This is a genomic window from Streptococcus sp. ELY_137 (assembly GCF_058314515.1).
The window spans coordinates 115,343-173,013 of record NZ_JBZFUL010000002.1; the positions used below are offsets into that span (position 1 = coordinate 115,343).

A 57,671-nucleotide genomic window follows, 5' to 3' on the forward strand; every position below is an offset into this window, starting at 1 on the left:
GAACTTAGCCTAAATCTTTGAAAAAGTTAACAGACTTCGCAATCCAAGGTTTTCGTCCAAGTTCATATTTTCTCAGTCGAATTTTTAAAGCCTTTGGTATCTTAAATCTTAATGGAGGAGCATGTTTATGAAGCAAAAGGTCATTTTTTTAGATGTGGATGGAACCTTAGTAGACTATGAGAATCGCATTCCTAAGTCTGCCATAGTGGCTATTCGCCAAGCAAGAGCTCAGGGACACTTGGTTTATATGTGTACGGGACGTAGCAGAGCTGAGGTGCAGCCTGAACTGTGGGATATCGGCTTAGACGGTATGATTGGTGGTAATGGTTCCTACCTAGAACATCAGGGACATGTTTTAATGCACCAACTAATTTCTGAACAAGACACGCATGCTATTGTCGATTGGCTACACGAGCGTGGTTTAGAGTTTTACCTTGAAAGTAATAACGGTTTATTTGCTAGTGAAAATTTTAAAGAGGTAGCAAGACCGGTGATAAGAGCCTATGCTAAACGCAAGGGGGCAAGGGAGCAAGATGTTGCTAACTTGGAGGCTGAAGATGCCCTCCACGGCCTAATTTATGGTGATCGACTTTATCGCAATGATGTTAATAAAATTAGTTTTATTTTGTCTTCCTATCAAGATCATTTAGATTCCAAGGCAGCCTTTCCGAAATTAAAAGCAGGTACCTGGGGAGGCAGGGGCGAGACAGCCCTTTTTGGCGATTTAGGAGTAGCTAATATTGATAAGGCCCATACGATCGATGTCCTTTTGAATCACCTGCAGCTGACTAAGGAAGATACCATTGCTTTTGGAGATGCCAAGGTAGATATTCCTATGTTAAACTATTGTGAAATTGGGGTTGCTATGGCCAATGGTGGACCTGAGATTTTAGCGATGGCTGATATGGTGACTGAGGATGTTGAAGAAGATGGTCTTTATAAGGGATTTGAGCGTCTGGGCCTCTTGTCTTAGCAGAATTTTGGTAGCTCCCGCTTGGTTTGCAGAAAATACTTGACAAGATTGTGCAATAATGTACAATATTCTTGTAATCGATTTCAAAAAAATTAATCGCACATAGGAGGAAGCGAGATGAAAGCAGTTGTTGTTAACCAAGCATCAAATGGTGTTGAGGTTGTAGATCATGCTTTACCAACAATTGGACATGGTGAAGCACTGGTAAAAGTTGAGTATTGTGGAGTTTGCCATACAGACTTGCATGTCGCTCACGGAGATTTTGGACAAGTGCCCGGACGTATTCTGGGTCATGAAGGTATCGGTATCGTCCAAGAGATTGGAGAAGGTGTCGAATCGTTAAAGGTTGGCGATCGTGTCTCTATCGCTTGGTTTTTCGAAGGATGCGGTCACTGTGAGTATTGTACAACAGGACGCGAGACGCTCTGTCGCTCTGTTAAAAATGCTGGATACAGCGTTGATGGAGGCATGAGTGAATATGCAGTTGTTACAGCTGATTACGCTGTCAAAGTTCCAGAAGGTTTAGATCCTGCTCAAGCTTCATCGATTACCTGCGCAGGTGTGACTACTTACAAAGCTATTAAAGAAGCGGGCGCAGCCCCTGGCCAATGGATTTGTATCTTTGGTGCTGGTGGCCTTGGTAATCTAGCTGTTCAATATGCTAAAAAGGTTTTCAATGCACAGGTTGTTGCTGTGGATATTAACCAAGATAAGCTCGATCTCGCTAAAGAATCTGGAGCAGACATTATTGTCAATGGTAAAGAAGTTGGCGATGTTGCTGCTTATATTCAAGAAAAAACTGGCGGCTGTCATGGTGTTGTTGTAACAGCTGTTTCAAAGGTTGCCTTTAATCAAGCTATCGACAGCGTTCGTGCGGGCGGTACAGTAGTTGCTGTAGGTCTCCCATCAGAATATATGGAACTTTCTATTGTTAAGACAGTTCTTGATGGGATCCGTGTTGTTGGTTCACTCGTGGGAACACGCAAAGATTTGGAAGAGGCTTTTGATTTTGGTGCACGCGGTCTAGTGGTACCAGTCGTTGAAACAGTTGAGGTAGATACAGCACCTGACGTTTTCGATGAAATGGAAGCTGGTAAAATTCAAGGCCGCAAAGTTCTCGATTTCACCAAATTGGCTTAAGCGTCTGAACCTGAGGGTAAAGGAGTACTTGTATATCAAGCATACGGTGTCATTCGACTCTACTTCTCTGCCGGGAATTTTCGCCAAGCAAATTGGCTCTTTATATCTTAAATAATTTATCGAGCTGCCTACTGTTTTATGACTAGATAAAGCCCTGAGGCAGCACCTGCCCATTTTTATATAGATGAAAAACGCTCTATTGTCCCCTTTCAAAGTAGACTAGCAATCCACTTTGGAGAGTGGTTCGCACTGGAGTGTTTTTTATGATCTTAAACAAGCGCGATTTATCAGAAATAGTTGGGACAACAAGCTGAAAAAAACTAGGATAAACAAGATAGCGGTACTGTCCATCTGTTTATCCTAGTTTTGTTAAGTAAATCAGTAATGATTTCTCCGTTTATAATAAAGGAAAGAGTACCTGTACCCTAAGTCTTTACCATGAAATTGTGGATAACAGCTCCTCGGCCGTTGTTGTCGGCAGGATACGAACGCGATTAAGAGTATAAAAACCGTTATCGGCACTGGCTAACCCTTCATTGGTTGTTACCGCCATTTTATATCCATCTTGTTCAGCTAATGACTGAGTAGTGTCATTGTAACGTCCAGAAGGATAGGCGAGTGCGACCGTTTCTTGATCTAGAGTTTGGTCCAGCCATCTTTTGGATTCACTGAGTTCTGTGTCTTGAGTATCCTCGGCCGTTGCTGATAAATCGGGATGGTTCACAGTGTGACTTTGAAAGGACATGCCGTCTGATTTCATTTCCTTAATCTGGTCAGTAGTTAAAAAACCTTCCTTATCAATATAACTGGTAATGATATTATCGGTGCCGTGGGCCCCATACTGTTTCATAATATTGTAGGCATTTACAAAATCCGCATCTCCATCGTCAAAAGTTAGCCAGACAATTTTTTTGTTGCCATTAGGTAAAACGTTTTCTGATAGCGCTTTGTAGGCTTCTTCAGGAGTCAAAAAGTAATAACCAGCCTCCGATAGTGCTTTAATATGACTTTCGAAGGTTGAAGGATCAACAATGAGATTGGCACTGCCTGCTTCAGAAGAGTCCATAACATGGATGGCATGGTACATCAAAATAGGAACTTTGATAGCTTCATCTTGCTTTTCCCAATTGACCTTGGTCCTGTTAGACTTTCTTGCTTCACTAATCTGTTTAGGAGTCTTAGCTGTTTGCTGACTCTGTGTTTTTTCCGTTTTTAACAACTGACTGGGTTTGGAGCTGTGATTCTTTACCATAAAGGCCACAGCCCCAAGAATAAAAACAAGGCAGATAATAGCTAGCAAGTTGCGGCTAGTGTGATTATGACGATTTTTAGCAGTCATTTTTTGCTTATCTCCTCTTATAGCGACGTTGATGTTCGACAATACTATCAAGAACAAAGGTATGGGTATCATAATCTATAAATGAAGCATTGCCATCCTGATCAAGCTCAGCCTCCTCAAAGAACATCATTTCGTACTCAGGGACGCTGATAAGTTTACGTTGATCAAGCTCTTTTTGCTGGCTGTCCCCCAGCATGTTTTTAAAACCATCAACAAGATTTCCGCTAAAAATCTCTGAAACCGCACCGGAACCGTAGCTGAAGAAGCCGATGCGATCACCAGCTTGTAAAGACTGAGCATTTTCCAATAGTGATAGGAAGCTAAGATAGAGCGAGCCAGTATAGATATTTCCCACCTGTCTGCTATAATGAATGGAACTGTCAAAATGCTCTTGCAATTGCGCCCGTACCCTATCATCAAGGGTTTTGTCCATCAATTTATTAAGTCCCTTGTTAGCCAGTTTAGGATATGGAATGTGAAAGCAAAAGGCTGCAAAGTCCTCTAGACTGAGATTCTGCCGTTTTTGGTATTCGGTCCAGACTGTCTTTAAACTGTCTAGGTATTGTTTAGTCGAAAACATGCCTTGAACAAAGGGGGTTACAGAATAATTGGGACGCCAAAAGTCCATAACATCGCGAGTTTGAGCAATATTATCGTCATTGAAAGCGATAATTCTAGGTTGTGCCGTTACCAGCATAGCAAGGGCACCGGCGCCTTGGGTCGGTTCTCCTGATGTTTTGATGCCATACTTGGCAATATCACTAGCAATAACGAGCACCTTAGACTGTGGATTAGCTGAGACATGCAGCTTAGCATAGTTAAGCCCTGCTGTCGCACTATAACAAGCTTCCTTCATCTCAATGCTTCGGGCAAAGGGCTGAATACCTAATAAGCCGTGTACAAAGACTGCAGCAGCCTTACTCTGATCAATACTGGATTCACTGGCGACAATGACCATATCAATGGTTGCCTTGTCTTCATCCGTCAGGATTTTTTCAGCAGCAGCGGCGCCTAGAGTGACAATATCCTCTGTAATAGGAGCAATACTTAAACAATCCAGCATTAATCCAATCGAATATTTATTAGGATCGGTGTTGCGAGCTGAGGCTAAATCAGCCATAGAAAGCTGATATCTGGCTGTCGCAAAACCAATCTTATCAATTCCAATGGTCATACATCTACCTTCTATTTGCAAGTTTAATATGATTCTATTGTAACATAAATGACATGAAAGCTCTGAAGGAAAAACTTAAAGCCTCTTCAAATCACTCCTAAACATAGGTTTTTAACTAGCTAGGTAGCAGCTATTGGCTTTTTTGCTTAAAATTCGCTAGAATATGAAGTAATAATTATTTTAAGGATATACCATGACAAAAGCAGATGATATTTTTAAGGACAATATTCAAAAAATTATGACACAAGGGGTGCTTTCGGAGCAAGCCCGTCCCAAATACAAGGATGGACGAACCGCTAATTCAAAATATATTACGGGCTCCTTTGCTGAATATGATTTAGCTAGGGGAGAATTTCCAATTACAACCTTGAGGCCAATTCCAATAAAATCAGCTATCAAAGAAATTTTTTGGATTTACCAAGAGCAGAGCAATGACCTTACCATATTAAACGATAAGTATCACGTTAAATACTGGAATGATTGGGAAATCGGAGATACGGGTACTATCGGTGAGCGCTACGGTGCTATTGTCAAAAAGCACGATATTATAACTAAAATTCTCAAGCAGCTCGAAGAAAACCCTTGGAACCGCCGCAATGTCATCAGTCTTTGGGATTATGAAGCTTTCGAGGAATCAGAAGGCCTTCTTCCTTGTGCTTTTCAAACCATGTTTGATGTTCGGCGGGTAGATGGTGAAATCTACTTGGATGCCACCCTGACTCAGCGTTCCAATGATATGTTGGTTGCTCATCATATTAATGCTATGCAGTATGTGGCCCTGCAGATGATGATTGCGAAACATTTTGGCTGGAAAATAGGTAAGTTTTTCTATTTTGTCAACAACCTCCATATCTATGATAATCAGTTTGAACAGGCAAAAGAACTGCTGCGTCGTCAGCCAACTGCCTGTCAGCCCTGCCTAGTTTTGAATGTTCCAGATGGAACGAATTTTTTCGACATCAAGCCAGAGGATTTCGAGCTGATCGATTATGAGCCGGTAAAACCCCAACTGAAATTTGATTTAGCCATTTAATCATCTGCTTGTTAAAGACTGATAAAAAAGGGTATAGCAGAAATTTGTTTGAATTTTTTCAAATGCATTTTCCCTCGAATTCTGATAGAATAAACGTAATATGAGCGAGCATTTAAAAAAGAAAATTATTGCGATCTGGGCTGAGGATCAAAATCATCTCATCGGTGCTAATCAGACGATGCCCTGGCATTTACCTGCTGAGTTAGCGCATTTTAAGCGAACGACCATGGAAGCAGCAGTTCTCATGGGGCGCAAAACTTTTGATGGCATGGGAAGAAGGGCTTTGCCTGGACGTGAACTGTTGATTTTAACCCATGATAAGGGGTATCAAGTTGATGGGGTTCAAACTGTATCTAGTATAGAGGAAGTACTTTCATGGTTTGAACAGCAGGAAAAAGACCTCTATATTGCAGGTGGAGCTGGGGTTTATAAGGCCTTTGAGAGATATTTCGACGTTTTAATAAAAACCAGTATCCAAGCTAAGTTTAAAGGGGATACTTATTTTCCTGATATCCAGCAAGACAATTACCAGCTGATTTCGGAGGAAGTTTATCAAAAGGATGATAAGAATCCTTTTGATTTTACTGTCTCGGTATTAAGAAAATTAAAATAGAATAAGGAATTAATAATTCATGCAAAGAAGTATCTTTGGAGTATTTACAGCGCTACTAGCCATTATTTGTGTGCTTTGTGCGCTTCCGGCATTTCGTAAAAATCGTTATGGCCTAGGAGCACTGTTTCTCCTGAACGCTTTGACAAATCTTATCAATACCATCCATGCCTTTTATGGCACACTTTTTTAAAGTAGGAAGATTGGACTATTATGGCAGACAACACAACAACGAATGATACAATGGTTTATTGCTCATTTTGTGGCAAAAATCAAACAGAAGTGAGGAAGATCATCGCTGGCAACGGTGTCTTTATTTGCAATGAATGCGTAGCGCTTTCGCAGGAAATCATCAAGGAAGAATTGGCTGAAGAAGTTCTGGCTGATTTAGCGGAAGTACCAAAACCAAAAGAGCTCCTGCAAATTTTAGACGACTATGTTATTGGCCAAGATCGGGCCAAACGAGCTCTGGCTGTAGCTGTTTATAATCATTACAAGCGTATTAGTTTTTCAGAAAGCAGTCAGGACAATGATGTCGATTTGCAAAAATCAAATATTCTCATGATTGGACCTACAGGATCTGGGAAGACCTTTTTAGCTCAAACTTTAGCAAGAAGCCTCAATGTTCCTTTTGCTATTGCCGATGCAACAGCACTTACTGAAGCTGGTTATGTCGGTGAGGACGTTGAGAATATCCTTCTTAAGTTGATTCAAGCTGCGGATTTTAATATTGAACGAGCTGAGCGCGGCATTATTTACGTGGATGAAATTGATAAGATTGCCAAAAAGGGAGAAAATGTTTCGATTACCCGCGATGTATCTGGAGAAGGGGTTCAACAGGCTCTCCTCAAAATCATTGAAGGAACTGTTGCAAGTGTTCCACCTCAGGGAGGACGCAAGCACCCTAATCAAGAGATGATCCAAATTGATACTAAAAATATTCTCTTCATTGTGGGCGGAGCTTTCGATGGTATTGAAGAAATTGTTAAACAGCGTCTCGGTGAGAAAGTCATTGGTTTTGGTCAAAATAATATAAACTTAGATGACGATGCTTCTTACATGCAGCAGATTATCTCAGAGGATATTCAAAAATTTGGTTTGATCCCTGAGTTTATTGGTCGCTTACCTGTTTTAGCAGCCTTGGAACAGCTAACTGTGGAAGACCTTGTTCGTATTCTGACTGAGCCTAAAAATGCTCTGGTTAAACAATATAAAACCTTGCTTTCTTATGATGGTGTTGACTTAGAGTTTGACAAGGAAGCTTTGGAAGCTATTGCCACCAAGGCCATTGATCGTAAGACCGGTGCCCGTGGACTGCGCTCTATTATTGAAGAGACAATGATGGATATCATGTTTGAGATTCCGAGTCAGGAAGAGGTAGCTAGCGTGCGTGTCACAAAAGCTGCTGTCGACGGCACTGATAAACCGATTTTAAAAACAGCCTAGAAAAAGAAGATAGACGATGACGGACGAGCAATTTTTAAATACCCATAACGCTTCAATTTTACTCAGCGCTGCTAATAAATCTCATTATCCTAAGGATGACCTGCCGGAAGTTGCCTTGGCAGGCCGTTCTAATGTCGGGAAGTCCAGTTTCATCAATACACTGTTGGGGCGTAAAAATCTGGCGCGTACCTCCAGTAAGCCTGGAAAGACACAGTTGCTCAATTTTTATAATATTGATGATAAGCTGCGTTTCGTAGATGTTCCGGGATACGGTTATGCCAAAGTATCTAAGTCTGAGCGAGCTAAATGGGGCAAAATGATTGAAGAGTATCTAGTGACACGCGATAATTTGCGTGTAGTTGTTAGTTTAGTAGATATGCGTCACGCACCGACAGCGGATGATATTCAGATGTATGAATTTCTTAAATACTATGAAATTCCTGTTATTATGGTGGCAACTAAAGCTGATAAAATTCCTCGGGGTAAATGGAATAAGCAGGAATCTCTTATTAAGAAAGCTTTCAATTTTGAGCAGGATGACTATTTTATTGTCTTTTCTTCCCAGACTCGTCAAGGGTATGATCAGGCTTGGGATACTATTTTAGAGTGTCTGTAAAGAGAAGGGCAAAAACTTGTCCAGTATTCTTGTTTTGGTATAAGTCTTTGGCCCAGTGGTTGGCTAGCTTTCTTTTTGTCACAAAGCCAAGGCAGAAAACCTAAACAAATGTGATGAACAGCGTTCATCTTATTTCCCGATTAAAAGGTCTGGGGAGAGACAGAGACCGTTTCAGGTCACCGCCTAGAAATTAGGGAGTGGTGAGAACCAAAATTTTCAATTTTTGGGTTCTTTCCCCACTCCCTTTTTCATACTTTTTGCGCTTTTTCCTTTTTATAGTAAGGATAATACAAGCATATGATACGTAATATTAATTATGTAAAATAATAGCAGCTATAATATTTCTGCGCCCTCAATTTCTGAAAGTTTAATATGACGATAAAAGCTTTTTTTGTGTTTATGGTCGCTTTTTTTACTTTTTTAAGCTAAAATATTATGAGGAATATAACGAGAGAAAATAGAAAATGACGCAAAAAATTGGACTTGGACGTGCCCACAGCAAAATTATCCTAATTGGTGAGCACTCAGTGGTTTATGGGTATTCAGCCATAGCCCTGCCTTTGAAAAATATTGAAGTCGTTTGCCGTGTGCAGGAAGCCCAGAAGCCCATGGAGATTGATATTGCTGATCCTTTGTCAACTGCGGTTTTTGCTGCTTTGGAATACCTAGAGAAGGCAGATGAAAAGCTATCAATTGTGATTGAATCTAATGTTCCTGAAAAACGAGGGATGGGGTCATCAGCGGCAGTAGCTATCGCAGCTATTCGAGCAGTGTTTGATTATTTCGACAGGTCCTTATCAGGTCCCGTTCTGGAAATGCTAGCCAATCAGGCAGAAATTATTGCTCATGAAAATCCTAGTGGCTTGGATGCAAAGACATGCTTGAGCGACACTGCTATCAAATTTATCCGAAATTTAGGATTTTCAGAGATGCCTATTGATTTGGAGGCTTACCTAGTGATTGCTGATACAGGTATCCATGGGCATACACGCGAGGCGGTTCAAAAGGTACGTAATTTGGAAGAAAAAGCCCTACCCTATTTACACCGTCTGGGTGACTTGGCAAATCTTATTGAAGTAGGAATATTGGCCAAGGATTTGTCTGTGATTGGGCAGGCCATGAGTCAAGCCCATCAGGAATTGGATCTCTTAGGTGTTTCGAGTCCAGAAGCCAATCACTTAGTCCAAGTTGCCCAAGCTAAAGGGGCAATTGGTGCAAAAATGAGTGGGGGAGGCTTAGGTGGCTGTATTATTGTACTTTGCCGAAATGAAAAAGAAGCACAGGATATGTCTCACATGCTAAAAAAAGAAGGAGCGGCCAATACGTGGATAGAAAGTCTGTAAATGTAAAATCCTATGCCAATATTGCTATTGTCAAATACTGGGGGAAGGCTAACACACGAAAGATGATTCCAGCTACTAGCAGCATTTCGCTAACTTTGGAAAATATGTATACAGAGACTAGTCTGTCTTTCTTACCAGAAACTGCTGAAGCAGACCAATTTTACATTGATGGAGTTTTGCAAAGTCAAGCTGAGCATGACAAGATGACGAAAATCGTTGATTTTTTCCGCAAGGATCGAAAAGATCGTGTCTGTATTGATACCGTTAATAATATGCCAACTGCAGCAGGACTTTCCTCCAGTTCCAGCGGTTTATCAGCCTTGGTAAAGGCTTGCAACCAACTGTTTGATTTTGGTCTTAATCAGACCCAGCTGGCTCAATATGCCAAGTTTGCCTCAGGATCATCTGCCCGTTCATTCTTTGGACCACTTTCAGCTTGGGATAAGGATACAGGTGAGATTTATCAGGTGAAAACCGATTTAGAATTGGCAATGATTATGCTAGTTTTAAATGATCAGCCCAAAACCATTTCTAGTCGTGAAGGAATGAAACGCTGTACAGAAACGTCTAGCAATTTTGAACAATGGGTCCGGCAGTCTGAAATTGATTATCAGGATATGTTGGCCTACCTAGCTAGAAATGATTTTCATAAGGTCGGCCAGTTAGCAGAATCCAATGCCTTGCTGATGCATGCAACAACGAGTGCAGCTCAGCCTCCATTTTCATACTTAACGCAGGAATCTTACAAAGCTATGGAGTTTGTTAAATCATTACGCCAGCAGGGGTATAGTTGCTATTTTACTATGGATGCAGGGCCAAACGTTAAAGTTCTCTGCCGTCAGGAGGACCTAGATCAACTCGTCCCGATTTTTCAGGAACACTATCGTACGATAGTATCAAAAACAAAGGATCCTGCTCATGACTAAATATAGCGTACAGACTGGCGGTAAGCTCTATATCGCAGGTGAATATGCTATTTTGACGCCAGGACAAGTGGCTCTTATCAAGCATATCCCAATTTATATGAGTGCAGAGATTGAGTCAGCATCTTGCTACCAGCTGAGCTCAGATATGTTCGGCTACACTGCCGATATGACGCCAGACAGTAGCTATGCCTTGATCCAGGAAACGATAACTGTTGCTAATTCCTTCCTAGTCAGTCAGGGGCTGAGGTCTCACCCCTTTGCTCTTACTATCAGTGGCAAAATGGAGAAGGAGGGTAAAAAAATTGGGATAGGCTCTAGTGGTAGTGTAACGCTGCTGGTTTTGAAGGCAATGGCAGCTTTATACCATCAAGATTGGTCGGAGGAACTCCTTTTTAAATTGGCAGCCTATACCTTGCTCAAGCGAGGAGATAATGGTTCTATGGGTGACTTGGCCTGCATTGCCTACGAGAATTTAATTCTTTTTACCTCTTTTGACCGCTCCCAAATACGCAGCTGGATTGAGACTGCTGATTTAGGAGATGTTTTAAAGAGAGACTGGGGCTATCGTATTGAACCAATTAAAACTGCTATCAATTGTGATTTTTTGGTGGGATGGACCAAGAAGCCTGCCATTTCTGCGAACATGATTAATCAAGTAAAGGCAGCCATTACCCCTCGTTTTTTAGAGCAGACGCAGGCAGCTGTTATGGCTGCAGCAGAGGGTCTAAAAGTTGGGAACAAGGCAGCCATTAAGGAGCAGTTACAAAGGGTTAGCCAATTGTTGAAAGATCTCCACCCAGCCATTTATACTCAGGATCTATTGAATTTAGAGGCAGCTGCAGAAAATTTAGATGCTGTTGCTAAATCCTCAGGTGCAGGTGGTGGCGACTGTGGTATCGCTCTGTCTTTTGACGAGGTTCATAGTTGCATTCTGAAAAAACAGTGGCGGGAAAAAGGTATTGAAATACTACATAAAGAGAAATGGTGAGTTGGTGACCTAGCTTCTTGAATCCTTGGCGATCTACTTTTTATAGTTTGTTGCCAATAGAACCGCCGATAATTTGTCTGGTAGAAAATTGCTGTAGCTGGCACAATTCCAGCTGATCCAACGCTTTAAAATTATAGATAGAGCGTTTGTGCCAGTTCGCACAGTGAATTTACTAAATGCAGCCGATTTATCGGATTGTTTGGCTGGTGAGATAGGTACAGAAAGGCAGACTATTTTTTGAATTGAGGAAATATATGAGCAACCGTAAAGATGACCACATTAAGTATGCCCTTAACTACAAAGCACCTTATAATAGCTTTGATGATATGGAGCTGATTCATTCATCTCTCCCTCAATATGACTTGTCGGACATTGATCTCAGCACACACTTCGCTGGACGTGATTGGGAGTTTCCCTTTTATATCAATGCCATGACTGGAGGGTCAAGCAGGGCCAGGAGCATTAATCAAAAATTAGCCCAAGTTGCCGAAAGCTGTGATTTGCTGTTTGTTACGGGCTCTTATAGCGCAGCCCTGAAAAATTCTAACGATGATTCTTATGATGTTAGAAAGATTGCACCTGAAGTGCTTTTGGGAACAAATATTGGCTTGGATAAACCAGCTGAGTTAGGATTGCAGACTGTAGCAGCAATGCGGCCCTTACTGTTACAGGTTCATCTCAACCTCATGCAGGAACTTCTTATGCCTGAAGGGGAGCGAACCTTTAAGACTTGGCGGTCACATTTAACTGATTATGTCAGCCAAATTTCTGTGCCTCTTATCCTAAAAGAAGTCGGTTTTGGTATGGATATAAAAACAGTAGAATATGGGTTGGAGTCAGGTATCCAAACATTTGATATTTCTGGACGTGGAGGAACGAGTTTTGCCTATATCGAAAATGAGCGCGGGGGGAATCGTTCTTACCTTAATAACTGGGGGCAGTCAACCGTTCAAACCCTGCTTAATCTGCAGGCTCTAACGAGCCAAGCTGAAATTTTAGCCAGCGGTGGAGTTAGAAATCCACTTGATATGGTCAAGGCATTTGTTCTCGGTGCAAAAGCAGTAGGGCTTTCGCGTACGATATTGGAGTTGGTTGAGTGCTATCCTGTTGGGAAAGTTGTTGAGATAATCAACGGTTGGAAAGAGGATCTTCGTCTGATTATGTGTGCTCTCAACTGTCAAAATTTACGTGAACTAAGGCAGGTTGACTACTTACTTTATGGAAAACTAAGTGAGGCCAATCGCTAATTTTCGGTCAAAATAATTGACCTTTCTTAACTAAGAGCATAAACTAAAGAAGAAAGAGAGGGAATATTATGATTGAAATGACTTATACAGATGCTTATCAAATTGAACGCCATCAAAAATTTGAGAACCCTAATGACTTTATCAGAGCTCTTATGGGCTGTTCAACTGTTCCGGAGTATTACCCTGTAACCAGCCTGACCTATCATGGAAAAGACCTTGGCTTTCATGGAACTTTTGGGGAGCTATTTAAGACATTTGTAAATTTTGATTGGGCTCCTTTTGAAGCGTAAATAAAGTAGTGAAATGCAAATGCCAGTGCTCGAGAGCAACTGTTGTTGCTTTTTAGCTACTGGATTGTTTAAGGGGTCGCCTAAAGATAAGGAAGCGCCCCATGATAAGGACCGCCAATCAACCACTGCGTCGATCTGGTAAATCTAGATAATGCTAAAGAGTCTGAAATTTTGTTTCAGACTCTTATTTTTTTATGGTTTCATACCCTAGTTTTTAGCTTTTCTCTTTGAGAAAAATAAAGAAAACCACCAGCTAAGCTGATGACTCTAACAAGGCTTTAAACTTCCATTTATTCGCGAACGCGAAAGCACTTTATAGCATGCAGTACGCAATGGCAATATATTGTAAAGTTGATGCTAAGAGAATAAAGAGGTGCCAGATCATATGGTCGTAAGGCTGTTTTCTGGAGTAGAAAAAGGCTCCGACAGTGTATGATAACCCTCCTGCCAGCATCAATACCCAAAAGGTGGGATCTGTCTTGGCAATAACGGCAGGAATAATAAAGATAATCAGCCATCCCATCAAAAGATAAAGAAGCAGGCTAAATTTTTCATTGATTCGTTTGGCAAAAATTTTGTAAAGAATCCCGTAGATAGTTGTCCCCCACTGTAGAACGATGATGAGATAACCAAGCCAGCCACCAACCAAGGATAGAGCTACTGGTGTGTAAGAACCAGCAATAGCGATATAGATCATGCTGTGATCAATAATGCGCAGAACATACTTTTGAGGAGAGTCATACTGCATGGCGTGATAAATTGTAGAGGAGAGGAACATTAAAAATAAACTGATAACAAAAATAGACATACCGACAGCTGCTTTGATTCCGTAGACTTGGTGGCTGTAAGACGCTGTAATGGGAAGCAAGACAAGCATCGCTACCGAACCGACAGCATGGGTAACACTATTTGCAACCTCTTCACCAAAAGAAAGGCGCTTGCTAAGTTTTAGAGTTTGTGCTGCATTCATTTTTGACCTCCTTGAAGGTTGAGGGCGAGTTTGTGCGTATGATGATAAAGTTTTAATGTTTGGCAGGCTGATACGATAATCTCGGGGATATCTCGATCCTGTTCGCCATTCATGCAGGACACAAAGGCATCATAATACCTTTGTGACTGGTTATCAGCCGTCAAAGCTTCTAAAACTTGGCCTAATTCCTGAATGGAAAATACCGGTTTGAAAGTAGTGATAGCGATCAAGCGGGCAAGTTGTTTGCGACTGTATTTCTTTTTGACTGGTTTTTCAACCAGACCATGCTTAACATAATTATTAATCATCGAAGAGGTCAAGCCTTTATCATTAGGAACGGTAGCAGGTGCTGCTAGCTGGTTGACATAAAGCAAAACTTGGTCTAAATATAAATCAATATTGGGAAGTTCTTCCCATTTGGGATAAGCGGTTGTCATAAGATTACTATCCTCCTTTCATCTAGTTTCAATAACTAGATTATACATTTATAAAAAACGGAAGTCAAGAAAAAACGGTTAAGATAAAACTAACCTGCACCCCAAAAGTTAGACAGAAAATCTAACAATTGGGGTCAGTACAAACCAGCACTGTTTTATCCTTGGCTAAACTTTAGAGCATTTTCCTTTTTTCACTTTGTAAGGTGCTTAAATTACGCGCCCCACCTTGCTAAGCCTGGTATTTTATGGTATATTTTGAACATTAAACGCCTCTGGCGCAAAAAGGAATTAAACATGAAAAAACGCTATATTACAGGATTCGACGGCTTAAGAACAATTGGTCTTCTAGCTGTTATTCTCTATCATATCTATCCGTCAATATTTAGGGGTGGCTACCTCGGGGTTGCCCTCTTCTTTGTGCTATCTGGCTATTTAATCACAGACCTCCTATTGAAAGAGTATGAGGCGACTGGTGGAATTGATATTAAATCCTTCCTGCTCAGACGCTTCAAGCGGCTCTATCCCAATATGGTAGCAGTAATACTCCTAAGTACCGTTTATATGTATTTTTTCCAAAGGAATCTCCTGAATGGTATACGCATGGTCTTTGTCTCCAGTATTTTTTCGGTCAATAATTGGTGGCAGATTGCTAAAGGAGGGTCCTATTTTGCCAAGCTGATAGCAGAGGCGCCCTTTCAGCATTACTACAGCCTATCAATCGAAGGGCAGTTTTATCTGTTCTGGCCATTGATTATTATCCTGCTGATGAAGGTCTTTAAAAATAGGCGTACCCTGATTTTTAACGTATTGGATGTTATCCTACTTTTATCCTTCTTGGAAATGTCTTTTCTCTATCGCATGCATGTCGATCCGACAAGGATATACTACGGAACAGATACTAGGCTTTTCAGCATTTTAATGGGAGCTGCACTGGCTTTTGTCTATCCTAGTGATAAGGCGGCAAATATTCGTCTATCTCAACTGGATCGGCGGGTGTTCAACGGTATTGCTCTGACCAGCATGCTTGTCCTGGGCATTTGTTTTTTCTTTTTGCCTGACCAAGAGTGGTTCACCTACAGAGGGGGAATGTGGCTCTTTAGCTTCTTGTCATGTATCCTCATCGCTACCATAGTCCATCCCCAATTGCGTGTTAATAGATGGCTGTCCAACCCTATAACGGCTTATTTAGGGACTCGTTCTTACGGCATGTACCTCTGGCAGATTCCTATTCTAACTTTCGCAGAGTTAAAGCTGCCTAATCCCAAATCCCCCTTATCGGTTCTGATTGCTTTAGCTCTCGTAGTTGTTTTAACAGAGATAACCTATCGATTGGTAGAAGTCCCTTTGCGGCGGATTACTTGGCGGCAAATTCGTGAATTTTATGCTCGAAAAGGTCATCCCTTCCCGTTCAAGTGGCCTTTAACGCTGATGACAGGGCTAGCTGTAATTGCTGCACTTACCCTTGTTTTTACTGCACCCGACAAAACAGCTGCCCAGAACAAGATAACCGATCAGCTAAAACAAAACGAAGCGAAAATGACTCACCAGCAACAAAATCCGCAACCAGCTGGAACGCCGGCTGACCCTGCTATCCTCAATAAGTATGGTATAAGCCAAGAGGAATACGATGCTGTTAATCAGAAGAAAGTCGGTATTTTGGGTGATTCTATGATTGCCATGACTTACGATGATCTATTAGAAGTTTTCCCCAATGCTTTCTTTGACGGGGCGACTGGCCGTAAACCTGAGCATGCCTTAGAAACTGTACAGGAGGCGGTAGCTAACCATCCGGATCTCGATACCCTAGTCATCGGTATTGGTATAAATCGTGATGAAAATGGTGCGACACTTCAAACCAGCCAGATTGATCAGGTCATGGCAGCAGCAGGGGATCGTCAGGTTTATTGGATCAATATCAATCTTGAAAAGTCACAGTATTATTGGACCAACGATGTCAACCAAGCCCTTAATGAAGCTGATCAAAAATACGACAATCTGCATATCATTGATTGGTATGGCCTGTCCCATGATAAAGAAGGTCAACTTCTAACTGAAGATATGACCCATCCTAATGACCAAGGAGCTATTGCCTACACTAAAATAATCGCTGACACTCTGTCTAAGGAGTAGCTCTTACCTTGAAGGATGTTGCAAAAAAAGAACTGGATCTTGTCAATCCAGTTCTTTTACTATGGCTTGGGCAGTTTCCAGATTCATGTGCTCAGCTTGCAATAGCTGATCAACAACTTGAGTAACCTGTTTGTCTGTCGCTCCTGCCTGCAGGGCCAAGGATTTTGCCTGAAGCTTCATGTGTCCCGCTTGAATACCGGTGCTGACAAGAGCCTTAAGCGCTGCGAAGTTTTGCGCCAGCCCGAGTGAGACGATCAAGCCTGCCAAGGTTTTAGCATCAGGATTTCCCAATAAATCAAAAGCGGTCTGAACACTAGGGTTTAGACCGATAGACCCCCCCTTAGTTGCGATTGGCATAGGTAAGGTCATCCGTCCAATAATTTGCTTAGCATCCAGATCAACTGACCATTGAGAGAGACCACGGTAGCTGCCCGAAGCACTAGCATAGGCGTGACAGCCGGCCTCGATGGCTCGCCAGTCATTCCCAGTGGCTAATACTAGGGCATCAATGCCGTTGAAAATTCCCTTATTATGCGTTGCTGCTCGGTAGGAGTCGACTTGGGCTAAGCGAGAAGCCAAGTCTATCTTATATGCGAGTTCTCTGGCCTCTGCTTTTTTGCGGCTGAGGAAGCGCCAATCAAGCCGACACTCAGCTGTGACCAAACTTTCAGTCGCATAGTTGGACAAAATTGCCATTAAACAGCGCCCCTCAGAAAGCTTCTCTAGGGTAGGAGATAGGGCTTCCATCATGGTATTGACGATATTAGCTCCCATTGCTTCTTTGGTGTCGACACTTATATACACAATAAGAAAACTATCCTTGTGCTCTATCCAAAGTTCACGGGCACCGCCGCCGCGCTTAAGAATTGAAGGATGGGCTGTATTGGCCCGAGAAATCAAGGTTTTTGTGTGGGCTAAGATAGTTTGACCGGCGACCTCTTGATCTGGAACATCAGTCAAGGTGATTTGGCCAATCATCCGTCTTTGGTGGACCTTGGTGGTAAAACCTCCCGAGCGCCTAATCAACCTAGCTGCGTAACTGGCTGCAGCAACAACAGAAGGTTCCTCGGTCACCATAGGGAGATGGTAAGTCTTGCCATCAATCAGAAAATCAGGAGCCAAGCTCATAGGCAGCGCTAAACGTCCGATGACATTCTCTGCTATCTGATCGGCTCTAGCTAGTGGCAGTAGCTCTCCCTGAGTCAAGCTATCCAATGCGCAATGAGATAGCAGTTGGCTTTCTTTCAGATATTCCCAACGCTCAGCAGGACTTTTTTTTGAAAAACCTCTCCAAGAAACCATATTATCCCTTTCAAATATTCGTATTTTGCAAGTAGAATTATAGCATAAATGAATATTTTCTGTAACTTCCAAGAGGTTTCTGGTATAATGAGCTGGAATAGATTTCTTATAAATGAGGAGAACAAAATGACAATAAAAATTGGTTTGCTTGGTTTTGGAACGGTTGCCAGCGGGATTCCTTTTTTACTTCAAGAAAATGGCGATAAAATCTCAGCAGCGGCTCGCGCAGAATTTGAAATTGCTAAAGTATTGGTCAAGGATGACGAAGAAAAAAATCGTTTGCTGGCAGCAGGTCACCAGTATAATTTCGTGACGACTATAGATGATATTGTCAACGACTCTGATATTCAGATTGTTGTGGAATTGATGGGACGTATTGAACCTGCCAAGACCTTTATCACCAAGGCCTTAGAATCTGGTAAACATGTCGTTTCAGCTAACAAAGACCTGATTGCAACCCATGGCAAAGACTTGATTGCACTGGCACAAGACAAGGGTCTAGCTTTCTACTACGAAGCAGCAGTAGCGGGCGGTATTCCAATCTTACGTACTCTGGCCAATTCTTTGACCTCTGATAAGGTGACGCGCATTCTTGGAGTACTTAATGGTACGTCCAACTTCATGATGACTAAAATGGTCGATGAAGGCTGGACCTATGAGCAGGCTCTCAAGACAGCCCAAGAACTGGGCTATGCCGAAAGTGACCCTACCAACGATGTTGAAGGGATTGATGCAGCCTATAAAGCGGTTATTCTCAGTCAATTTGGATTTGGGATGACGATTGATTTTGATCAGGTTAGCCACCAAGGAATTTCCACCATTACACCTGACGATGTTGCAGTCGCGCAAGAGCTGGGTTATGTTATTAAGTTGGTCGGTGACGTTCGCGAGACGTCATCAGGGATTTCAGCGGAAGTATCTCCAACCTTCTTGCCCAAGGAACATCCGCTGGCCAGTGTCAATGGTGTCATGAACGCCGTCTTTGTTGAATCGATCGGTATTGGCGAGTCCATGTACTACGGACCAGGCGCAGGACAAAAGCCTACAGCAACTTCAGTTGTTGCTGATATCATCCGTATCGGCCGCCGTGTAACGGATGGCAATGTCGGGAAATCCTTTAATGAATTCAAACATCCGACTCAGCTGGCTCATTCTGATGATGTCAAGAGTGGTTATTATTTCTCGTTGACTGTTCCGGATAAAAAGGGACAGATTCTGCGTCTGGCGCAAATCTTTAACGGCGAAGATATTTCCTTCTCTCAAGTCTTACAGCAACGAGGGGATGGTGAGAGGGCTCATATCGTGATTATCACCCACGCTCTTAGCCTAACCCAGTTAGAAAATGTTAAGGCTAAACTGCAGGCTGAGAATGATTTTACCTTGGTTAATAGCTTCAAGGTACTAGGAGACTAAACGGATATGAAAATTACGGTTCCAGCTACATCAGCTAATATCGGCCCAGGTTTTGATTCGGTCGGCGTTGCCCTCTCGAAGTATCTGACGATTGAAGTCCTAGGAGCAGCGAAACGTTGGGAAATCAGCCATGATTTAGGCGATAATGTTCCAACGGATGAAGAGAACCTGCTGGTAAAAACAGCCCTGAAAGTTGAGCCAAGCCTTGCGCCTCAGCGCATCAGGATGGTTTCTGATATTCCTTTAGCACGCGGCTTGGGGTCATCAAGTTCTGTTATTGTGGCGGGTATTGAGTTGGCAAATCAAATAGCTGATTTACAACTTTCCGCTCAGGACAAACTTAAGATAGCCGTGGAGATTGAGGGCCACCCTGACAATGTAGCCCCTGCTATCTTCGGTAATTTAGTTGTCGCTAGCTATGTTGACGGGCGTACGGATCATATCGTGGCTGATTTTCCTGATTGTGATTTTATTACCTTTATTCCCAACTATGAATTAAAAACGAGCGACAGTCGGGATGTTTTGCCAGAAACTCTCGCTTATAAGGAAGCTGTTGCGGCTTCATCAATTGCTAACATAGCTGTTGCGGCCTTGCTGAAGGGGCAGTTAGATACAGCTGGACATGCCATACAAAGCGATAAATTCCATGAACGCTACCGCCAACAATTGGTCAAGGAATTTTCTCCTATCAAGGCTGTTTCCCAAGAAAACGGAGCTTATGCCACCTATCTATCCGGTGCCGGTCCAACCATTATGACCATCGCTCCTAAAGAGAGCAGTCAAGCAATTGTTCAGCAAATTACTGCACTTGACCTAGATGGAGAGCTAGCTGTTTTGAGTGTGGATCAAAGAGGGGTTCATCTCAGCTAAAATTCAAAAAGGATTGCTGCTTAGGTGTCTCTCCTATCTCCTACAGACTTTCTTTGCTATCTGATGGAATTTTTGCTCAGGTGTGAATTCGTGTATAACACCTTTTGTATTGGACTGTAGTGGACATTCCAGACGGTCATTATCATCTTTGTAGATGGTCAGATATTGCTCTCTAGGAATCAAAACCTTGAGTGAACAGCTCTTGGTTTTTTCGTAATAAGGTAATTTCTGAGCTAATAGGATTAATAAAAAATAAGAGGAACTTATGAATTACCAAGAAGCCCTAGATTGGATTCATGATAGATTAAAATTTGGGATTAAGCCTGGCCTGAAACGCATGGCTTGGATGCTCAATGAATTAGATAATCCGCAAAAGAAGCTGCGTGCTATTCATGTGGTTGGTACCAACGGCAAGGGCTCTGTTGTCAATTATCTCCAGCATATCTTTTCCGAAGCAGGCTATAAAGTGGGGAGCTTTACCTCACCATATATTATGGATTTTCGCGAACGTATTTCACTCAATGGTCAGATGATGTCCCAAGAAGATCTCATTAGCTGTGTCGATGTCGTCAAACCTGTTGTTGAGCGACTGGATTTGGAAACAGAACTCGACTCAGCTACTGAGTTTGAAGTTATTACCCTAATAATGTTCACCTATCTTGGTCGCTTGCACCCTGTTGATATCGCTGTGATAGAGGCTGGTATGGGAGGGCGTGACGACTCAACCAATCTCTTTAAGGCTCTGGCTGTTGTATGCCCATCTATTGGCCTTGATCATCAGGCTGTCTTGGGGCAGACTCATGCGGAAATCGCAGCCAATAAGGCTGCAGTACTAAAGGGTGGGGAGCCGCTTATTATAGCTTTAACTCAACAAGAAGCTCGACAAGCTTTCTTAAAACGTGCTAAAACAGTCAGTTCGCCAGTCTTTGAATTCGGTAAGGATTTTACCCTTGAAAGAGCGGAGGATGGTCTAACCTTTCGAGCAGCAGGGGAGACATTAACTGCCCTGACCCTTGCTATGCCGGGGCAGCATCAATTGATAAATGCTGCCTTGGCCGTTCAGACAGCCCTGCAAGTCAAGTCTAGCTATCCTAGGATTAATGAACGAGCTATTCGACAGGGACTGGCTAACGCTAAATGGCTGGGGCGAACGGAGCTTATGGCTGATAATCTTATGATTGATGGTGCTCACAATAGTGAAAGCATAGCAGCTCTGGTAGAGTTGCTGCAAAGCGACTACGCCGATAGAAAATTGCACTTCCTGTTTGCCGCTATTGATAGTAAACCAATTGCTGCTATGCTAAAGCAATTGGCAGATATCGGTCAGGTAACTGTCACAACCTTTCCTTATCCTAACAGCCTTCCTTTGAGTAAATATCCTAAACAGTACCCCCAGATTAAGGATTTTTCTGCATGGTTTCATACGATCTACCAAAGGGAATCAGGGGACTTCTATGTGGTTACAGGCTCTCTTTACTTTATTGCACAGGTACGCCAGTGGCTTTTGAAAAGTCAGTTTAATTAGGGTATAATAAAAGGCATATTAATGATTAGTAAGAGGAAATTATGATAGATCATAAAAAAGCAGAAGAGGCCATCTACCAACTGCTGGAAGCCTTGGGAGAGAACCCTGAGCGCGAAGGATTGCTAGAAACTCCTAAGCGTGTTGCAAAAATGTACGCTGAAATGTTTTCAGACTTGCATCAAGATCCCAAGGAACAATTTACCGCTGTCTTTTCCGAAGAGCATGACGAGGTTGTCTTAGTCAAGGATATTCCTTTTTATTCCATGTGCGAGCACCACTTGGTACCTTTTTATGGTGTTGCTCATGTCGCTTATCTTCCAAGTCAAGGAAAGGTCACCGGTCTTAGCAAGTTAGCTCGAGCTGTGGAGGTAGCCAGTAAGCGTCCTCAGCTGCAAGAGCGGCTGACTGAGCAAGTAGCGACCGCCTTGGAGGAGGCCCTCTCCCCTCGTGGCGTCTTTGTCATGGTAGAAGCAGAGCATATGTGCATGACCATGCGAGGAATCAAAAAACCGGGTAGTAAAACTGTTACGACTGTTGCTCGCGGCTTATTTAAAGATGATTTTAATGAGCGGCAAGAAATTCTTAACTTAATCAGAGGATGATAAGATGAAAATTGGACAGTTTGATATAGCAGGAAAGGCCTGTATCATGGGAGTGCTCAATGTCACCCCCGATTCTTTTTCTGACGGTGGCTCTTACCTGACAGTTGACGCAGCCCTTAAGCAGGTTGAAGAAATGATTGCAGCAGGTGTGGCCATTATTGATGTAGGGGGAGAATCGACACGGCCCGGTGCTAATTTTGTAAGCCAAGAGGAAGAAATCGCTCGCATTGTTCCTATTATTAAGGCTATTAAGGCTAACTATGATATTCTTGTTAGCGTTGATACTTATAAAACAGGGACAGCTAAGGCAGCTCTAATAGCTGGTGCCGATATTTTAAACGATGTCTGGGCTGGTTTGTACGATGGGGAAATGCTTGCACTGGCAGCCTCAAATCAGGTTCCCATCATTCTCATGCATAATCAAAAAGATGAAATTTATAAGGATATTACACAGGACGTAGCTGATTTTCTGACCCAACGTGCTCAAGCTGCCCTCGAAGCCGGAGTGCCCAAGGAAAATATCTGGATTGATCCAGGCTTTGGATTCGCTAAAAATGCCCAGCAGAATTTAGACCTGCTCAAGGGACTAGATCGTATCGCTGGGTTGGACTATCCCGTTCTCTTTGGGATTTCCCGCAAGCGCGTGGTCGATTATTTACTTGGAGGTAATACCCAAGCGGTAGAACGCGACATGGGGACCGCCGCCCTATCAGCCTATGCCATTGAGAAGGGCTGCCAAATTGTACGCGTCCACAATGTCGGGGCTAATCGCGATATTGTTAAGGTCATCAGTCAGCTAGTGTGAGGTAGCAATGGATAAAATAATTCTAGAGGGGTGTCGCTTTTATGCTTATCATGGAGCTATGCCTGAAGAGAACGCCCTCGGTCAAGTTTTTATTGTTGACGTTGAATTAGGTCTTGACCTAGGTTCAGCTTCCCAGACAGATGAGCTAGCCGATACTGTTCACTATGGACTGATTTTTGAAACCATCAGACATGAGGTTGAAAACCAGACTTATCAACTGTTGGAAGGCCTAGCAGGGGCTATCTGCCAAGATATTTTTGAACAGTTTTTGCCCATTCAGACAATAAAAATTAAAATTACTAAGGAGAATCCACCCATTAAGGGACACTATAATCGGGTGGGTATCGAATTGGAGCGCTGCCGATGACCGAGGTCTATCTCAGTTTAGGTTCCAATATGGGAGATCGCCAGACTTATTTGAAACAGGCGTTAGCACGCTTATCGGCCTTGCCTCAAACGCAATTGAAAAGTCTATCGTCTATTTACGAAAGTCAGGCTTGGGGGGTGACAAATCAAGCTGATTTTCTCAATCTTGCTTGCAAACTGGAGACCCAGCTACCTCCTTTAGCCTTGCTCCATTTCTGTCAGAGCATTGAGAGAGATTTGGGGCGTGTACGCCACCAGCATTGGGGGCCGCGGACACTGGACATCGACATCCTGCTCTACGGTCAAGTAACTATGGACAATCTTGAGCTCCAGCTACCTCATCCCTATATGACCCAGCGAGCCTTTGTGCTAGTGCCGCTTTTAGAAATCGAAGCAGAGCTGACTGAACCTTCGACTGGCCTTTCCTACGCCAGTTACCTGACAGAGTTAGATTGTTCTGGTATCAGATTAAACTCTTGAAGCCTATCGCAAAAATCTTTAGTTTTTGGTATAATATTATCGGCCTTGTGCCGATTTTTTGTACTCATTGAAAATCAAAACGATATCTTGTTTTGCAGATAATAGAAAGCAATGGGCTGTTTATCTCACCCTCACTTCAGAATGTCTGCATTCACAAGGGAACAAGTGGCTCCAACTTTCTTTGTCGCTTTTCGTCTGCGTTTAATCGGCCGGGAGCTGTCGCTTTCAGAGTGATTTTGTTTGAGTAATAGTACAGGATTTAGGACTCATAATGTTAGAAAAAATGAAAACAGCGCTCGAAGGAATTGATATCCGTACCAATGAACCTTTGAGACATTACACCTATACCAAAGTCGGCGGACCAGCAGACTATTTGGCTTTCCCCCGCAATCGGTATGAATTAGCTCATATCGTAAAATTTGCTAATGGAAATGGCATTCCTTGGATGGTTTTGGGAAATGCTAGCAATCTCATTGTCCGCGAAGGTGGTATTCGTGGATTTGTTATCATGTTTGATAAACTTAGCACTGTAACTGTCAATGGATATACTATCGAAGCCGAAGCAGGGGCTAACTTGATTGAAACAACGAAAGTGGCTCAGTTTCATAGTCTGACTGGATTTGAATTTGCAGCTGGTATTCCGGGCAGCATTGGTGGGGCAGTCTTCATGAATGCTGGTGCTTATGGCGGAGAAATCTCGCATATTTTGGTTTCAGTCCAGGTTTTAACCAAGACCGGTGAGGTCCGAGTGATTGAAGCACGAGATATGGCTTTTGGTTATCGTCGCTCAGCCATTCAAGAAACTGGTGAAGTCGTTATTTCTGCTAAATTCGCCCTCAAGCCGGGTGATTACAATCAGATAAAAAATGAAATGCAGCGGCTCAATCATCTGCGTCAACTCAAGCAACCTTTAGAATACCCATCCTGCGGATCTGTTTTCAAGCGTCCTGTTGATCATTTTGCTGGCCAGCTGATTATGGAAGCTGGCCTAATGGGACATCGAATTGGCGGAGTTGAGGTTAGTAAGAAGCATGCTGGTTTCATGGTCAATGTCAATCAGGGGACAGCAGAGGATTACGAAAATCTGATTGCTGATGTTATCAATAAAGTAGAGCAGCACTCAGGTATCCGCTTAGAGCCTGAAGTTCGTATTATTGGAGATTATAGGTCTTAATGCTCAAAGAAAACTCATCAGACTGGATAAGGACTTAAGAAAATCCACTAATGCTGGATTTTTTATGCCAAGTCCTAAGTCAGCGGCGTAGCATGAGATTTTCCAAGAGTGCAAAGATGATTAGGAGGATAGATGCCTTTTGACCAATCCGATTATTGCCTTTAACAATGTGACAAAAACGTTTGAGGACAGTGGAGCACAAGTCCTTAAAAATATTAACTTCGAATTAGAAGAAGGAAAATTTTATACTCTCCTTGGAGCCTCTGGTTCTGGAAAATCTACCATTCTTAACATTATCGCCGGTCTGTTGGATGCTAGCACAGGCGATGTTTATCTGGATGGTAAGCGTATTAATGACGTTCCGATAAACAAACGGGATGTTCATACAGTTTTTCAGAACTATGCTCTTTTTCCGCACATGTCCGTATTTGAAAATGTGGCCTTTCCGCTAAAGCTTAAAAAAACTGATAAGAAAGAAGTGGAGAAGCGGGTCAGAGAAACTTTGAGATTGGTGCGATTAGAGGAATATGAAAAGCGCTCCATCCAAAAGCTTTCAGGTGGCCAGCGCCAACGCGTTGCTATTGCACGTGCTATCATCAATCAACCCAAAGTTGTCCTCCTAGATGAACCTTTATCAGCTCTAGACTTGAAACTGCGCACTGAAATGCAGTATGAGCTGCGCGAGCTCCAGCAGCGCTTAGGAATTACCTTCGTCTTTGTCACTCATGACCAGGAGGAAGCCTTGGCCATGTCTGATTGGATCTTTGTTATGAACAACGGGGAAATTGTTCAGTCTGGCAGCCCAGTTGATATTTATGATGAACCGATCAATCACTTTGTTGCGACCTTTATTGGGGAATCAAATATCCTCAACGGTACAATGATCGAGGATTACTTAGTTGAGTTCAACGGCAAGCGTTTTGAGGCTGTTGATGGTGGGATGCGGCCTAATGAGCCCGTTGAAGTAGTAATCCGACCGGAAGACTTACAGCTCACCCTGCCGGAAGAGGGCAAGCTGCGAGTCACGGTAGATACCCAGCTTTTCCGCGGAGTTCACTACGAAATCATTGCACACGATGACTTAGGAAACGAGTGGCTGATTCATTCCACCCGTAAAGCCATTGAAGGAGAAGTGATTGGCTTAAACTTCACTCCCGAAGATATTCATATCATGCGTCTTAATGAAACTGAGGCAGAGTTTGACGCACGAATTGAGGAATATGTGGAAATTGAGGAACACGAGGAAGGCTTGCTAAATGCTATTGAGGAGGGGCGACATGAAGACGAACGCTAATCTCTTTGCCCTTCCCTATCTGCTCTGGCTTTTGCTTTTTGTTTTAATGCCTGTGACCTTAATTGTTTATCAGTCCTTTTTTAACTCCCAGGGGCAGCTTACCTTGGGTAATTATCAGACCTTTTTTAGTTCTTGGACTTATCTACAAATGGGTTTTAATTCGGTCTTTTATGCTGGTTTGATTACACTAGTAACTTTGCTGCTCAGTTATCCAACGGCTCTTTTTCTAACTCAGCTTAAACGCAAACAGCTCTGGCTAATGCTGGTGATCCTGCCAACTTGGATTAATCTTTTACTCAAGGCTTACGCCTTCATGGGAATTTTTGGACACGAAGGTGGTCTCAATACCTTTTTAGCCTTTTTTGGTATTGGGCCAAAACAGTGGCTCTTTACTGATTTTTCCTTTATTTTTGTGGCTTCTTATATCGAACTGCCCTTTATGATTCTTCCTATTTTCAACGCCTTGGATGATATTGATCGCAATCTTATTTATGCTAGTAAGGATTTGGGTGCTAACGATTGGCAGACCTTTGCTCAAATAACCCTGCCGTTATCACTCAACGGTGTTAGAGCTGGTGTACAGTCGGTCTTTATCCCCAGTCTCAGCCTTTTTATGCTAACGAGATTGATCGGAGGCAATCGTGTCATTACACTGGGAACAGCGATTGAAGAGCATTTTCTTATCACCCAGAATTGGGGCATGGGAGCTACCATCGGCGTCATCTTAATTTTAACCATGTTGGTGATTATGAAGTTGACCAAAGAAAGGAGGCAGGAATGAGGAAACTGTCAGTACTCTATTTAGGGATCATTTTTATCCTGCTCTACCTGCCAATTTTTTATTTGATTGTGTATTCTTTTAATCGTGGCGGAGACATGAACCATTTTACAGCTTTCACTTGGGAACATTACAGGCAAGTTTTTTCTGACAGTCGTTTGATGCTGATTCTTACTCAGACTTTTTTTCTGGCCTTTCTCAGTGCACTCTTAGCTACGGTTATTGGTACATTTGGGGCGATTTTTATCCATCAATCTAAGCAGAGGAGTCAAAATACCATTCTTGCCCTCAACAATGTTCTCATGGTGTCACCTGATGTTATGACAGGAGCAAGTTTTTTGATTCTATTTACGCTTATTGGGTTTCACCTAGGAATGTGGTCGGTTCTGCTTAGTCATATTGCCTTCTCTATTCCCATTGTCGTGCTGATGGTCCTGCCCAGACTCAAGGCGATGAATCAGGATATGATTAATGCTGCTTATGATTTAGGAGCCAACCGACTCCAGATGTTAAAAGAAGTTATGTTGCCTTATCTGACCCCCAGTATTATCGCGGGTTATTTTATGGCATTCACTTATTCCTTGGATGACTTTGCTGTTACATTTTTCGTCACAGGTAATGGCTTTTCGACTCTAGCTGTTGAGATATACTCACGCGCCCGCCGCGGAATTTCCTTAGAAATCAATGCTCTGTCTACTATCATATTTCTCTTTAGTATCCTTTTAGTTATCGGTTACTATTTTATCAGCAAAGAAGAAGGGGGACAGGATGCGTAGGTTGTATTCATTTTTTGGCGGTCTGGTGATAATAGTATTGTTGTTATCCCTAGCTATGGCAGTAGCAGAAAAGCAGAATTCCTCTACTTCTAAAGCTGATAGCCTCGTTGTTTATAACTGGGGTGACTATATTGACCCTGAGCTTCTTAGTCGATTTGAAAAAGAGACAGGTATCGATATTCAGTACGAAACCTTTGATTCCAATGAAGCTATGTATACCAAAATAGAGCAGGGGGGAACCCGTTATGACATTGCTATCCCTAGCGATTATATGATTGACAAAATGAAACAAGAAGAATTGCTCGTTAAGCTGGATAAATCTAGAATCAAGGGGTTCGACCACATCGGCAGAGAATTTTTGGGAAAGAGTTTTGATCCGCATAATGACTACTCTGTTCCTTATTTTTGGGGAACCGTTGGTATTGTCTATAATGATACTATGGTGGCCACCCCACCTCAGCACTGGTCAGATTTATGGCGGACAGATTATCACGATAGTATCATGCTTGTCGACGGTGCCCGTGAAGTCATGGGATTAGGCCTCAATGCGCTGGGGTACAGCCTGAACAGTAAAGATAGACAGCATCTTCAGCAGGCAGCAGATAAGCTCAACGGTCTTACTCCCAATATTAAAGCCATTGTTGGGGATGAAATGAAGGGATACCTGAAAAATGGAGATGCTGCCATCGGCGTCACTTTTTCTGGTGAAGCCCGCGAAATGACTGACAGCAATCCCCACCTCCACTATGTCTTACCTAGTGAAGGTTCCAACTTATGGTTTGATAATATTGTCATTCCTAAAACGGTTCAAAATAAAAAAGCGGCCTATCGTTTTATCAATTTCATGCTTGAACCACAAAACGCTGCCCAGAATGCGGAGTATATTGGTTACGCAACACCTAATGAAAAAGCAGAAGCGCTTCTGCCAAAGGAGCTTACAGCCGATAAAGCTTTTTATCCTTCAGATAAAGTTATCAGCCGACTGGAAGTCTACGACAATCTCGGTCAAAAATGGTTAGGGATCTACAATGATCTTTATCTTCAATTTAAAATGTACCGTCATTAAGTAAAAGGATGAGGAAAAATAGCTTTTCCCTCATCCTTTTATACGTAATCTTTGGGATTACGATTTTAAGGAGACAAAGCTGCAATAATGGGGGTTCCATTATTTTTACAAGTGAAGATCCCTAAAAATACTTATTATTCCTCTGTTATTCCAAATTTAGGCTGTATTCAATTAAGGTACTAATTTTAAACTTTTTTTGTTAAAATAAAGTAGAAAGGCAGAAAAAAGAGAGTAGTATGAAAATAGAGCGCGTCTATAATAATAATGTTGTTCAGGTCAATGAAAATGGACAGGAAGCTATTTTGATGGGCAAAGGACTGGGCTTCCAGAAAAAATCGGGCGACAGCATTGATCCAGAAAAAATTGAAAAACGGTTTGTCCTGCAGCAGAGTGATGATGTCCCAGCCTCTGATATGATGAGTGAGCTGGCCCGTGTATATCTGGACTTAAGTAGCGAGGAACTTCAGCTTGTCCTCTCCATTATCGAGTATGGACAAGAAAGCCTGAAGCAGATTTTTGAAATCTCCCTCTATATCGCTTTGGCAGACCACCTCCAGTATGCTATACAGCGGACCAAAGAGGGAATCAGCCTGCAAAATCCTTTGGCCTGGGAAATTCGAAAATTTTATCCCAATGAGTATAAAATCGGTCAAAAAGCACTGGAGCTGATTGATGAGAGGATTCACCTCCGTATGGAAGAGAGTGAAGCAGCTTCTATCGCTCTGCATTTTATTAATGCCCAAAAAGATGGCAGCTTAGTCGAAACCAATCATCAGATCACACAAATTGTTGTCAATTGTTTAGAGATTGTTCGCTTGCATTTTGGACGGCTGGCAGCAGAAGATTCTGTTAGCTACAATCGTTTTGTGACCCATTTACAATATTTTGCGCAAAGGGTTGTCAGTGGAACCGTGCAGGGAAATAATGACGACTTCCTTTTTGAGCAAGTCCAAATTAACTATAAAGAAGCCTTTGCTTGCACCCAAAAGATTAAGGATTACATCCAGAGCCATTACCAGTTTGAGATGAGTAAAGATGAGCAAGTGTACTTAACCATTCATATCCAACGTCAAAATGAGAACTAGTTCGCCTGAACCCTGAAAAGCCTGGGTAAATATTTTAAATTTTTTTATGAAAACCCTTGCAATTATAAGAAAAATTTGCTAATATAATAATTATTGAAGAGGATTGTTACTGGTAGGCAGGCAAAACCTAAATAAATGCGAAATAGTTTGCACTGGAAGTGCAGATAGCTGTTTAGTATTTGTTTAGGTTTTTTGTTTGCCAAACTAGCGACACTTCTGAAAATATATGCTAGCTGGCTGGGGTGGTTTAGATAAACGAGTCATTCACGGCTTAGCATCTTATTTTAATTGAGCACGCCTATGACTCTTTGGAAAAAGATAACCACACCACTTCCTAGGTGCAAGCATCTGCGTTGTGGTTCCTATTTTCCTGTGTTGTCATTCACGGCTTAGCATCTTATGAAAGGAGCCAAAGTATGGCTAAAGATTATACTGAATTAGCTCAGGATATTGTGGACCACGTCGGTGGTAAAGACAATATTGTGAAGCTTGTCCACTGTGTTACGCGTCTGCGTTTTACCCTCAAAGACGAAGGCAAGGCAGATGAGGACTATCTCAAACAGCGTGATGGCGTTGTTACGGTCGTTAAAGCAGGCGGCCAATTCCAAGTTGTTATCGGCAACCACGTACCTGATGTTTATGATGCGGTTCTTAAAGTAGCCGGTATCTCCGGTGACGGCGGCATCGATGTCGACGAGGGCGATGTCCCTAAAGGAAACTTGTTCGATCGCTTTATCGCCTTGGTCTCTGGCTTGTTCCAACCTATGCTTGGTGTACTCTCTGCAGCCGGTATGCTCAAAGGTTTAGTTGCTATCCTAGCAGCAGTAGGGGTTAAGGAAACTGATGGTCTCTATATCATCTTGAATGCAGCAGGTGACGGATTTTTCCAATTCTTGCCCTTGATCTTGGCTCTAACTGCAGCTAAGCGCTTTAAGATGGATCAATTTACAGCTATTGCTCTCGGTTTTTCTTTAGTTTACCCAGATATTGCAGCAAGCTTTGCAAAAGGTGGTGTCACCTTTTTAGGGATTCCTGTCATTTTCCCAACGTCAAGTTATCTGCAAACAGTTTTGCCTATCATCCTAACAGTATGGGTGGGCTCCAAAATTGAACATTTCTTGAAGAAGGTTATTCCAGATGTTGTCAAGGTTTTCCTTGTTCCCTTCTTTGTCCTTTTAATAACAGTACCATTAGCTTACTTGGCAATCGGCCCTGTTATGAATTATGCTAGTGACTTGGTTGGCCTAATCTTTACTAATATCTATAGCATTAGCCCAATTCTCTATGGTCTTATCCTTGGTGCTTTGTGGCAAGTTATGGTTATGTTTGGACTTCACTGGGGGCTTGTTCCTTTGGCTATCCTTGAATTACAGTCTAACCCATCAGGCTTTATCCTCGTAGCAACGACAGCTATCTGCTTCTCACAAGCAGGTTCGCTCATCAACATTATGATACGAACCAAGGAAGAAAAAGTACGTGAATTAGCTGTTCCAGCGATGATCTCAGCCTTCTTTGGAGTTACTGAGCCAGCAATTTACGGTATTACATTGCCTATGCGCACGCCATTTATCATGACTTGTATCGCCGGTGCTATCCAAGGTGCCTTCCTTGGTTTGATGAATGTCAAAATGTTTGTTATGGGTGGTCTTGGACTCTTTACTATTCCATCGTTCATTTCAGGTAAAAGTCCAATGAACTTGACCTACTATCTGATTGCCATTGCAATGAGTTTCATCCTTGGTTTCGTATTGACACAATTCGTTAAAATTCCTTACCTCTACGGTGGACCTTCTGCAGCAGCTGAAACTAAAGCAGAAGCAGAGGTAGAAGCCCAACCACTAAAGGAACTTAAACAAGAAATTGTTGCCTCACCAATGATTGGTAACGTGGTCAAGTTAGAAGATGTTCCTGATCAGGTCTTTGCCTCAGGAGCTATGGGTAAAGGTATCGCAATTGATCCTACTGATGGGACAGTTGTTGCCCCTGCTAATGGTGAAATCACCCTCGTTTTCCCAACGGGTCATGCTATCGGCATGAAGACTGAAAACGGTGCGGAGATTCTCATCCATATTGGTATGGACACCGTTTCTCTAGCTGGTAAAGGATTCAAGAGCCTAGTTGAAGCTGGCCAAAAAGTTGAAGCTGGTCAAAAACTTCTTGAATTCGATTTGGCAGTTGTTCGTGATGCTGGTCTGCCAGTTATTTCACCTGTCATTGTCACAAATTCAGCAGAATTCGACGATGTTTTGCTTACACAGGAAAGCCGCGTCAATGCAGGAGACTACCTCTTGACAGCGGTCAAATAAGTACAGATATGATGTTAGGGAGTTCCTCTAGCATCATATTTTTAAGGAGAAATGTAAGCGCTGACAAGAGCGGACGATCCAAGTTTTAAAAGAAACTAGTTGATAAACTAGCGGAGGAAACGACTATGAAGAAATATTTAAAATATCTTATGATTGGACTTGCTTTAGTGACATTGGCTGCTTGCCAATCGGTCAATAGCAGCAAGAATCATTTTGATAATAAGGTTGAAAAGACTGTTGCTTCTGGAAAATTAAAGGGACATAAAGATGCCAAGAATAAGGCCGTCGAATGGCTGGGGATTCCTTACGCTAAGGCCCCCGTTAAAAAACTTCGGTGGAAGGCGCCACAAAAGGTTGAAGACTGGAAGGGAACCAGAGATGCCACTAAAGCTGGTAAACAAAGTATCCAATTTTCAAATGGTAAAGTTACAGGTTCGGAAGATGCCCTAAATTTGGATGTCGTACGACCAGATAATAATAAAAAGAAGCTTCCAGTCATTGTTTTTATCCACGGCGGAAATAATCAAACTGGCTCTGCTCAAGAAATAAAAGGAAATAGTTTTGTTAAAGATGTTGACGCTGTCTATGTCTCTGTCAATTATCGCCTTGGAACTCTCGGTTTCAATCCCTTGCAGGCTCTGAAAACTGGCACGGCTGAGGAAAATTCCGGTAACTATAGCTTACTTGATATTGCAGCGGCCTTGGATTGGGTCAAGGAAAATGTTGAAACTTTTGGTGGCGATAAAAATAACATCACTCTGGCGGGCTTTTCTGCTGGTGGCCGCGATGTCATGGCGACTCTTATCTCCCCTCTCTTTAAAAATAAGTATGATAAGGCCATTTCCTTTAGTGGCGGTATGACTTTGGCGGATACGGCCCCTAGTCAGGAAACCTTTGCCAAAGTAATTGCACCATTGGTTGTTGAAGATGGAGTAAAGACCAGCGAAGAAGAGGCACAAAGTTGGCTTCAGACTGATAGTCAAGATGTACGCAATTACCTCTACAAAGTTGATGCTAAACGCTTAGCAAAACTGATGGGAAATGCCGGTATTCGGATGTCTGTCTTCCCTCATCTCTATAAGGATGGTACCGTTATTCCTAAGGAAGGATTTGCTACTAAAACTTACAATGATGTGCCTTTGATGTTGGTAACCGGTACAGATGAATTCTCGATGTTTGCAGCCAGTGATCCTTACTTCCAAGAAGACTTTAAGAGTGGCAACCTTTTCAAAGATTCTGAAAAGACAGCCGAATTTACTTATGCTAAAAAGTACGGCGGTCAGCTCTACCGCATGTCTAATACCATTGATAGTACGCGACAAATGGAGGGCAAGTATCAGTCAAATATTTATGTCGGTCAGATCTATTATGGTGATAATGCTGAGGTGACACCAGACTTGACCAAGACACTGGGTTCCTTCCATGGTATCTTTGAGCCCATGCTGCAAAAACCGTCTAATTATCAAGACTATATCGGTGACTATTTCCAAACCCAAGGGGGCAGGGATATGTCTCAAGCTTTCAAGACCTACCTCAAAGCCTTCTTGGCTGATGGAAATCCCAACCAAAAAGGGCTGGTTTCATGGGAACCATGGACTGCGAATGGAGAAGTTCTTACCATTGATGCAACAAAAGATAAGTCCAATATCAAAGCGACAAGAGATACCCAAACTGCCCAAGATGTGCTGAATCAGATGGATGCTGACACTAGCATTTCTCAAGAATCAAAAGATTACCTTAACCACAATGTCCTCAATGGCCGCTGGTTCAGCCAACCGATTGACGAAAGATAGGCGAATAATATCTTGTAAAACAAATAGGCAGTGGCTCAGCGGAGCGGAAAGCCAAGCTCAAATAACTTTAATAAACACTTGCCAATATTAATATATCACTTAGCACACGGGCTTTTAATAAGCCTGACTAAGCTATGGCTATTGTAAAAATAATTCGTATTGTTTTTTTGGGGGTATAAGTATGAAATTTTTAAAATTTACTGCGCTTGGGGTCATTGGTTTAGCCTTAGTCGCTTGTAGTCAATTGAAGAACTCTAACGCTGTGAAAGCCACTAACCCACTTAAGGCTTCCACATACCGAACCGTCATCACAACTGATGGTGAAGTCGACGATATGAACTCAATGATTCGCTATTTATATTATTCAAATGAGTTAGACCTTTCTGGAATTGTTTTAACAAGTTCGACTTACCATTATGCAGGGGACAAAAAAGAAGGAATTGAGGCTTATCGGTGGACAGGTACGGACTGGATTAATGATATGCTGGATGCTTATAATGAGATACAGCCAAATCTTAAAAAACATGCTAAGGGCTATCCAAAAGCGTCTGAATTAAAGAAAATAACTAAGATTGGCAATATTAAAAACAAAGGCGATATGAAAGAGGAGACTGAAGGTTCGCGCTTTCTTGAAAAACTATTCCTAGATAATTCTAAAAAACCGATTTATGTACAAACGTGGGGAGGAACTAACACAACGGCTCGAGCCCTCAAATCCATTGAAGAGACCTATAAGGATTCAAGGGATTGGAAAAATATTCAGCAAAAAGTCTATAACAAATTAGTTTTGTATATCATCCTTGATCAAGATGAGACCTATAAGGAGTATATTGCCAAACATTGGCCGAAATTGATGGTCATAAATGACAGCTCTAATTTTTGGCATTTCGCCTATGCTTGGCAGTCCCATAGTGAAGAATTGAATAAAACTTTGCATGGTGATTGGCAAAAAGAAAATCTCCTTCAAAACCACGGTCCGCTAATGGATTTATATGCTTCGATGGGGGATGGCAAAATGATAGACGGTGAACTGGCTGAAGAACAGCGCGGTTCGAAAGATTACCTCGTGAATAATCCTAATTATAAACCGTATGATTTTATTTCAGAGGGCGACTCACCTTCATACTTCTATTTATTTAATAACGGCTTAGGAGATGTTGCACATCCAGAATACGGGGGATGGGGCGGTAGATTTTCAAAGAAAAATAAGTCGCTTTACCAAAATACAGTTCTTGACTATAATCCCTATTCAAAACAATTTGAAGCTTCCTATACCCTGACTCGCTGGATTGATGATATTGAAAATGATTTTGCTGCCCGTGTCGATTGGGGAACTGCTTCGAATTATTCAGATGCCAACCATGCTCCCAGAATTGCTATCAAGAACTACGATAAAAATGTAAAAGCTGGAGAAAAAGTAACTTTAACTGCAAAAGGTACAGATCCTGATGAGGATAAACTAACTTATAATTGGTGGCGATATTTTGAAGCCGATAGCTATCAAGAATCCAGCGGAAAAAGCAAGGTCAAAAAGGTCGAAGCTGATGGTTTACAATTAGACTTGGTTCGACCTTTAGATGATGGAGACGTTGTTGATCCAGTTGAACTTTCTGGAAGTCATACTAAGACTGTCTCATTTACCATTCCTAAAAATGCTAAATCAGGTGATACCTTTCATATCATCGCTGAGGTACAGGATGATGGGGAGCATAATCTGAAGGCCTACAAGAGGATTATTCTTACCGTAGACTGAGGTTAAAAATAGTGAAATAGCAAAATGTAGTAGCTGTATAATCATGCTAAAAAGCTTGAGTTCTTATTAACATCTAGAACTCAAGCTTTTTTTATCTATTATTTTGTACTAGTTAGAGAAATCAGAAAGAGAGGGGCAGGCTAACGATTGCACAGCAATTATCTAAGTTGATCTCATTCTCACATCCTAAGTACCAACAATTTGCCATGAGATTTTCAAAGAGGCTAGCTATTTTTTGCAGGATTGACCATGGCCGCTCCACTTTGTTGGTGCTTTTGCTGCTTGCGGTATTGACTGGGAGTTAGCTGATAATAACGTTTGAACTGGCGGTTAAAGTTGGAAAGGTTGTTAAAACCGACCTTGGTTGCAATTTCAAGAACAGATTGGCTGGAATTGATCAGCTCGTAGCAAGCCTTGCTGAGGCGAACCTGAATGATAAATTCGGTGCAGGATGTCCCAGTGTGCTTCTTGAAAACGGCCATGAAGTGGGTCTTGCTGTAGCCGATCATATCCGCTAAAAATTCGATAGACATGGGCTGTTCATAGTGCTGATTGATATAATCAACGAGCTCATGAATTTTTTCATTCTTGCGATAGGCATCATCAGTAACTTTACGAATGACGTAGCGATAATGAAAGAGCAGATAGAGAAATTCATTGATTTTAGCTTTGAGCAAAAGTTCAAAGTGGCGGTGCTCTTCTTTGACAAGTTTAAAGATGGAAAAGAGACAGCTCTGCAGTTCTTCGTAACCCGCCATGTTCGGCTTGATAATGGGGATAAACTTGTAATCACTATTTTGCAAGGGCTGCAGATAGTGCAGGCTGACTTGGTCAACGATGGAGTATCCGACTATATCCAGATGGCACTGAAAGGTATCGCTGACTTGGCGCTCATTGCCAATAGGATGAATGGAGTGCATGCCATTAGGCCGGATAAGAACGATGTCACCAGGCTGAGTATCAAAATAATCGTAGTCGATATGGTATTGGGCGTGTCCCTCATAGATATAGCTAAGCTCCATTTCAGGATGCCAATGAAAGAGAGTATCCGGTCGGCCGTTCTCGATGATAGTATGATAGTAGTTGTAGGGGAGGAGATGATGGTTGAATTGGATCTCTTCTTTGAGATCCTTTAGTGCTGTTTGTTTCATGGATTTACTCCCGTAAATTCTTTCTTCTAGTTTAGCATATTTTCAGAGGATAGTATCATTTTTACCAAGGATAATGTCGGAAAAACCGTGCAATTAATTCTATACTATTATTTGTAAATTAATAGAAGAGTAGTAAGGAGTAATATTATGACAAAATCAGTATTTCCAGAAGGATTCCTTTGGGGTGGTGCCACAGCGGCTAACCAGTTTGAAGGGGCCTATGATGTTGATGGCAAGGGTTTGTCTGTCCAAGATGTGACCCCTCAAGGTGGGATTCCTGCTAAAGAAGGTGACCTTAATCCTTTGATCACTGATCAGCCAACCGAGAACAACCTTAAACTAGAAGGCATCGACTTTTACCATCGTTACAAAGAAGATATCGCTCTCTTCGCAGAGATGGGTTTCAAAACCTTTCGTTTATCTATCGCTTGGTCACGGATTTTCCCAAATGGCGATGAGACTGAGCCAAATGAAGCTGGACTGCAGTTTTACGACGATGTTTTTGATGAGTTGGCCAAGTACGGTATTGAGCCCTTGGTAACCCTCTCTCACTATGAAACGCCTTTGCACTTAGCACGTCAGTACAATGGCTGGGCTAACCGTGATTTGATCGGTTTCTATGAGCGCTACGTCCGCACGGTCTTCACTCGTTACAAAGATAAGGTCAAGTACTGGTTGACTTTCAATGAAGTCAATTCAGTCCTTCACGCGCCGTTTATGTCAGGCGGCATTGCCACACCAGTCGAAGAGCTCAGTAAACAGGACCTCTATCAAGCTGTCCACCATGAATTAGTAGCGTCAGCTTTAGCTACCAAGGTTGGCCATGAAATCAATCCAGACTTCAAGATTGGCTGTATGGTACTGGCTATGCCGGCCTATCCTATGACGTCAAATCCTTTGGATCAGTTGGCTGTTCGTGATTTTGAAAATCAAAATTATCTCTTCTCAGATATTCATGCACGTGGAAAATATCCAAATTATATTAAGCGCTTCTTTGAAGAAAATGATATTGAGATCCAGTTTGCACCAGGTGATGAAGATATCCTTAAGAACACTGTGGACTTTATTTCCTTCTCTTATTACATGAGTGTGGCTCAAGCACACGACCCTGAAAACTACAACTCAGGCCGCGGCAATATTATGGGTGGCATCACTAACCCTTACTTGGAAGCTTCCGAATGGGGCTGGCAGATCGACCCGGTTGGTTTACGCCTAGTTCTCAATCATTTCTACGACCGCTATCAGTTGCCGCTCTTCATCGTTGAAAACGGTCTGGGGGCTAAGGATGTCTTAGTGGATGGCCCTAACGGACCAACTGTCGAGGATGACTACCGCATTGATTATTTGCAAAAGCATTTAGTTCAAGTTGGCGAAGCCATCAAGGACGGTGTCGAACTTCTTGGCTACACGACTTGGGGACCAATCGATTTGGTTTCAGCATCGACAGCCCAGCTCAGCAAGCGTTATGGCTTTATCTATGTGGACCGCAACGACGATGGCAGCGGTAGTTTAGCACGTTACAAGAAGAAATCATTTGACTGGTATAAAGAAGTTATCGCCAGCAATGGAGAGGTGCTCTTTAATTAAAGTAAGGAAAAGCAGTATGGCAGGATAAGGCCTGCTGCTTTTTTTGGAAAGGAAAATATTATGAGTATTCGATTAATTGCGGCAGATATGGATGGAACTTTTCTGGATTCCAAAGGCTCTTATGATAAGGAGAGGTTCATCAAGATTTTGGATGCTCTTGAAACCAGAGGAATTCAGTTTGTTGTTGCGACAGGAAATAGTATGAAACGCTTAGAGATGCTATTTGACGAGCTGACTGACCGAATGGATTTTGTAGCGGAGAATGGCGCTCATATCATGATCGAGGGACAGACCTTATCTAAGACCACGATTGCAGAAGGCTTGGTAGAGGAGGCTCTGCAGTTTTTTGCAGGTAAGGAGAGAGACTACAGTTTGAGCTTGACGAGCGATGTCTGTACTTACATGCTTAGAGGTAGCTCAATTCCTGATTTTGATGGGATTGAGCCTGAGCAGTTGGAAGCTATGCGTAGTCATGTCCATCATTTAAGTTCGTGGAGAGAAATAGCAGGCCCTATTTTCAAGATGAATCTGGCCACTAATGAAGCAGAGGCTTATTCTGTTGTAACTGATTTCAATCGGATTTTTAAGGGGCGCCTCAAGGCTGTCACCAGTGGCTACGGAGGTGTTGATATCGTGGTTGACGGCTGCAATAAAGCTACTGGTTTAGAGCGTGTACTTGAGCACTTTAAACTAACCCCTGAGCAGGTCATGAGTTTTGGTGATAGTGATAACGATTTGGAAATGCTGGCCATTAGTGGTGAAAGCTATGCCATGCTCAACGCCCCTGCCAATGTTAAAGCAGTAGCTAAGCATGAAGCCCCTCACCATGATGATAATGGCGTTTTTCAAGTTATTGAAGCTTTTTTGAAGGGCTAATAATTATGCCTACTGATTTTTATAATTTTAGGAAATCCTGTAGAATTTTGATCTAGATTGGATTGGTCAGCGAGAGAGTTTTGCGATCAAGTGAGGACATATCGCTCTTTATGATAGAGATTTAGAAAGAGCAAGAAAATTTTTAAAACTTACTTACCGCCAAGGGGTATGAGTACCGATACTGGAACAGACTTTTCATCCTATTTTTAACCTTGCAAGGAGAAAAATATAGGAATTATAAACTGCAGGGAAATTATCTAGTTGACTGATGTTATAAGAAGAATTGAGGTCTCATAGCAGGGGATTTCAGTTCTTTTTAGTTAGTCTGGCTTTCTTGTTGTTTGGATAGTTGAGTCCGTGCGCCATTCCATTAATCATTATCTTATTCGTTGGGGAAAATAACCAGACACTAATCTTAAAATGACCTATTTAGATGATTGATTACTTTTAAAATTTGTCAAGTTTATAAATTTTGGTATAATAGTTCAATATTTAGGAGGATTAAAAGTTATTATGAACAAAAATTATTTATTTAACCGCCAAGCTTTTGCAAAAGCCAAGGGACATGACAGCAAACGCAAATCGTCCAAAGGCCTAGTGGCAGGAATTGTCTTAGCAGGAGCTCTCCTTGTTTTAGGAGCTGGTCAAACAGCTTCAGCCGACCAAGTTTCTGCGGCTGAAGACAAAGCTGCAGCGACAGCCAATCTTGATACAGACCAAAGCACAGGCACAGAAGAACAGCAGACTGCGTCTGAGGTGAATGTGGATAATGAGACTGACCAAATTGACGAGGCTGCTCAAGCTAATGAGCAACCTGCAGATGTTGTAGAACAAGAGGTCCCGTCTGAATCCATTCAAACAGCTTCTTACGATGAAGAAGACGATGATGAGGATGAGGACGAAGAGGAAGATGAAGAGGACGAAGATGCGGAAATCGAATCATCTGAAAATATCGCCGATAACCAAGAATCTGAGGAAAACGAGGACGAAGAAGATGAGGATGATGAGAAAAAGTCGATTATCACCTTTAGCGATGCTGGTGCGACCTCGTCATCATCACGTGTCACTATTGATGGTCAAAATGTCACTATTTCTGCAGCTGGTACATACACCTTGACGGGTTCTGCCAATGGCTACCATATTGCAGTCGCTGACGGTACAAGGGGCAAGGTCAAACTAAAACTCAACGCTGTCAATTTGACGGAATCGACTATTTCTTCTGCAGGAGATTTGGCCATCAAGGTTTCAGCGGATAGCTCTCTGTCATCATCTGAAGCAACGATTGAAGCGGGTGGAGCACTCTTCATTACTGGTAAGAAAAAAAGTACTCTGACATTGACCAGTACCGAGTCACATGCTATTAAAGCGAAAGGACTCGAGGCTAAGGAAGTTAATCTAAATCTCAATTCAGCTGCTAAAGATGGTATTAATGCCCAAACAGAGGTGAGTATCAAAGAGTCCAATATCACTATCACAGCTGGTGACGATGGTATTCAGGTCGGCGATGATACTGATGTTAATGCTGGTGATCTCAAAATCAAAGATTCAACCGTGAACATCACAGCCGCAAGTAAAGGCATCACAGCTAATGACGAAGTAACGGTTAAAGGCTCTACGACCATGACCATTAAGTCTGATTCCGAAGGAATTGAGGGCCGTCATATTGAGCTGAAAAAAGGAAATATCACCATTGATTCTGGCGATGATGTGATTAATGCTACTGAGTGGACTGCCAAGGACGATGCAGATCTTTCCCAGCTGACTAACAGTCCATCTGATATAAAAAATGAGGTTGCTATCATCCTCTCTGGTGCCAATATAGAAGGAATTGGCTATGATGATGGTGTTGATTCTAACGGCAATCTGACTGTTACTGGCGGCAATATCAAAATTCAGTCTAAAACTGACTACAGCTCAGCCTTAGATTATGATGGTATCGGCCTGGCTTCGGGTGGAACCATCTGGGGCATCGGCCATATGGGCTTTGCTCAAGGCTTTTCAACAGGAACCAAGCAAGCCTATATTATCGGTATCGTCTCAGGCTTAGCTGGTGACACTATTACTATTACAGATGAGAAGGGACGTGTGGTGGCCGAAACCAAGGCTGGTGTTGATTTTGATAATGTTGTTTACTCGAGCAAAGATCTCAAGGAAGGAAAAACTTACACCATTACAACAGCTGATGGTCATCCGGCAAAGGTAAGGGCAACCAAAGAAACAACCCCTCATCCAGAAACCCGTCGTCATATTCCTAAAGATACTGTTCCGCTTTTACCAAATGGCCATCATCCGGCCTTCCCTGGAAACGGAACACCTCCAGAAAATAATCAGTAATGTTTTTGGAACAATTATAGATAGGGGAATCAAAAAGTAGCGGTATTTTACAATATCAGTCAGCTAAGGTGCTAAAGTAAAAGAAACTATTCCAAAGTGTTGATTTTTCGACATAAATTGGAATAGTTTTTTAGTTTAGGTTATTTTTGAGCGCACTAAAGAAAGGTTTTTATCCTTCAATTATGGTACCCTATAAGTAAAACTAACCGCTGTTTGGGCCTTTTATTTTTCTCGAAAATGTTCGAGAAAATCCGACTAAAAGATAAATGCTTGACAGTGAATGTTTTCAGCTGCAGGGCAGGTAAAGCAGAGCTTAACAGAAGATGCTGTGAGTAAAAGATTGTAAAAGTTCGTGTGAGAGCGCTACAGAGTTGGTATAACAGAAACAAACAAATTTGAATTTGTGTGGGGGTGTAAGATGGCTATCAGATTTGAAGAAGGGATAACTAAAGACCATGCTTTGCTTTTATGTGAGTGGTCTAATAAGGAGGGAAAGGACTTCCAAGAGCAGTGGATGGGACCGCAGATTTCCTATCCATTGAATGATGACAAGATAAAAGAATTAGCAAATATATTTTCAATCTTCAATGATGATGAATTTATAGGTGTGATACAAAAAGTAGAGGTTAAAAACAATAATATACACATAGGGAGATTCGTATTAGACCCCCAAAAAACAGGGATGGGGCTTGGGAAAGAAGCACTGAGCAGATTTATGGATCTCATTTTTGAGGATGCAAATATAAAAAGTATCACCTTAACTGTTTTTGATTTCAATCAAAATGCCAAGAAACTTTATGACAAACTTGGATTCAGAATTGATGAAGTATTTGAAACGCCAAAGCTCAAATATACTATGAAATGTGAGAGAAAGGCTAGGCTATGAAGCTAACAGATGAATTATTTACAAAATATGGGTTAATAGAGGAAGCTCTCTTGCCCTATGGATTTCAAAAAAGAGGGAATTCATATTTCTACAATAAGCTGATTCACAATAATGAATTTGACCTTCACATCCTAGTTGAAAATCAGAAAATTGATGCGAGACTGATAGAAGTGGAGTTTGGTGAAGAATACACCTTGATAAATACTGACGCTACTGGCAGTTTTCTGGCTGCCTTGAAAGGAGAATGCCAAAAGGTGCTTCTTGATATCAGGGACAAGTGCTTTAAAAAAGACGATTTCTTTTTCGCTCAAACAAACAGAATTGCTGATTTGATTAAGAAGAAATACGGAGTAGAGCCAGAAAGAAGTAAGAATGGCAATGACACTAATGGAATCTTCCGCAACCCTGCAACAAAGAAGTGGATCGGCCTTGTCATGCTCGGGAAAAGGAGTAATCTTATAGGTGATTCAGAAGAAAAGGTCGAATATCTGAACTTAAACTTTAAGCAGGATGCAGAAAAATATCATCAAAAAGGGATTTACCATCCCTACAAGAAAAAGAACAAGCATTGGATCGCCATAATCATGGATGATACACTGACTGATAAGGAGATTATGGCTTTAGTGACTATCAGCTATGAAAAATCCAATCAGTAAGTGACCTATGATAACTATCAGCGCAATCCGGTTGTTTAGATTATTAGCGAAGGCTGGTAAGAAAAGAGACAGGAAAGAAAATACTTCTTAAGTCTTTCACAAAAAAATGTTATAATGAAAACGCTTAGAAGTTGGCGTTTAAAAGAAAGGAACAAAGGTGACATTATGAAGGCTTGGGTTTTATCTAGCCAAACAAAATTAGGTGTACCAAATTTAGAATGGGTTGAAGTGCCTAAACCACAGCCAGAATCAGAAGAACTTTTAATCGCTGTTCATGCAGTGGGCTTGAATCCCGCTGATTACAAACTGGCACAACAAGGGGTGGCTTCTTGGGAGTATCCTCATATTTTAGGTTTAGATATGGCAGGAGAAATCGTTGCTGTTGGCGATGGTATTGAAAACTTCGATATTGGAGAGCGAGTAGCTGCTCATATTGATTTAGCCCAACAAGGTTGCTTTGCAGAATTCGCGACCGCTCCAACCTATACGGTGGCCAGAATTCCTCAAAATGTTGCTTTTGAAGAGGCTGCAGGTCTCTTGTCAACAGGGCTTACTGCCTATCAAGCGCTGCATCGTAAGGCAAACCTAGCAAACAGAAAATCCATACTTGTTCATGCTGGATCGGGCGGTGTTGGATCCATGGCTATTCAGCTGGCTAAAATTGCTGGGCTTAGAGTCTTTACGACAGTCCCCGGTAATAGGAAAGATTTCGTTTATAGTTTAGGGGCTGATGTAGCTGTTGACTATGAAAGAGAAAATATTGCCGATGTCATCAGAGAACAGACTGCTGGGTTAGGTGTAGACTTGATTATTAATACCTTGGGGCAAAGTTATGCGGACAAAGATATTGATATGCTTGCATTCAATGGGGATTTAGTCTGTATTGTTGCTCCGCCGAGTGCTAGTGCTATGAATAAATTGTTTTCTCGCGGCTTGGGAGTTCATCTAACTTTTGTAGGAGCTGCCCATCAAAGCGGCAATATGCAGCAAAAGCGGGATTTAGGACAAATGGCAGAAGCAGTACTGTCACTGGTTGCCCAAGGAAAATTACAAGTTCCAATTGCTCGCTCCTTTACCTTTGCGGATTTACCACTAGCACTAACGGCCCTAGAAAAAGAGCCGCCTGCAGGCAAATTTGTCGTTCAAGTTGATGGATAGATGTCTTAAAGTTAAATGATAAGTGTTTTTGTGGTGAACATAAAATTTTAGTTTATCAAATATCCAAAAATTAAAAGCGAAGACCAGTGGAGTTTGGCCTTCGCTTTTTCTAAAATTCGAAATGACTGTGACTGTCTTTGTTAAGCAGTTTTCGCAGAGCAATTCAAAGGTTCGAACATCGAATTATTTAATGTTTCGAGACTCTAGACCTTCTTCTTCAAGGAAGAGACGGAATGGAATCAGGTCTTCGGCTTCATAGCGAGCTTTGAAGGCCGCGATAGCTTCCTCTGAGTAAACTTTTGGATCCAATTCCAGCTGAGGGGCTTCCACTGGGATGGGACGATCCTGTGTGATCCGAGCATCGATGACAACCGTTTTGCCTGCCTTGTTAAGCTCGACGGCTTCCTTAATAATAGTATCAACATCCTCGATACGGTCAACTCGCAAACCAACAGCTCCTTGAGCCTCGGCAATTTTGACGTAATCTGGATTAGTGAAGTCAACCCCAAAGAGATGTTTATTAGTATCTTCATACTTATTTTTGATGAAGGCATACTCAGCGTTGGAGAAGACTAAGTTGATGACAGGTAGGTTGTACTGAACATTAGTGATGACATCTGGATAGCTCATCCCAAAGGCTCCATCTCCCATAATGTTCCATACTTGGCGGTTTGGATTGTCCTTCTTAGCAGCAATACCTCCAGGAAGAGCAATACCCATCGTGGCAAAGAGCGGAGAAGTGCGCCACATGTTTTTGGGGGTCATATGCAGGTGACGGATAGAGGTTTGCGTTGTATTTCCAACATCAATGGAGTAGATAGCGTCCTCATCAGCGTATTTATTAACAGCATTGTAGACTTGGAAGAGCTGGAGTTCTCCTTGAGTTTTTGTTTCCAGTTTAGTAAGGTAATCACGCCAGTTTTGATTGTTTTTGATAGCAGCACGCCACCAAGGTGTTGATTCGACAGCCTTTACTCGTTCTAAAAGCGCTTGAGCTGCCCGACCAGCATCGCCTAGGATAGAAGCATCAAGAGCATGACGTTTCCCGAGCTTGTAGGGGTCGATATCTACTTGAATGAATTTTTCTGTATTTTTGAAGGCTTGGTAGACTTCTGAAAATGGGAAATTAGATCCTAGAAACAGCACAGTGTCAGCTTCGAAAACAACTTCGTTAGCGGGTTTCCACCCAACGCGGTAGGCTGAACCTGTCAAACCCTCATAGTTCCATTCAAAAGCCTCAAAGTTTTTACCAGTCGTAATAATTGGGGCTTTGATTTTACGAGATAATTCAGTGATGACATCTCCTGCCCCAACACCGCCGAAGCCAGCATAAATAATTGGGCGCTCTGCTTGATTGAGGATTTCGACAGCTTTATTGATTTCAGTCTCATTCAGAGCAGGCGCTAGGAAGGTACGTTCGTAAGACCCGGAACCGTAGTAAGAATCTTCATCGATTTCTTGGAAACCGAAATTAACAGGAATTTCAACAACGGCGGGTCCTTTTTTAGAAACGGCAGCACGGCAGGCTTCGTCGATAACTTTTGGTAACTGTTCGGCGTAGGCTACCCGTTTGTTGTAAATGGCAATACCATTATACATTGGATTTTGATTGAGTTCTTGAAAAGCATCCATGTTTAATTCATTAACAGGACGAGATCCTAGAATAGCCAAGAATGGTGTATTATCCATGGCAGCGTCGTAAACACCATTGATAAGGTGAGTAGCACCAGGGCCGCCAGATCCAACAGCAACACCGATAGACCCGCCAAACTTAGCTTGCATGACGGCTGCTAAAGCACCGGTTTCTTCGTGCCGCACTTGTAAGAAATCTATATCTTTATCCTCAGCTAAGGCATCCATCAAGGAACTCAGAGTTCCCGAAGGAATCCCATAGATGGTATCAACTCCCCATGTTTTTAAAACATTGAGCATGGCCGCTGAGGCAGTAATTTTACCTTGACTCATATGAAGTCTCCTTAAAAAATATTTATTGTCACAGTGGAATCATATCATATTTTTGTGAAAACGCATACATATTGGTTTGGAAATTTAAAGAGAATACTTAGCCCCATAATTATCAGAACAAAAGAATATGAAAAGACGCTCTCTAGCAATCGTCTTTTCATATTTATAAACAGTTTTAAATATTTTAAGATACAGACAGTATAATAAAAACACCCGATTCGGGTGCCACTTTTTCAAGTTGATTACGGACTGGATTAAAAAATCACTGCCTTATTTTAACTTGCTGTGTTGTTTCGAATGGTTCCAAAACAGGGCACGGATAGCCGTTTGAATGTCTTGTGTTTTAGAGCTGTGTTGTTTCGAATGGTTCCAAAACTGGATAATTTATCGACAACTCAGTTAAAGGTGTTGAAATATTTGTGGTCTTAACTATTAAAGTTGCAATTTTGCAACTTTTTATTTTGGATTTCAATATTAGATTTTTGTGCCAGAACATCGTGTTCCCTTTATTTCAATGATTTTATGCTATAATAGCCTAGTCTACTGACGAAAATGTATAGAAAGATTTGAGCTAGGGATTCCTAGCAAAGAGGTATTAGTTTTGTCTCAATCTTACATCAATGTTATCGGAGCGGGCTTGGCAGGTTCGGAAGCAGCCTACCAGATTGCTAAGCGCGGGATATCCGTCAAACTCTATGAAATGCGTGGCGTTAAGCCAACACCCCAGCATAAAACCTCTAACTTTGCGGAGTTAGTTTGTTCGAATTCTTTTCGTGGAGATAGTCTGACTAATGCTGTCGGCCTTTTGAAAGAGGAAATGCGCCACTTGGATTCTATCATCATGCGTAATGGTGAAGATCACCGTGTTCCAGCGGGTGGTGCTATGGCAGTGGACCGCGAGGGCTATGCCCAAGCGGTTACTGATGAAATCAGCAAGCATCCCCTCATTGAGGTTATCCGCGGAGAAATCACTGAACTTCCAGAGGATGCCATCACAGTCGTGGCGACTGGCCCTTTGACATCAGATGCACTTGCTGAGAAAATCCATGCCCTCAATGGTGGGGAAGGCTTTTATTTCTACGATGCGGCGGCTCCAATCGTCGACATCAGCACTGTTGACAGGAACAAGGTCTATCTCAAATCACGTTATGATAAGGGAGAAGCTGCTTATCTAAATTGTCCGATGACTAAAGAAGAGTTCATGTCTTTTCATGACGCTCTCATCAATGCCGAAGAAGCTCCGCTCAATTCCTTTGAAAAGGAAAAGTACTTTGAAGGCTGTATGCCGATTGAAGTCATGGCTAAGCGTGGTATCAAGACCATGCTCTATGGTCCAATGAAGCCAGTTGGACTAGAATACCCTGATGACTACAAGGGCCCTCGGGATGGAGACTTCAAGACCCCTTATGCCGTTGTTCAGCTCCGTCAGGACAATGCTGCAGGCAGTCTCTACAATATTGTTGGTTTCCAGACCCATCTCAAGTGGGGGGAACAAAAGCGAGTCTTTCGCATGATCCCAGGTCTTGAAAATGCTGAGTTTGTCCGCTACGGGGTTATGCACCGTAATTCTTACATGGATTCGCCTAATCTACTTACACAGACTTTCCAGTCTCGTAAAAATCCTAATCTCTTCTTTGCCGGTCAGATGACTGGGGTTGAAGGCTATGTTGAGTCAGCGGCTTCTGGACTGGTTGCGGGTATCAATGCGGCTCGGCTGTTTAAAGGGCAAGACCCCCTCGTATTTCCTGAGACGACTGCTCTTGGCAGTCTTCCGCACTACGTCACTCATACCGACAGCAAGCATTTCCAACCCATGAATGTTAACTTTGGGATTATCAAGGAATTGGAAGGTCCGCGTATCCGTGATAAGAAGGAGCGCTACGAAAAAATTGCGGAGCGCGCCTTGGCGGATCTCGAAAAAATTACATTATAGAAAAGTAAAAGACAAGCTTTAGTTCCCTCTTAGGGTAGGCTTGTTTTTTAATGATTCTACGAAGCTCATCAAATCAGGGCAGGTGTTGCTTCTGTCTAGAAATCAAAACAGCAATAGCAAGAAAGAAGAGTTTGTCTATTTTATGGAATATTGACTTTACGCCAAACTCATTTTTATAAAGTTTTTAATGCATTTATACCTTATTTGAAAGAGCTGTTGAGCCAGCAAGTTTTTTGAGTTATAATAAGCCTATGAAATTAACAAAACGACACTTTGGTTATCTTTTTTTAGTTATCGCTCTTATTTACGCTACCGTGACGTATTGGTCAGTAGGGCAGGATATTTTATTGACTTGTTATCGGGCCAGCCTCCCGTTTTTAACAGGGGCAGGATTGGCTTATATCATTAACATAGTCCTGAGTGGCTATGAAAAGCTTATGTACTTGGCTTTTGGCCGCGATATTCCAGGTAAACGCGCTATCAGTCTCGTTCTGTCCTATATGACTTTTGCAGTTGCTATTTTCCTGATTTTCTATATTGTCTTGCCAGATTTATTGACTAGTTTAAGGTCCCTCTCCAATATTGATATCAAGGGGATTGGAAAATATTTAGATGATGTGCAAAAAAGTCCTTCTATTAAAAGATTCTTAGCTTATTTTGACATTGACCTAAGCAAAACTACTAACAATCTCTTGGCCAATTACAATAAGCAGATTTCAGCAACCCTGATCGGAATCCTAACAGGTCTTTTGACTTCTGTGACAAGCTTTGCCTCCGGTCTCATATCTGTTTTTGTTAGTTTTGTCTTTTCTATTTATGTCTTAGCTGGTAAGGAAAAATTAGGCCGTCAGGGTAATATGCTGGTTCATGCTTATTTACCTAAAATTGAGAAACAGTTTCACTATGTACGTCAAATTGCCCACGAAAGTTTTCATGGTTTCTTTAGAGGACAGACGATTGAGGCCATTATTCTAGGGAGCCTTTGTTCTTTGGGGATGATTGTTTTCAAGATCCCTTATGCTGCGACAATTGGAGTACTGGTAGGTTTTACAGCTTTAATTCCAGTTGTCGGAGCCTATATCGGCTTATCAATCGGTGCGGTTTTAATTATGACCCAGTCTGTCCCACAAGCGCTCTTCTTTATTATCTATCTAGTTGTCCTTCAGCAATTTGAAGGCAATCTAATCTATCCGCGCGTCGTTGGTGGCTCCATTGGTCTTCCTCCTATGTGGGTTCTTCTAGCCATTACTGTTGGGGCATCTCTCTGGGGAATTCTGGGGATGCTGTTAGCTGTCCCGACTGCAGCAACGGTCTATAAGCTCATTAGAAATAATGTTCACGCTAAAACGGCAGCTGAAACAGCCCTTGATAGCGGTGAAAACACTTTATAACCCCTAGCTTAATAGGCTTAATCGTGCTATAATGATAGCAGATTTTTAAGAAAGTTGGACGATTGATTATGTCACAAAGTTCAAAAAATATTTTTCAACGTGTTATTGTCATCTTGACCTTACTAGCTTCTATTGTATTATTTGCTTTTATTGTCATGAATGTTTGGCACATTCAACAGGTTGCGACAAGGATTGGTTTTCACTTTACAGCTAGTAAAGGCAAGCTCGTCCAGCTGGACGATTCCGTTCAGCAGTTCGTCTGGTGGGTGTCTGCCTGGATTGTCCTGCAGTTACTCTTTTTCCTCGGTCTTTTGATTCATTTCTTTAAGGCGACAAAAAAGGAAGACGTATCTGGCTCTAGACGCGTTGATGATGCTCCGTCCCGAGAACGCGAAACTCCTCGCCATCGCAGACAGGCCTACGAAGATGAAGATGAAAATGAAGAAGTGGATGACGCTTTTTCTGAAAGCGAAAATACTCGTGAAGAAATCAGTTCCCAAGCAAGAGAGACGGTAATTGATAGCGAAGCAGAGGAATCAGAAAGTCTATTAGCAGAAGAAGAGGAAGCAGCAAATTATCGGCAAGGTCGCCGCTCTGAGCGTTACTCAGCTGACACTGAAGAATTGGAAATTCCAAGGCCAGTGGGGCGCCGCTCACGCCGCGACCGTCGCTAAAAATAGTCAAGCCACAAAAGGAAGCAGCAAGCTAGTCAGTTGCCTTCCTTTTATTATGGTTCAAAGCTTGATTTTCCACTCTCAACGTGCTAAGATAATAAAGCATTAATCAAATAACTGATGTTTGGGAAAAGCCATCATTAAAAAAAACCTGCTTTACGACACAAGCAAATTCAGGCTTTTACCCTTGGGTAGAGGCTTTTTCTTATGTGCACCAGTTGAGAAATGAGGAATTCATATATGAAACGCCAATCTGCCTTGGTTGTCTTTAGCGGCGGCCAAGATTCAACAACCTGTCTGTTCTGGGCCATGAAACACTACCAGCATGTTGAAGCCGTGACCTTCGCCTACGGTCAACGTCATGAAGAAGAAGTAGAGGTTGCAAAGGGCATTGCTAAGGAGCAAGGAATCGATCATCATATTCTTGATATGTCCCTGCTTGGGCAAATTACAACTAACGCTCTCACAACAGATATGACCATCGAATCAAAAGAAGGCGAAGTTCCCAATACTTTTGTGGATGGACGCAATCACCTCTTCCTTTCCTTTGCGGCTGTTCTAGCTAAGCAAAAAGGAATCACAGATATTGTAACAGGTGTTTGTGAAACAGACTTTTCTGGTTATCCGGACTGCCGTGATGTCTTTGTCAAATCGCTCAATGTCACTCTTAATCTAGCTATGGATTATGACTTTGTTATTCAGACTCCACTCATGTGGCTAGATAAGGCGGAAACTTGGGCATTAGCTGATGACTTAGGTGCTTTTGACTATATTCGAGAAAGAACGCTGACTTGCTATCAGGGCATTATCGGTGCAGGCTGTGGAGAATGCCCAGCCTGCAAGCTCCGTCAGCATGGGCTAGATACCTATTTGGTACAAACACAAAAGGAGGTGCAGTAATGTTTTCAACACCCAAGGAAATTAAAGAAGAAACGGGTGAGTCATTGGTTTATGCGCCCAAGCGTATTTTAGTTTCAAAATCCTTTACCTTTGATGCTGCTCATCATCTTTTTCAATACGATGGTAAGTGTAAGGCTCTGCATGGCCATACCTACCATTTAGAAATAGCTGTCAGCGGATTGCTAGACGAGCGGGGAATGGTCTATGATTTCAGTGAGTTAAAGGCTATTTATAAAGAGCATTTAGAGCCTAAACTTGACCATCGCTATCTCAATGAAAGCCTCCCTTATATGAATACAACAGCTGAGAACATGGTTTACTGGATTTACCAAACCGTCAAAGCTGCCTTGCCTAAAGAAGCCAGCTTACGCATGGAGCATGTACGCTTGCATGAAACTCCAAGTGCCTATGCGGAGTTTCGCCGAGAATGGGAGGAAGAATAATGCCTAAGGAACGTGTATTAAAACTGCCTGTTCTAGAGGTCTTTGGCCCAACCTTCCAAGGTGAGGGACGTGCGATCGGGCAAAAAACCATGTTTGTCCGTACCGGTGGCTGTGATTATCACTGCGACTGGTGCGATTCGGCATTTACCTGGGATGGTTCAGAGAAGCCTACCCGTATGACCAGCGACCAAGTGATCGAGGCACTGGATGCGCTGGGAAGCTACGATTATGTCACCCTATCTGGCGGCAATCCTTGTCTTTTAGCTGCCAATATGGCTGAATTGGTTTCTAAACTCAAGGCACGCGGGGTCACTCTAGCTGTTGAGACGCAAGGTTCACGTTGGCAGGACTGGCTCTTAGATATCGATGATGTGACGATAAGCCCCAAACCACCTTCCAGTAAGATGCTAGTCAATATGGAAACCTTGGACTTTATCGTATCTAAGCTGCCAAGAGAGCGTGTCACCTTTAAAATCCCCATTTTTAACGATGACGATCTATCCTTTGCCAAAATAATTCAGGAGCGCTACCAGCCAGATGTCCTCTATCTTTCAGCAGGAAATCCAGAGCCAAAAGCGCAAGGGAACATTGTTCAGAATCAGCTGCAGCGCCTGCATGAGCTCTGGGATCGCGTTGCAAATGATGATAGCTGGGGTAATGTCCGTGTTTTACCGCAGCTCCATACCCTTGTCTACGATAATAAACGCGGTGTCTAAAATATTATTATAAGAGAAAGAAGCACTTATTATGACAACATCTCAAGAAGAAATGAAAGATTTAACCTTGCTGGGTAATCAGCGGATCCCTTATGTTTTCGACTATGATCCAAGCATTCTGGAATCCTTCCAAAATCGTCATCAAGAAAATGACTACTTTATCAAGTTTAACTGTCCGGAGTTCACTTCACTTTGTCCCATTACTGGGCAGCCTGATTTTGCAACTATTTATCTGTCTTACATCCCAGATGAACTCTGCGTAGAGTCTAAATCGCTGAAACTCTACCTATTTTCTTACCGTAATCATGGTGATTTTCATGAAAATTGCATCAATACTATTGGTAAGGATTTGATTGAACTGCTTAACCCCCGTTACCTTGAAGTCTGGGGAAAATTCACCCCGCGCGGTGGTATCTCAATCGACCCCTACTTTAACTATGGACGACCAAAAACCAAGTATGAAGAGATGGCTAATTACCGCCTCATGAACCATGACTTGTATCCAGAAACGATTGATAATCGATAATCAGATACATAGAAATAGCCAGCTAGGGAATCTCTACTCTAGCTGGTTATGATTTTTTAATAAGCTCCGCTTTAAGTTATTTGAATGATGATCAACCTGAATTCCTGTGTTTCTAAAATCATAGAGCACCGGAAACAGTAATATTCGTATCATTTAGCAGAGTTTCATTCAGTTGATTTGTGCGTTTGGCCGTGATAACACCTGCCAAGATACTGTCATTGACATTGACCAGGGTACGACCCATATCAACAATTGGATCAATAGCAATCAAAATACCCAAAGTTGCAACAGGTAAGTTTAAAGTTCCAAGAACAATCAAAGTTGTAAACAAAGCCCCGCCGCCGACACCTGCAACACCAAAAGAAGCGATCACGTCGATTAAGATGAGAGTAAGGATAAACTGCCATGAAAAGACATTGATTCCAATGGTTGGTGCAATAATCGTCGCAACCATCGAAGGGTAAACACCAGCACAGCCATTTTGACCGATTGTTAGGCCAAAACTAGCAGCGAAGTTTGCGATAGTTGAGTCAACTCCGAGGGACTCTGTTTGGATTTTTACATTCAGGGGCAGGGTACCTGCACTGGTTCGCGAACTAAAGGCAAATATTAAAGCAGGCCAAACCTTTTTATAATAAACAAGAGGGTTGATCCCACTGGCTATTAATAAAGATGTATGAACCGAGAGTACGACGACTAAAGCTACGTAGACTGCAATGATAAAGATACCCAGCCGCCCAATCGTTTTTATAGAATTGACCGCACTTGCGTTTGTAATGAGTGCAAAGATACCATACGGTGTTAGTGAAAGGACCAGCTTAACGATACGATTAATAATCAATTGCAAACTTTTGATAAGTTTAGCAAAAACCTCAGCACTCTCTGGCTCCGATTTTTTGACAGCTAAATAGGCGACACCTACAAAAATAGCAAAGACAACAACAGCTATAGTGCTTGTTGCACGTGTTTCTGAAAAATCAGCAAAGATATTGCTTGGTAGGAAATTTACAATTTGCTGAGGCAGTGTCAGGCCTGTGAGTTCATCTTGATGTTCTTGAATATTGGCCAAAGCCGCTTTATCAGCAATCCCTGAAAAATTAGCCCCCTGTAATTTAAACAAGATGGTCGAAAGGTAGCCAATCAAGGAGGCAACAGCAGTTGTCCCTAGTAAAACAGCTAAGGTCGTTCCTGCAATTTTTTTAATATTTTGCGAGATTTTTAATTGAGTAAAAGCGCTAACGAGGGAGATGAAAACCAAAGGAATAATCAGCATTTTTAAGAGACTGACATAGCCATTGCCTACGATACTCAACCAATCGAGGGCTGTTAAAAGAGCTGGATGATCAGCACCTAAGCTGAGCTGCAGTAGCAGTCCAAAAATTGTTCCCGCAATCAGTGCAGTGAAGACAAGTGTTGTGAACCCTATTTTTCTGCGGTGCAAATAAGCCAAGACAGTTAGAACGATACCACCAAGTCCCACAATCAGACTTGCTAAAACATTTTCTGTCATAAGAACCTCCTTTATAATGATAGGCAGAGTCATTGCTAAACTGCTAATATACCATTAAAAGACAGCTTTTAACAATGGCATAGATGTTTTCAATTAATGAGTAAATTATAGTTCGCCTATCTTATAAATTCAACAGATTAGGTTATTCTAATTTTCAATCTCTGCGATAAAGAATTTCTATCACTGGACTCTTTCGTTCTTTTGTAGTCTATTTTTCAATCAGAAGGGGGATATAAAAACCTCACCCGTCTCATGAAATAGTGGGTGAGGTGCATGGCGCATTTGTATTTAAGCTAAATTATTAGTTTGCATAATTTATAATACGTAAATTATAGGTTATCTAGAGCATCTTTTTGTTCATCATTAACGATATGGGTGTAGAGGTCGGTAACCTGGGTAGAAGCGTGACCGAGTTGGTGACTGACGAGTACTTGGGATTTGGTGGCATCATAGAGACGGGTCGCTAGCGTGTGACGGAGCTTGTGGGGAGTGACACGAACTTTGAAATCCTCCGAGTACTTAGCCACCATTTTTTCGACACTAGAAGCATCGATACGATTGGGAACCCCACGATATTCTGATAAGAAAAGAGCCACATCTTGTTTTTCGGCCTTATAGCGAGCATTGCGGATCTTCAAATAATCTTCTAAGTAAGGTTTGGCAAAACCAGCAACATTGACCGAGTCTCGCTTACCGCCCTTGCGAGTGACTTCAATAACCATCATATTGAGGTTGATATCTTTTAGATCAAGGTTAACAGCCTCTGACAAACGCACACCAGAAGCCAGCAGCAGGGCGATAATAGCCAGATCGCGTTCCTTATTTTTTCGGAAAGATGATTTGGCCCGATTGGAGAGCTTGTTTTCATAATCTTTGTCCACATAATCCAGAAATCCCATGGTTTCATCACCTAGGAAGAGTTTCTGTTTGATATTTTCTGCCCTGGCAGCAAGTGTTTCTTTTTTCTTTTTAGTGGAGACCTTTTTCATGACATTGCGGTAGAAATAAGGCTCGCCTTGATCATTTTCCACCTCCTCAGTCAGATATTTATAAAGACTGGAGAGGGCCGACAGGCTACGGTTGATAGTGGTCTGAGAAACTCCGTTTTTAGTCGAATAGGTGTTGAGTGACGGACGTTCACGCAAGTAAAGAATAAAGGATTCCATATCTTTTTTAGTTAATTTCTCGAGAATCTCTAGCGGAATATCAGCAAGCCTATCAGCCTGAACAATGTCAGCATCAATCAGCCATTCAAAAAAACGGCGATATTCTTTGAGATACTCATATAAGGTCGTCAGACTGTAAGGCACTGATAGTTTAGACTGGTAATAGTCTAAAACATACCAAGGCATAAGAGCTTTTAATTCCTCGATTTTTTCTAATAAATGTTGACGTTTCATTTTTTTGTTTCCTTCGTTTTTTTATCTAGTATCTAGATAGTAGTATATCACGCCTCTATATATTTTTCAAGAAAATTACAGTTTTTCGGAAAGAAGTTATAACAAATACCCGAAACGATTAATACCTACGTTTTTCAGTCACAACTAAACCCAGCCACATAAAAGACATTCAGGCAGCTGGGTCTTATTAAAGGCTGGTCTTATATCCCTAATTTTTTCGCTTCTTGCTCAATATCTAGTAGGAAATCTTCTGTTTCCTCCTTTATGATTTTAGAAATGATCTGGCCGTCTTTCATGAACAGGCAGCGTTTTCCATAGGAGGCTACATGGCTGTCATGGGTGATGAGGATGATGGTCCTTCCTTCTTGGTTTAGTTGTTGGAAAATGCCCATAACCTCTTGGCTCATTTGGGAATTGAGGGCTCCTGTTGGTTCGTCCGCAAATATGATGCTAGGCTGATTAATAAGCGCCCGACAGATACTGGCACGCTGGAGCTGACCGCCCGATACCTGACGAATATCCGCATTTGCCAAATCTGCTATTGCCATCTTTTCAAGTAAGTCATAGGCACGTTGGTAAATCTCTTTTTTGGCTTGCTTTTTTAGCTGGAGAGCTGGCAAAACGATATTGTCAATAATCGACAAGTTACTGAGAAATTGACTTTTCTGAAAAACAAATCCCATATTTTCTAGACGCAATTGACTTAATTGGTTGTCAGATAACTGGCTGAGTGACTGGTTATTAAGGGAGACATCTCCGTGCTCGATTCTGTCTAAACCGCTGATTTGGTAAAGAAAGGTTGTTTTTCCACAGCCTGATGGTCCCATGATGGTCACAAAATCATCTTTATGAACGGTTACATTGATATCGGTTAAAACTTGGTTCTTTCCGAAAAATTTAGATAAATGCTGAATGCTTAACATGGTATGACCTTTTTCCTTTCTGATGACCGAGTTATCCGTTTCTATAGGCTAAGAATGACTGCTTTTTAACAGGAATGAGTGCCATATAAGTGAGGATGGCAATAATAAGGAACAAAACGCAAAAATAAACGGCGAGTTCGGTCCAGCTCATGGCGACAAATGATAATTGCTGAATACCAGAATTTAGCAGACCAAACAGACTACTAATAAAGGGTTCTCCTAGATACTGTACCAATAAGATTCCGCTGAAAGCACCAAGCAAGGAGCTGATGGCTAGCGGATAAAGTTCCTGTAAATAGACAGAGCTAAAGGATAATCCCAACGTGCGCTTAAATACGAATTCTTTGAGGTTGCGTTTGACATGTAAACTTAAGAATAAGAATAGAAGGCTGCTAAAAATCAGCAAACTTATTCCTAAAGTGGTATTTGAAGCCTTTTGCAGCTCTTGAATCATTCCGCCTAGGGTTTGCTGAACAATTCCTTTGGTATCGTTAATGCGGTAGCCTTTCTTACCAAGCTTTGATATCAATAGTTGCAGTATTTTTTCCTTCTGATGGTGGTTGGTCAGCCGGAGGTAGAAAATGTATTTTTG

General features: G+C 42.1%; 52 protein-coding genes (1 of these 52 cut by a window edge). 41 read left to right on the forward strand and 11 right to left on the reverse strand.

Annotated features, from left to right (window positions below; all coding sequences use genetic code 11):
* Positions 1–127: 127 nt before the first annotated feature.
* Both AC4HAO_RS02620 and adhP read left to right on the forward strand, forming a co-directional pair.
* On the forward strand, positions 128–973 hold the full coding sequence (locus tag AC4HAO_RS02620; protein ID WP_491093265.1) for an HAD family hydrolase: 846 nt from the start codon (positions 128–130) through the stop codon (positions 971–973).
* Between the two features lie 117 nt (positions 974–1,090).
* Complete coding sequence (adhP, locus tag AC4HAO_RS02625) at positions 1,091–2,113, forward strand: alcohol dehydrogenase AdhP (RefSeq protein ID WP_491093266.1); 1,023 nt, start codon at positions 1,091–1,093, stop codon at positions 2,111–2,113.
* Positions 2,114–2,546: 433 nt separating this feature from the next.
* Here the strand turns inward: adhP and AC4HAO_RS02630 are convergent, their stop codons facing one another.
* Positions 2,547–3,452: a polysaccharide deacetylase family protein gene (locus tag AC4HAO_RS02630; protein ID WP_491093267.1), complete on the reverse strand. Its 906-nt coding sequence runs from the start codon at positions 3,450–3,452 to the stop codon at positions 2,547–2,549.
* 7 nt (positions 3,453–3,459) lie between these two features.
* Positions 3,460–4,626 (reverse strand): hydroxymethylglutaryl-CoA synthase, encoded by a 1,167-nt coding sequence (locus AC4HAO_RS02635; protein ID WP_491093268.1) that lies wholly within the window; start codon positions 4,624–4,626, stop codon positions 3,460–3,462.
* Between the two features lie 193 nt (positions 4,627–4,819).
* Here AC4HAO_RS02635 and AC4HAO_RS02640 point away from each other — a divergent pair, with 193 nt between their 5' ends.
* The 9 genes from AC4HAO_RS02640 (at position 4,820) to AC4HAO_RS02680 (ending at position 13,125) form a co-directional block, all read left to right on the forward strand.
* Complete coding sequence (locus tag AC4HAO_RS02640; RefSeq protein WP_491093269.1) at positions 4,820–5,659, forward strand: thymidylate synthase; 840 nt, start codon at positions 4,820–4,822, stop codon at positions 5,657–5,659.
* Positions 5,660–5,759: 100 nt separating this feature from the next.
* Positions 5,760–6,272, forward strand: coding sequence for a dihydrofolate reductase (locus tag AC4HAO_RS02645; protein ID WP_491093270.1), 513 nt, complete (start codon positions 5,760–5,762; stop codon positions 6,270–6,272).
* Between the two features lie 210 nt (positions 6,273–6,482).
* Positions 6,483–7,715, forward strand: a complete 1,233-nt coding sequence (gene clpX, locus AC4HAO_RS02650; protein ID WP_491134485.1) for an ATP-dependent Clp protease ATP-binding subunit ClpX — start codon at positions 6,483–6,485, stop codon at positions 7,713–7,715.
* Positions 7,716–7,731: 16 nt separating this feature from the next.
* The gene (gene yihA, locus AC4HAO_RS02655; protein ID WP_491093272.1) at positions 7,732–8,331 is read left to right on the forward strand and encodes a ribosome biogenesis GTP-binding protein YihA/YsxC; all 600 of its coding nucleotides are present in this window, start codon (positions 7,732–7,734) and stop codon (positions 8,329–8,331) included.
* A 464-nt stretch (positions 8,332–8,795) separates the two neighbouring features.
* Positions 8,796–9,674, forward strand: a complete 879-nt coding sequence (gene mvk / locus AC4HAO_RS02660) for a mevalonate kinase (protein ID WP_491093273.1) — start codon at positions 8,796–8,798, stop codon at positions 9,672–9,674.
* The gene (mvaD, locus tag AC4HAO_RS02665; RefSeq protein ID WP_491093274.1) at positions 9,656–10,600 is read left to right on the forward strand and encodes a diphosphomevalonate decarboxylase; all 945 of its coding nucleotides are present in this window, start codon (positions 9,656–9,658) and stop codon (positions 10,598–10,600) included. Before mvk ends, mvaD begins: the two co-directional genes overlap by 19 nt.
* The gene (locus AC4HAO_RS02670) at positions 10,593–11,588 is read left to right on the forward strand and encodes a phosphomevalonate kinase (RefSeq protein ID WP_491134486.1); all 996 of its coding nucleotides are present in this window, start codon (positions 10,593–10,595) and stop codon (positions 11,586–11,588) included. The genes mvaD and AC4HAO_RS02670 overlap by 8 nt, the downstream gene beginning before the upstream one ends.
* A 254-nt stretch (positions 11,589–11,842) precedes the next feature.
* The gene (gene fni, locus AC4HAO_RS02675) at positions 11,843–12,835 is read left to right on the forward strand and encodes a type 2 isopentenyl-diphosphate Delta-isomerase (RefSeq protein WP_491093276.1); all 993 of its coding nucleotides are present in this window, start codon (positions 11,843–11,845) and stop codon (positions 12,833–12,835) included.
* Positions 12,836–12,903: 68 nt separating this feature from the next.
* Positions 12,904–13,125 carry a DUF4649 family protein gene (locus tag AC4HAO_RS02680; protein ID WP_447451415.1) on the forward strand — a complete coding sequence of 74 codons (222 nt, stop codon included), beginning with the start codon at positions 12,904–12,906 and terminating at the stop codon, positions 13,123–13,125.
* Between the two features lie 313 nt (positions 13,126–13,438).
* Here AC4HAO_RS02680 and trhA read toward each other — a convergent pair whose 3' ends face one another.
* On the reverse strand, positions 13,439–14,095 hold the full coding sequence (gene trhA, locus AC4HAO_RS02685) for a PAQR family membrane homeostasis protein TrhA (protein WP_491093277.1): 657 nt from the start codon (positions 14,093–14,095) through the stop codon (positions 13,439–13,441).
* Positions 14,092–14,532 carry a DUF1836 domain-containing protein gene (locus tag AC4HAO_RS02690; RefSeq protein WP_491093278.1) on the reverse strand — a complete coding sequence of 147 codons (441 nt, stop codon included), beginning with the start codon at positions 14,530–14,532 and terminating at the stop codon, positions 14,092–14,094. Before AC4HAO_RS02690 ends, trhA begins: the two co-directional genes overlap by 4 nt.
* A 294-nt stretch (positions 14,533–14,826) precedes the next feature.
* Here AC4HAO_RS02690 and AC4HAO_RS02695 point away from each other — a divergent pair, with 294 nt between their 5' ends.
* Positions 14,827–16,662, forward strand: a complete 1,836-nt coding sequence (locus AC4HAO_RS02695; RefSeq protein ID WP_491093279.1) for an acyltransferase family protein — start codon at positions 14,827–14,829, stop codon at positions 16,660–16,662.
* Between the two features lie 42 nt (positions 16,663–16,704).
* Here AC4HAO_RS02695 and AC4HAO_RS02700 read toward each other — a convergent pair whose 3' ends face one another.
* On the reverse strand, positions 16,705–17,964 hold the full coding sequence (locus AC4HAO_RS02700; RefSeq protein WP_491134487.1) for a hydroxymethylglutaryl-CoA reductase, degradative: 1,260 nt from the start codon (positions 17,962–17,964) through the stop codon (positions 16,705–16,707).
* A 126-nt stretch (positions 17,965–18,090) separates the two neighbouring features.
* Here AC4HAO_RS02700 and AC4HAO_RS02705 point away from each other — a divergent pair, with 126 nt between their 5' ends.
* The 16 genes from AC4HAO_RS02705 (at position 18,091) to AC4HAO_RS02780 (ending at position 36,050) form a co-directional block, all read left to right on the forward strand.
* Positions 18,091–19,377 (forward strand): homoserine dehydrogenase, encoded by a 1,287-nt coding sequence (locus AC4HAO_RS02705; RefSeq protein ID WP_491134488.1) that lies wholly within the window; start codon positions 18,091–18,093, stop codon positions 19,375–19,377.
* A gap of 6 nt (positions 19,378–19,383) precedes the next feature.
* Entirely contained in the window at positions 19,384–20,247 is an 864-nt protein-coding gene (thrB, locus tag AC4HAO_RS02710) for a homoserine kinase (RefSeq protein WP_491134489.1), read from the forward strand.
* A 265-nt stretch (positions 20,248–20,512) separates the two neighbouring features.
* On the forward strand, positions 20,513–21,772 hold the full coding sequence (locus AC4HAO_RS02715; protein ID WP_491134490.1) for a bifunctional folylpolyglutamate synthase/dihydrofolate synthase: 1,260 nt from the start codon (positions 20,513–20,515) through the stop codon (positions 21,770–21,772).
* Between the two features lie 41 nt (positions 21,773–21,813).
* Positions 21,814–22,374, forward strand: a complete 561-nt coding sequence (gene folE, locus AC4HAO_RS02720) for a GTP cyclohydrolase I FolE (protein ID WP_491093284.1) — start codon at positions 21,814–21,816, stop codon at positions 22,372–22,374.
* Positions 22,375–22,378: 4 nt separating this feature from the next.
* Positions 22,379–23,179, forward strand: a complete 801-nt coding sequence (folP, locus tag AC4HAO_RS02725) for a dihydropteroate synthase (RefSeq protein WP_491134491.1) — start codon at positions 22,379–22,381, stop codon at positions 23,177–23,179.
* Between the two features lie 7 nt (positions 23,180–23,186).
* A complete protein-coding gene (gene folB / locus AC4HAO_RS02730; RefSeq protein WP_491093286.1) occupies positions 23,187–23,546 on the forward strand; it encodes a dihydroneopterin aldolase in 360 nt (119 codons plus the stop codon).
* Positions 23,543–24,025: a 2-amino-4-hydroxy-6-hydroxymethyldihydropteridine diphosphokinase gene (gene folK, locus AC4HAO_RS02735; protein ID WP_491134492.1), complete on the forward strand. Its 483-nt coding sequence runs from the start codon at positions 23,543–23,545 to the stop codon at positions 24,023–24,025. The genes folB and folK overlap by 4 nt, the downstream gene beginning before the upstream one ends.
* 271 nt (positions 24,026–24,296) lie before the next feature.
* Positions 24,297–25,199 (forward strand): UDP-N-acetylmuramate dehydrogenase, encoded by a 903-nt coding sequence (gene murB, locus AC4HAO_RS02740; protein WP_491093288.1) that lies wholly within the window; start codon positions 24,297–24,299, stop codon positions 25,197–25,199.
* 139 nt (positions 25,200–25,338) lie between these two features.
* Positions 25,339–26,493, forward strand: coding sequence for an ABC transporter ATP-binding protein (locus AC4HAO_RS02745; RefSeq protein ID WP_491093289.1), 1,155 nt, complete (start codon positions 25,339–25,341; stop codon positions 26,491–26,493).
* Positions 26,477–27,274 (forward strand): ABC transporter permease, encoded by a 798-nt coding sequence (locus AC4HAO_RS02750; RefSeq protein WP_491093290.1) that lies wholly within the window; start codon positions 26,477–26,479, stop codon positions 27,272–27,274. The genes AC4HAO_RS02745 and AC4HAO_RS02750 overlap by 17 nt, the downstream gene beginning before the upstream one ends.
* Positions 27,271–28,047, forward strand: a complete 777-nt coding sequence (locus AC4HAO_RS02755; protein WP_491093291.1) for an ABC transporter permease — start codon at positions 27,271–27,273, stop codon at positions 28,045–28,047. Before AC4HAO_RS02750 ends, AC4HAO_RS02755 begins: the two co-directional genes overlap by 4 nt.
* The gene (locus tag AC4HAO_RS02760) at positions 28,040–29,113 is read left to right on the forward strand and encodes an ABC transporter substrate-binding protein (RefSeq protein ID WP_491134493.1); all 1,074 of its coding nucleotides are present in this window, start codon (positions 28,040–28,042) and stop codon (positions 29,111–29,113) included. The genes AC4HAO_RS02755 and AC4HAO_RS02760 overlap by 8 nt, the downstream gene beginning before the upstream one ends.
* A 236-nt stretch (positions 29,114–29,349) precedes the next feature.
* The gene (licT, locus tag AC4HAO_RS02765; RefSeq protein ID WP_491093293.1) at positions 29,350–30,198 is read left to right on the forward strand and encodes a BglG family transcription antiterminator LicT; all 849 of its coding nucleotides are present in this window, start codon (positions 29,350–29,352) and stop codon (positions 30,196–30,198) included.
* Positions 30,199–30,614: 416 nt separating this feature from the next.
* Positions 30,615–32,504 carry a beta-glucoside-specific PTS transporter subunit IIABC gene (locus tag AC4HAO_RS02770; protein ID WP_491134494.1) on the forward strand — a complete coding sequence of 630 codons (1,890 nt, stop codon included), beginning with the start codon at positions 30,615–30,617 and terminating at the stop codon, positions 32,502–32,504.
* A gap of 125 nt (positions 32,505–32,629) precedes the next feature.
* Positions 32,630–34,297, forward strand: a complete 1,668-nt coding sequence (locus AC4HAO_RS02775; RefSeq protein ID WP_491134495.1) for a carboxylesterase family protein — start codon at positions 32,630–32,632, stop codon at positions 34,295–34,297.
* Between the two features lie 181 nt (positions 34,298–34,478).
* The gene (locus tag AC4HAO_RS02780) at positions 34,479–36,050 is read left to right on the forward strand and encodes a DUF1593 domain-containing protein (protein ID WP_491134496.1); all 1,572 of its coding nucleotides are present in this window, start codon (positions 34,479–34,481) and stop codon (positions 36,048–36,050) included.
* A 224-nt stretch (positions 36,051–36,274) separates the two neighbouring features.
* On the opposite strand, the gene AC4HAO_RS02785 is transcribed toward AC4HAO_RS02780, so the two are convergent.
* A complete protein-coding gene (locus AC4HAO_RS02785; protein WP_491134497.1) occupies positions 36,275–37,201 on the reverse strand; it encodes a helix-turn-helix domain-containing protein in 927 nt (308 codons plus the stop codon).
* A gap of 147 nt (positions 37,202–37,348) precedes the next feature.
* Between AC4HAO_RS02785 and AC4HAO_RS02790 the strand changes: the two genes are divergently transcribed.
* The 6 genes from AC4HAO_RS02790 to AC4HAO_RS02815 all read left to right on the forward strand — a co-directional run bounded on the left by AC4HAO_RS02790 (position 37,349) and on the right by AC4HAO_RS02815 (position 44,698).
* The gene (locus tag AC4HAO_RS02790) at positions 37,349–38,788 is read left to right on the forward strand and encodes a glycoside hydrolase family 1 protein (protein WP_491093299.1); all 1,440 of its coding nucleotides are present in this window, start codon (positions 37,349–37,351) and stop codon (positions 38,786–38,788) included.
* Between the two features lie 60 nt (positions 38,789–38,848).
* Positions 38,849–39,664 carry a Cof-type HAD-IIB family hydrolase gene (locus AC4HAO_RS02795; RefSeq protein ID WP_491134498.1) on the forward strand — a complete coding sequence of 272 codons (816 nt, stop codon included), beginning with the start codon at positions 38,849–38,851 and terminating at the stop codon, positions 39,662–39,664.
* Positions 39,665–40,177: 513 nt separating this feature from the next.
* Complete coding sequence (locus AC4HAO_RS02800; protein WP_491134499.1) at positions 40,178–41,998, forward strand: carbohydrate-binding domain-containing protein; 1,821 nt, start codon at positions 40,178–40,180, stop codon at positions 41,996–41,998.
* A 418-nt stretch (positions 41,999–42,416) separates the two neighbouring features.
* The gene (locus AC4HAO_RS02805; RefSeq protein WP_491134501.1) at positions 42,417–42,884 is read left to right on the forward strand and encodes a GNAT family N-acetyltransferase; all 468 of its coding nucleotides are present in this window, start codon (positions 42,417–42,419) and stop codon (positions 42,882–42,884) included.
* Positions 42,881–43,540, forward strand: coding sequence for a hypothetical protein (locus AC4HAO_RS02810; RefSeq protein WP_491134503.1), 660 nt, complete (start codon positions 42,881–42,883; stop codon positions 43,538–43,540). The genes AC4HAO_RS02805 and AC4HAO_RS02810 overlap by 4 nt, the downstream gene beginning before the upstream one ends.
* Before the next feature lie 165 nt (positions 43,541–43,705).
* Positions 43,706–44,698, forward strand: a complete 993-nt coding sequence (locus AC4HAO_RS02815) for a zinc-binding dehydrogenase (RefSeq protein WP_491134505.1) — start codon at positions 43,706–43,708, stop codon at positions 44,696–44,698.
* Between the two features lie 183 nt (positions 44,699–44,881).
* Here AC4HAO_RS02815 and spxB read toward each other — a convergent pair whose 3' ends face one another.
* Positions 44,882–46,663, reverse strand: coding sequence for a pyruvate oxidase (gene spxB, locus AC4HAO_RS02820; RefSeq protein WP_491134506.1), 1,782 nt, complete (start codon positions 46,661–46,663; stop codon positions 44,882–44,884).
* Positions 46,664–47,264: 601 nt separating this feature from the next.
* Between spxB and trmFO the strand changes: the two genes are divergently transcribed.
* The 7 genes from trmFO to queF all read left to right on the forward strand — a co-directional run bounded on the left by trmFO (position 47,265) and on the right by queF (position 53,246).
* A complete protein-coding gene (gene trmFO, locus AC4HAO_RS02825; protein ID WP_491134508.1) occupies positions 47,265–48,596 on the forward strand; it encodes a methylenetetrahydrofolate--tRNA-(uracil(54)-C(5))-methyltransferase (FADH(2)-oxidizing) TrmFO in 1,332 nt (443 codons plus the stop codon).
* Between the two features lie 251 nt (positions 48,597–48,847).
* Entirely contained in the window at positions 48,848–49,987 is a 1,140-nt protein-coding gene (locus tag AC4HAO_RS02830; RefSeq protein WP_491134509.1) for an AI-2E family transporter, read from the forward strand.
* A 68-nt stretch (positions 49,988–50,055) separates the two neighbouring features.
* Positions 50,056–50,661, forward strand: coding sequence for a hypothetical protein (locus AC4HAO_RS02835; protein ID WP_491134510.1), 606 nt, complete (start codon positions 50,056–50,058; stop codon positions 50,659–50,661).
* Between the two features lie 240 nt (positions 50,662–50,901).
* Entirely contained in the window at positions 50,902–51,561 is a 660-nt protein-coding gene (gene queC, locus AC4HAO_RS02840; protein ID WP_491093309.1) for a 7-cyano-7-deazaguanine synthase QueC, read from the forward strand.
* Positions 51,561–52,004, forward strand: coding sequence for a 6-carboxytetrahydropterin synthase QueD (gene queD / locus AC4HAO_RS02845; RefSeq protein ID WP_491134512.1), 444 nt, complete (start codon positions 51,561–51,563; stop codon positions 52,002–52,004). Before queC ends, queD begins: the two co-directional genes overlap by 1 nt.
* Positions 52,004–52,720 (forward strand): 7-carboxy-7-deazaguanine synthase QueE, encoded by a 717-nt coding sequence (gene queE, locus AC4HAO_RS02850; protein WP_491134513.1) that lies wholly within the window; start codon positions 52,004–52,006, stop codon positions 52,718–52,720. The genes queD and queE overlap by 1 nt, the downstream gene beginning before the upstream one ends.
* A 31-nt stretch (positions 52,721–52,751) precedes the next feature.
* The gene (queF, locus tag AC4HAO_RS02855; protein WP_491134514.1) at positions 52,752–53,246 is read left to right on the forward strand and encodes a preQ(1) synthase; all 495 of its coding nucleotides are present in this window, start codon (positions 52,752–52,754) and stop codon (positions 53,244–53,246) included.
* A 118-nt stretch (positions 53,247–53,364) separates the two neighbouring features.
* Here queF and AC4HAO_RS02860 read toward each other — a convergent pair whose 3' ends face one another.
* The 4 genes from AC4HAO_RS02860 to AC4HAO_RS02875 all read right to left on the reverse strand — a co-directional run.
* The gene (locus tag AC4HAO_RS02860) at positions 53,365–54,756 is read right to left on the reverse strand and encodes a cation:dicarboxylate symporter family transporter (RefSeq protein WP_491134515.1); all 1,392 of its coding nucleotides are present in this window, start codon (positions 54,754–54,756) and stop codon (positions 53,365–53,367) included.
* A gap of 329 nt (positions 54,757–55,085) precedes the next feature.
* Positions 55,086–56,156, reverse strand: coding sequence for a tyrosine recombinase XerS (xerS, locus tag AC4HAO_RS02865; protein WP_491134516.1), 1,071 nt, complete (start codon positions 56,154–56,156; stop codon positions 55,086–55,088).
* A gap of 200 nt (positions 56,157–56,356) precedes the next feature.
* Positions 56,357–57,079, reverse strand: a complete 723-nt coding sequence (locus tag AC4HAO_RS02870; RefSeq protein ID WP_491134517.1) for an ABC transporter ATP-binding protein — start codon at positions 57,077–57,079, stop codon at positions 56,357–56,359.
* A 31-nt stretch (positions 57,080–57,110) separates the two neighbouring features.
* Positions 57,111–57,671, reverse strand: the end of a protein-coding gene (locus AC4HAO_RS02875; RefSeq protein WP_491134519.1) for an FtsX-like permease family protein. It continues 1,791 nt past the right edge of the window; only the last 561 of its 2,352 coding nucleotides appear in the window; its start codon lies off the right edge, out of view; the stop codon is at positions 57,111–57,113.

Bases quoted from the DNA above. Each gene is read 5' to 3' on its own strand.
- AC4HAO_RS02620 (WP_491093265.1), top strand. From the start codon at position 128: ATGAAGCAAAAGGTCATTTTTTTAGATGTGGATGGAACCTTAGTAGAC.
- adhP (WP_491093266.1), top strand. From the start codon at position 1,091: ATGAAAGCAGTTGTTGTTAACCAAGCATCAAATGGTGTTGAGGTTGTA.
- AC4HAO_RS02630 (WP_491093267.1), bottom strand. From the start codon at position 3,452: ATGACTGCTAAAAATCGTCATAATCACACTAGCCGCAACTTGCTAGCT.
- AC4HAO_RS02635 (WP_491093268.1), bottom strand. From the start codon at position 4,626: ATGACCATTGGAATTGATAAGATTGGTTTTGCGACAGCCAGATATCAG.
- AC4HAO_RS02640 (WP_491093269.1), top strand. From the start codon at position 4,820: ATGACAAAAGCAGATGATATTTTTAAGGACAATATTCAAAAAATTATG.
- AC4HAO_RS02645 (WP_491093270.1), top strand. From the start codon at position 5,760: ATGAGCGAGCATTTAAAAAAGAAAATTATTGCGATCTGGGCTGAGGAT.
- clpX (WP_491134485.1), top strand. From the start codon at position 6,483: ATGGCAGACAACACAACAACGAATGATACAATGGTTTATTGCTCATTT.
- yihA (WP_491093272.1), top strand. From the start codon at position 7,732: ATGACGGACGAGCAATTTTTAAATACCCATAACGCTTCAATTTTACTC.
- mvk (WP_491093273.1), top strand. From the start codon at position 8,796: ATGACGCAAAAAATTGGACTTGGACGTGCCCACAGCAAAATTATCCTA.
- AC4HAO_RS02670 (WP_491134486.1), top strand. From the start codon at position 10,593: ATGACTAAATATAGCGTACAGACTGGCGGTAAGCTCTATATCGCAGGT.
- fni (WP_491093276.1), top strand. From the start codon at position 11,843: ATGAGCAACCGTAAAGATGACCACATTAAGTATGCCCTTAACTACAAA.
- AC4HAO_RS02680 (WP_447451415.1), top strand. From the start codon at position 12,904: ATGATTGAAATGACTTATACAGATGCTTATCAAATTGAACGCCATCAA.
- trhA (WP_491093277.1), bottom strand. From the start codon at position 14,095: ATGAATGCAGCACAAACTCTAAAACTTAGCAAGCGCCTTTCTTTTGGT.
- AC4HAO_RS02690 (WP_491093278.1), bottom strand. From the start codon at position 14,532: ATGACAACCGCTTATCCCAAATGGGAAGAACTTCCCAATATTGATTTA.
- AC4HAO_RS02695 (WP_491093279.1), top strand. From the start codon at position 14,827: ATGAAAAAACGCTATATTACAGGATTCGACGGCTTAAGAACAATTGGT.
- AC4HAO_RS02700 (WP_491134487.1), bottom strand. From the start codon at position 17,964: ATGGTTTCTTGGAGAGGTTTTTCAAAAAAAAGTCCTGCTGAGCGTTGG.
- AC4HAO_RS02705 (WP_491134488.1), top strand. From the start codon at position 18,091: ATGACAATAAAAATTGGTTTGCTTGGTTTTGGAACGGTTGCCAGCGGG.
- thrB (WP_491134489.1), top strand. From the start codon at position 19,384: ATGAAAATTACGGTTCCAGCTACATCAGCTAATATCGGCCCAGGTTTT.
- AC4HAO_RS02715 (WP_491134490.1), top strand. From the start codon at position 20,513: ATGAATTACCAAGAAGCCCTAGATTGGATTCATGATAGATTAAAATTT.
- folE (WP_491093284.1), top strand. From the start codon at position 21,814: ATGATAGATCATAAAAAAGCAGAAGAGGCCATCTACCAACTGCTGGAA.
- folP (WP_491134491.1), top strand. From the start codon at position 22,379: ATGAAAATTGGACAGTTTGATATAGCAGGAAAGGCCTGTATCATGGGA.
- folB (WP_491093286.1), top strand. From the start codon at position 23,187: ATGGATAAAATAATTCTAGAGGGGTGTCGCTTTTATGCTTATCATGGA.
- folK (WP_491134492.1), top strand. From the start codon at position 23,543: ATGACCGAGGTCTATCTCAGTTTAGGTTCCAATATGGGAGATCGCCAG.
- murB (WP_491093288.1), top strand. From the start codon at position 24,297: ATGTTAGAAAAAATGAAAACAGCGCTCGAAGGAATTGATATCCGTACC.
- AC4HAO_RS02750 (WP_491093290.1), top strand. From the start codon at position 26,477: ATGAAGACGAACGCTAATCTCTTTGCCCTTCCCTATCTGCTCTGGCTT.
- AC4HAO_RS02755 (WP_491093291.1), top strand. From the start codon at position 27,271: ATGAGGAAACTGTCAGTACTCTATTTAGGGATCATTTTTATCCTGCTC.
- AC4HAO_RS02760 (WP_491134493.1), top strand. From the start codon at position 28,040: ATGCGTAGGTTGTATTCATTTTTTGGCGGTCTGGTGATAATAGTATTG.
- licT (WP_491093293.1), top strand. From the start codon at position 29,350: ATGAAAATAGAGCGCGTCTATAATAATAATGTTGTTCAGGTCAATGAA.
- AC4HAO_RS02770 (WP_491134494.1), top strand. From the start codon at position 30,615: ATGGCTAAAGATTATACTGAATTAGCTCAGGATATTGTGGACCACGTC.
- AC4HAO_RS02775 (WP_491134495.1), top strand. From the start codon at position 32,630: ATGAAGAAATATTTAAAATATCTTATGATTGGACTTGCTTTAGTGACA.
- AC4HAO_RS02780 (WP_491134496.1), top strand. From the start codon at position 34,479: ATGAAATTTTTAAAATTTACTGCGCTTGGGGTCATTGGTTTAGCCTTA.
- AC4HAO_RS02785 (WP_491134497.1), bottom strand. From the start codon at position 37,201: ATGAAACAAACAGCACTAAAGGATCTCAAAGAAGAGATCCAATTCAAC.
- AC4HAO_RS02790 (WP_491093299.1), top strand. From the start codon at position 37,349: ATGACAAAATCAGTATTTCCAGAAGGATTCCTTTGGGGTGGTGCCACA.
- AC4HAO_RS02795 (WP_491134498.1), top strand. From the start codon at position 38,849: ATGAGTATTCGATTAATTGCGGCAGATATGGATGGAACTTTTCTGGAT.
- AC4HAO_RS02800 (WP_491134499.1), top strand. From the start codon at position 40,178: ATGAACAAAAATTATTTATTTAACCGCCAAGCTTTTGCAAAAGCCAAG.
- AC4HAO_RS02805 (WP_491134501.1), top strand. From the start codon at position 42,417: ATGGCTATCAGATTTGAAGAAGGGATAACTAAAGACCATGCTTTGCTT.
- AC4HAO_RS02810 (WP_491134503.1), top strand. From the start codon at position 42,881: ATGAAGCTAACAGATGAATTATTTACAAAATATGGGTTAATAGAGGAA.
- AC4HAO_RS02815 (WP_491134505.1), top strand. From the start codon at position 43,706: ATGAAGGCTTGGGTTTTATCTAGCCAAACAAAATTAGGTGTACCAAAT.
- spxB (WP_491134506.1), bottom strand. From the start codon at position 46,663: ATGAGTCAAGGTAAAATTACTGCCTCAGCGGCCATGCTCAATGTTTTA.
- AC4HAO_RS02830 (WP_491134509.1), top strand. From the start codon at position 48,848: ATGAAATTAACAAAACGACACTTTGGTTATCTTTTTTTAGTTATCGCT.
- AC4HAO_RS02835 (WP_491134510.1), top strand. From the start codon at position 50,056: ATGTCACAAAGTTCAAAAAATATTTTTCAACGTGTTATTGTCATCTTG.
- queC (WP_491093309.1), top strand. From the start codon at position 50,902: ATGAAACGCCAATCTGCCTTGGTTGTCTTTAGCGGCGGCCAAGATTCA.
- queD (WP_491134512.1), top strand. From the start codon at position 51,561: ATGTTTTCAACACCCAAGGAAATTAAAGAAGAAACGGGTGAGTCATTG.
- queE (WP_491134513.1), top strand. From the start codon at position 52,004: ATGCCTAAGGAACGTGTATTAAAACTGCCTGTTCTAGAGGTCTTTGGC.
- queF (WP_491134514.1), top strand. From the start codon at position 52,752: ATGACAACATCTCAAGAAGAAATGAAAGATTTAACCTTGCTGGGTAAT.
- AC4HAO_RS02860 (WP_491134515.1), bottom strand. From the start codon at position 54,756: ATGACAGAAAATGTTTTAGCAAGTCTGATTGTGGGACTTGGTGGTATC.
- xerS (WP_491134516.1), bottom strand. From the start codon at position 56,156: ATGAAACGTCAACATTTATTAGAAAAAATCGAGGAATTAAAAGCTCTT.
- AC4HAO_RS02870 (WP_491134517.1), bottom strand. From the start codon at position 57,079: ATGTTAAGCATTCAGCATTTATCTAAATTTTTCGGAAAGAACCAAGTT.